This is a genomic window from Corynebacterium provencense (assembly GCA_900049755.1).
In the GTDB taxonomy this organism is placed as follows: Bacteria; Actinomycetota; Actinomycetes; order Mycobacteriales; family Mycobacteriaceae; genus Corynebacterium; species Corynebacterium neomassiliense.
The window spans coordinates 817,259-874,529 of the sequence record LT160593.1 but is presented as its reverse complement, the minus strand read 5'-3'; the positions used below and the strand labels follow the sequence as shown (position 1 = coordinate 874,529).

Annotated in this window: 52 protein-coding genes, 3 tRNA genes and 4 pseudogenes (1 of these 59 only partly in view); 37 read left to right on the top strand and 22 right to left on the bottom strand. The window is 65.2% G+C overall.

Annotated features, from left to right (window positions below):
- Positions 1–821 carry the start of an alkaline phosphatase D family protein gene (locus BN3906_RS10395; RefSeq protein WP_066588032.1) on the bottom strand. 868 nt of this gene lie to the left of the window's left edge, so the window shows 821 of its 1,689 coding nt (coding positions 1–821); its start codon is at positions 819–821; its stop codon lies off the left edge, out of view.
- 5 nt (positions 822–826) lie between these two features.
- The gene (locus BN3906_RS10390; RefSeq protein WP_066588030.1) at positions 827–2,146 is read right to left on the bottom strand and encodes an acid phosphatase; all 1,320 of its coding nucleotides are present in this window, start codon (positions 2,144–2,146) and stop codon (positions 827–829) included.
- A gap of 237 nt (positions 2,147–2,383) precedes the next feature.
- On the opposite strand from BN3906_RS10390, the gene BN3906_RS10385 reads away from it, so the two are divergent.
- Positions 2,384–3,661, top strand: coding sequence for an Nramp family divalent metal transporter (locus BN3906_RS10385; RefSeq protein WP_078057496.1), 1,278 nt, complete (start codon positions 2,384–2,386; stop codon positions 3,659–3,661).
- Positions 3,662–3,689: 28 nt separating this feature from the next.
- On the opposite strand, the gene BN3906_RS10380 is transcribed toward BN3906_RS10385, so the two are convergent.
- Positions 3,690–5,366 carry an adenylate/guanylate cyclase domain-containing protein gene (locus BN3906_RS10380; RefSeq protein WP_066588028.1) on the bottom strand — a complete coding sequence of 559 codons (1,677 nt, stop codon included), beginning with the start codon at positions 5,364–5,366 and terminating at the stop codon, positions 3,690–3,692.
- Positions 5,367–5,445: 79 nt separating this feature from the next.
- Here BN3906_RS10380 and BN3906_RS10375 point away from each other — a divergent pair, with 79 nt between their 5' ends.
- Positions 5,446–6,774, top strand: a complete 1,329-nt coding sequence (locus tag BN3906_RS10375; RefSeq protein WP_066588026.1) for a DNA polymerase III subunit delta' — start codon at positions 5,446–5,448, stop codon at positions 6,772–6,774.
- 151 nt (positions 6,775–6,925) lie between these two features.
- Positions 6,926–7,001 (top strand) — tRNA-Thr (locus BN3906_RS10370).
- Here BN3906_RS10370 and BN3906_RS15515 read toward each other — a convergent pair.
- Positions 6,954–7,784: a tyrosine-type recombinase/integrase gene (locus BN3906_RS15515; RefSeq protein WP_078057495.1), complete on the bottom strand. Its 831-nt coding sequence runs from the start codon at positions 7,782–7,784 to the stop codon at positions 6,954–6,956. The genes BN3906_RS10370 and BN3906_RS15515 overlap by 48 nt on opposite strands.
- On the opposite strand from BN3906_RS15515, the gene BN3906_RS15510 reads away from it, so the two are divergent.
- A complete protein-coding gene (locus tag BN3906_RS15510) occupies positions 7,728–8,132 on the top strand; it encodes a hypothetical protein (RefSeq protein ID WP_261796963.1) in 405 nt (134 codons plus the stop codon). The genes BN3906_RS15515 and BN3906_RS15510 overlap by 57 nt on opposite strands.
- Before the next feature lie 94 nt (positions 8,133–8,226).
- Here the strand turns inward: BN3906_RS15510 and BN3906_RS14205 are convergent, their stop codons facing one another.
- Positions 8,227–8,769 (bottom strand): helix-turn-helix transcriptional regulator, encoded by a 543-nt coding sequence (locus tag BN3906_RS14205; protein WP_078057361.1) that lies wholly within the window; start codon positions 8,767–8,769, stop codon positions 8,227–8,229.
- A 459-nt stretch (positions 8,770–9,228) separates the two neighbouring features.
- Here BN3906_RS14205 and BN3906_RS10360 point away from each other — a divergent pair, with 459 nt between their 5' ends.
- From BN3906_RS10360 to BN3906_RS15360, 13 genes are all read left to right on the top strand, one after another.
- The gene (locus BN3906_RS10360; RefSeq protein WP_066588021.1) at positions 9,229–9,438 is read left to right on the top strand and encodes a helix-turn-helix transcriptional regulator; all 210 of its coding nucleotides are present in this window, start codon (positions 9,229–9,231) and stop codon (positions 9,436–9,438) included.
- Between the two features lie 19 nt (positions 9,439–9,457).
- Positions 9,458–9,742, top strand: a complete 285-nt coding sequence (locus tag BN3906_RS10355; protein WP_066588019.1) for a hypothetical protein — start codon at positions 9,458–9,460, stop codon at positions 9,740–9,742.
- A 93-nt stretch (positions 9,743–9,835) separates the two neighbouring features.
- The gene (locus BN3906_RS14735; RefSeq protein ID WP_154669502.1) at positions 9,836–9,976 is read left to right on the top strand and encodes a hypothetical protein; all 141 of its coding nucleotides are present in this window, start codon (positions 9,836–9,838) and stop codon (positions 9,974–9,976) included.
- The gene (locus BN3906_RS10350; protein WP_066588017.1) at positions 9,973–10,254 is read left to right on the top strand and encodes a type 2 periplasmic-binding domain-containing protein; all 282 of its coding nucleotides are present in this window, start codon (positions 9,973–9,975) and stop codon (positions 10,252–10,254) included. Before BN3906_RS14735 ends, BN3906_RS10350 begins: the two co-directional genes overlap by 4 nt.
- Before the next feature lie 12 nt (positions 10,255–10,266).
- A complete protein-coding gene (locus tag BN3906_RS14730; RefSeq protein WP_154669501.1) occupies positions 10,267–10,416 on the top strand; it encodes a hypothetical protein in 150 nt (49 codons plus the stop codon).
- A 103-nt stretch (positions 10,417–10,519) separates the two neighbouring features.
- Positions 10,520–11,983, top strand: coding sequence for a DUF3631 domain-containing protein (locus BN3906_RS10345; protein ID WP_066588014.1), 1,464 nt, complete (start codon positions 10,520–10,522; stop codon positions 11,981–11,983).
- A 55-nt stretch (positions 11,984–12,038) separates the two neighbouring features.
- Positions 12,039–12,263, top strand: coding sequence for a hypothetical protein (locus BN3906_RS10340; RefSeq protein WP_066588011.1), 225 nt, complete (start codon positions 12,039–12,041; stop codon positions 12,261–12,263).
- 169 nt (positions 12,264–12,432) lie between these two features.
- Positions 12,433–12,582 (top strand): hypothetical protein, encoded by a 150-nt coding sequence (locus tag BN3906_RS14725; protein WP_154669500.1) that lies wholly within the window; start codon positions 12,433–12,435, stop codon positions 12,580–12,582.
- Complete coding sequence (locus BN3906_RS14720; protein ID WP_154669499.1) at positions 12,575–12,736, top strand: hypothetical protein; 162 nt, start codon at positions 12,575–12,577, stop codon at positions 12,734–12,736. The genes BN3906_RS14725 and BN3906_RS14720 overlap by 8 nt, the downstream gene beginning before the upstream one ends.
- Positions 12,733–12,966 (top strand): hypothetical protein, encoded by a 234-nt coding sequence (locus BN3906_RS10335; RefSeq protein ID WP_066588010.1) that lies wholly within the window; start codon positions 12,733–12,735, stop codon positions 12,964–12,966. Before BN3906_RS14720 ends, BN3906_RS10335 begins: the two co-directional genes overlap by 4 nt.
- Before the next feature lie 10 nt (positions 12,967–12,976).
- The gene (locus tag BN3906_RS10330; RefSeq protein ID WP_066588007.1) at positions 12,977–13,795 is read left to right on the top strand and encodes a hypothetical protein; all 819 of its coding nucleotides are present in this window, start codon (positions 12,977–12,979) and stop codon (positions 13,793–13,795) included.
- Between the two features lie 360 nt (positions 13,796–14,155).
- Entirely contained in the window at positions 14,156–14,446 is a 291-nt protein-coding gene (locus BN3906_RS15365; protein ID WP_066588004.1) for an HNH endonuclease, read from the top strand.
- A gap of 309 nt (positions 14,447–14,755) precedes the next feature.
- On the top strand, positions 14,756–15,316 hold the full coding sequence (locus tag BN3906_RS15360) for a bifunctional DNA primase/polymerase (RefSeq protein ID WP_066588002.1): 561 nt from the start codon (positions 14,756–14,758) through the stop codon (positions 15,314–15,316).
- Between the two features lie 201 nt (positions 15,317–15,517).
- On the opposite strand, the gene BN3906_RS14550 is transcribed toward BN3906_RS15360, so the two are convergent.
- The gene (locus tag BN3906_RS14550) at positions 15,518–15,982 is read right to left on the bottom strand and encodes a hypothetical protein (protein ID WP_147592913.1); all 465 of its coding nucleotides are present in this window, start codon (positions 15,980–15,982) and stop codon (positions 15,518–15,520) included.
- A 472-nt stretch (positions 15,983–16,454) separates the two neighbouring features.
- Between BN3906_RS14550 and BN3906_RS10315 the strand changes: the two genes are divergently transcribed.
- Complete coding sequence (locus tag BN3906_RS10315) at positions 16,455–16,703, top strand: hypothetical protein (protein ID WP_066588000.1); 249 nt, start codon at positions 16,455–16,457, stop codon at positions 16,701–16,703.
- Positions 16,704–16,832: 129 nt separating this feature from the next.
- Positions 16,833–17,156: pseudogene (locus BN3906_RS15165) on the top strand (maleylpyruvate isomerase N-terminal domain-containing protein); the annotation flags it as partial.
- Positions 17,157–17,483: 327 nt separating this feature from the next.
- On the opposite strand, the gene BN3906_RS10310 reads toward BN3906_RS15165, so the two are convergent.
- Both BN3906_RS10310 and BN3906_RS10305 read right to left on the bottom strand, forming a co-directional pair.
- Positions 17,484–17,915 carry a YccF domain-containing protein gene (locus tag BN3906_RS10310; protein ID WP_066587997.1) on the bottom strand — a complete coding sequence of 144 codons (432 nt, stop codon included), beginning with the start codon at positions 17,913–17,915 and terminating at the stop codon, positions 17,484–17,486.
- A complete protein-coding gene (locus BN3906_RS10305) occupies positions 17,912–20,128 on the bottom strand; it encodes an acyl-CoA dehydrogenase family protein (protein WP_066587995.1) in 2,217 nt (738 codons plus the stop codon). The genes BN3906_RS10310 and BN3906_RS10305 overlap by 4 nt, the downstream gene beginning before the upstream one ends.
- A gap of 98 nt (positions 20,129–20,226) precedes the next feature.
- Here BN3906_RS10305 and BN3906_RS10300 point away from each other — a divergent pair, with 98 nt between their 5' ends.
- On the top strand, positions 20,227–21,522 hold the full coding sequence (locus BN3906_RS10300; protein WP_078057493.1) for an MFS transporter: 1,296 nt from the start codon (positions 20,227–20,229) through the stop codon (positions 21,520–21,522).
- On the opposite strand, the gene BN3906_RS14195 is transcribed toward BN3906_RS10300, so the two are convergent.
- Positions 21,509–21,907, bottom strand: coding sequence for a hypothetical protein (locus BN3906_RS14195; protein ID WP_078057360.1), 399 nt, complete (start codon positions 21,905–21,907; stop codon positions 21,509–21,511). The genes BN3906_RS10300 and BN3906_RS14195 overlap by 14 nt on opposite strands.
- A gap of 35 nt (positions 21,908–21,942) precedes the next feature.
- On the opposite strand from BN3906_RS14195, the gene BN3906_RS14190 reads away from it, so the two are divergent.
- The gene (locus BN3906_RS14190; protein ID WP_078057359.1) at positions 21,943–22,329 is read left to right on the top strand and encodes a hypothetical protein; all 387 of its coding nucleotides are present in this window, start codon (positions 21,943–21,945) and stop codon (positions 22,327–22,329) included.
- A gap of 283 nt (positions 22,330–22,612) precedes the next feature.
- On the top strand, positions 22,613–22,759 hold the full coding sequence (locus tag BN3906_RS14715; protein ID WP_154669498.1) for a hypothetical protein: 147 nt from the start codon (positions 22,613–22,615) through the stop codon (positions 22,757–22,759).
- Positions 22,760–22,830: 71 nt separating this feature from the next.
- Here BN3906_RS14715 and BN3906_RS10290 read toward each other — a convergent pair whose 3' ends face one another.
- Entirely contained in the window at positions 22,831–24,174 is a 1,344-nt protein-coding gene (locus BN3906_RS10290; RefSeq protein ID WP_066589794.1) for an alpha/beta hydrolase, read from the bottom strand.
- 490 nt (positions 24,175–24,664) lie between these two features.
- Here BN3906_RS10290 and lpdA point away from each other — a divergent pair, with 490 nt between their 5' ends.
- Positions 24,665–26,089, top strand: a complete 1,425-nt coding sequence (gene lpdA / locus BN3906_RS10285; RefSeq protein ID WP_066587993.1) for a dihydrolipoyl dehydrogenase — start codon at positions 24,665–24,667, stop codon at positions 26,087–26,089.
- Positions 26,090–26,143: 54 nt separating this feature from the next.
- Entirely contained in the window at positions 26,144–27,295 is a 1,152-nt protein-coding gene (locus BN3906_RS10280; RefSeq protein ID WP_066587983.1) for a hypothetical protein, read from the top strand.
- 193 nt (positions 27,296–27,488) lie between these two features.
- Here BN3906_RS10280 and aceA read toward each other — a convergent pair whose 3' ends face one another.
- Positions 27,489–28,781 (bottom strand): isocitrate lyase, encoded by a 1,293-nt coding sequence (aceA, locus tag BN3906_RS10275; RefSeq protein ID WP_066587980.1) that lies wholly within the window; start codon positions 28,779–28,781, stop codon positions 27,489–27,491.
- 436 nt (positions 28,782–29,217) lie between these two features.
- Here aceA and BN3906_RS10270 point away from each other — a divergent pair, with 436 nt between their 5' ends.
- The 5 genes and pseudogenes from BN3906_RS10270 to BN3906_RS14185 all read left to right on the top strand — a co-directional run bounded on the left by BN3906_RS10270 (position 29,218) and on the right by BN3906_RS14185 (position 35,950).
- Positions 29,218–31,422: a malate synthase G gene (locus BN3906_RS10270; protein ID WP_066587978.1), complete on the top strand. Its 2,205-nt coding sequence runs from the start codon at positions 29,218–29,220 to the stop codon at positions 31,420–31,422.
- Between the two features lie 181 nt (positions 31,423–31,603).
- Complete coding sequence (locus BN3906_RS10265; RefSeq protein ID WP_066587976.1) at positions 31,604–32,431, top strand: HAD family hydrolase; 828 nt, start codon at positions 31,604–31,606, stop codon at positions 32,429–32,431.
- A 321-nt stretch (positions 32,432–32,752) separates the two neighbouring features.
- Positions 32,753–33,271 (top strand): annotated as a pseudogene (locus BN3906_RS15580) (glycoside hydrolase family 65 protein); the annotation flags it as partial.
- Positions 33,272–33,446: 175 nt separating this feature from the next.
- Entirely contained in the window at positions 33,447–35,339 is a 1,893-nt protein-coding gene (locus BN3906_RS10260) for a glycoside hydrolase family 65 protein (protein WP_495697496.1), read from the top strand.
- Positions 35,340–35,566: 227 nt separating this feature from the next.
- Positions 35,567–35,950: a succinate dehydrogenase/fumarate reductase transmembrane subunit gene (locus BN3906_RS14185; protein WP_261796957.1), complete on the top strand. Its 384-nt coding sequence runs from the start codon at positions 35,567–35,569 to the stop codon at positions 35,948–35,950.
- On the opposite strand, the gene BN3906_RS10255 is transcribed toward BN3906_RS14185, so the two are convergent.
- The 5 genes from BN3906_RS10255 to BN3906_RS10235 form a co-directional block, all read right to left on the bottom strand.
- Positions 35,866–36,606 (bottom strand): DUF8185 domain-containing protein, encoded by a 741-nt coding sequence (locus BN3906_RS10255; RefSeq protein WP_066587973.1) that lies wholly within the window; start codon positions 36,604–36,606, stop codon positions 35,866–35,868. The genes BN3906_RS14185 and BN3906_RS10255 overlap by 85 nt on opposite strands.
- 40 nt (positions 36,607–36,646) lie before the next feature.
- Positions 36,647–37,153, bottom strand: a complete 507-nt coding sequence (locus BN3906_RS10250; protein WP_066587970.1) for an acyl-CoA thioesterase — start codon at positions 37,151–37,153, stop codon at positions 36,647–36,649.
- Between the two features lie 35 nt (positions 37,154–37,188).
- Positions 37,189–38,859, bottom strand: a complete 1,671-nt coding sequence (gene ettA, locus BN3906_RS10245; protein WP_066587960.1) for an energy-dependent translational throttle protein EttA — start codon at positions 38,857–38,859, stop codon at positions 37,189–37,191.
- Between the two features lie 201 nt (positions 38,860–39,060).
- Positions 39,061–39,579 (bottom strand): single-stranded DNA-binding protein, encoded by a 519-nt coding sequence (locus BN3906_RS10240; protein WP_187119930.1) that lies wholly within the window; start codon positions 39,577–39,579, stop codon positions 39,061–39,063.
- A 217-nt stretch (positions 39,580–39,796) separates the two neighbouring features.
- Entirely contained in the window at positions 39,797–41,947 is a 2,151-nt protein-coding gene (locus BN3906_RS10235; RefSeq protein ID WP_261796955.1) for a bifunctional copper resistance protein CopD/cytochrome c oxidase assembly protein, read from the bottom strand.
- A gap of 164 nt (positions 41,948–42,111) precedes the next feature.
- On the opposite strand from BN3906_RS10235, the gene BN3906_RS10230 reads away from it, so the two are divergent.
- The 6 genes from BN3906_RS10230 to BN3906_RS10205 all read left to right on the top strand — a co-directional run bounded on the left by BN3906_RS10230 (position 42,112) and on the right by BN3906_RS10205 (position 46,895).
- Positions 42,112–42,185 (top strand) — tRNA-Arg (locus BN3906_RS10230).
- Positions 42,186–42,438: 253 nt separating this feature from the next.
- Positions 42,439–43,272: a mycolate reductase gene (cmrA, locus tag BN3906_RS10225; RefSeq protein ID WP_066587950.1), complete on the top strand. Its 834-nt coding sequence runs from the start codon at positions 42,439–42,441 to the stop codon at positions 43,270–43,272.
- 55 nt (positions 43,273–43,327) lie between these two features.
- Positions 43,328–43,960 carry an oligoribonuclease gene (gene orn / locus BN3906_RS10220; RefSeq protein ID WP_066589789.1) on the top strand — a complete coding sequence of 211 codons (633 nt, stop codon included), beginning with the start codon at positions 43,328–43,330 and terminating at the stop codon, positions 43,958–43,960.
- 104 nt (positions 43,961–44,064) lie between these two features.
- Positions 44,065–44,140: transfer RNA gene (locus tag BN3906_RS10215), tRNA-His, on the top strand.
- 295 nt (positions 44,141–44,435) lie between these two features.
- Complete coding sequence (locus BN3906_RS10210) at positions 44,436–45,635, top strand: IS1249 family transposase (RefSeq protein WP_147592909.1); 1,200 nt, start codon at positions 44,436–44,438, stop codon at positions 45,633–45,635.
- Positions 45,636–46,319: 684 nt separating this feature from the next.
- Positions 46,320–46,895: a GNAT family N-acetyltransferase gene (locus BN3906_RS10205; protein ID WP_066587945.1), complete on the top strand. Its 576-nt coding sequence runs from the start codon at positions 46,320–46,322 to the stop codon at positions 46,893–46,895.
- Between the two features lie 19 nt (positions 46,896–46,914).
- On the opposite strand, the pseudogene BN3906_RS10200 reads toward BN3906_RS10205, so the two are convergent.
- The 5 genes and pseudogenes from BN3906_RS10200 to BN3906_RS10180 form a co-directional block, all read right to left on the bottom strand.
- Positions 46,915–47,670: pseudogene (locus BN3906_RS10200) on the bottom strand (serine hydrolase domain-containing protein); the annotation flags it as partial.
- Positions 47,671–47,778: 108 nt separating this feature from the next.
- A pseudogene (locus BN3906_RS10195) lies at positions 47,779–49,026 on the bottom strand (IS256 family transposase).
- A 485-nt stretch (positions 49,027–49,511) separates the two neighbouring features.
- On the bottom strand, positions 49,512–49,889 hold the full coding sequence (locus BN3906_RS10190) for a CHY zinc finger protein (protein WP_066587939.1): 378 nt from the start codon (positions 49,887–49,889) through the stop codon (positions 49,512–49,514).
- Positions 49,879–50,946, bottom strand: a complete 1,068-nt coding sequence (locus BN3906_RS10185; RefSeq protein ID WP_066589787.1) for a zinc-binding alcohol dehydrogenase family protein — start codon at positions 50,944–50,946, stop codon at positions 49,879–49,881. The genes BN3906_RS10190 and BN3906_RS10185 overlap by 11 nt, the downstream gene beginning before the upstream one ends.
- 114 nt (positions 50,947–51,060) lie before the next feature.
- On the bottom strand, positions 51,061–52,275 hold the full coding sequence (locus BN3906_RS10180; RefSeq protein WP_078057355.1) for an NAD(P)/FAD-dependent oxidoreductase: 1,215 nt from the start codon (positions 52,273–52,275) through the stop codon (positions 51,061–51,063).
- Between the two features lie 468 nt (positions 52,276–52,743).
- Here BN3906_RS10180 and BN3906_RS10175 point away from each other — a divergent pair, with 468 nt between their 5' ends.
- Complete coding sequence (locus tag BN3906_RS10175) at positions 52,744–54,942, top strand: RecQ family ATP-dependent DNA helicase (protein ID WP_066587937.1); 2,199 nt, start codon at positions 52,744–52,746, stop codon at positions 54,940–54,942.
- Positions 54,943–55,028: 86 nt separating this feature from the next.
- Positions 55,029–56,096 carry a lipoate-protein ligase small subunit gene (gene lplB, locus BN3906_RS10170; RefSeq protein WP_066587935.1) on the top strand — a complete coding sequence of 356 codons (1,068 nt, stop codon included), beginning with the start codon at positions 55,029–55,031 and terminating at the stop codon, positions 56,094–56,096.
- 65 nt (positions 56,097–56,161) lie between these two features.
- Here lplB and BN3906_RS10165 read toward each other — a convergent pair.
- A partial coding sequence (locus tag BN3906_RS10165; protein ID WP_315969046.1) for a cytochrome b/b6 domain-containing protein occupies positions 56,162–57,271 on the bottom strand: 1,110 nt, incomplete at its 5' end.

Sequence of the window (57,271 nt, the reverse complement as noted above, 5' to 3'; positions counted from 1 at the left end):
GCGGCGAAGTCGTCCCCGGGTTCGATGGAGTTGCCGGTGGCACCGTCCCTCCACGTGTTGTCGGCGAACTCGTGGTCGTCCCAGATCGCGATGAGCGGGCGGGCTGCGAGCAGGTCCGCCAGGTCGGCGTCCCTGTGGTAGTGACCCTGCCGGATCCGGTAGTCGGAGAGGGAGGTGGTCCGGTTGGCGGGCTGGACGCGGCGCACGGTCGTCTCGTGCATCGCCCCGTACTCCCCGGTGGCGTACTCGTAGGTGAAATCCCCGAGGTGCAGGGTGAACTCGAGGTCGTCCCGGTCGGCCATCTCCCGGTAGGCGCGGAAGTACCCGGCCTCGTAGTTCGCGCACGAGCAGACACCGAACCTGAGGCTCCCCGGGTCAGCTCCGACGGCCGGGGCGGTCCTGGCACGACCGGTGCGGGAGACGGTACCGGTGGCGGGCCCGTCGACGACGGTGAAGCGGTAGAAGTAGTCGGTGGAGGGCTGCAGGCCCGTGGCGTCCACCTTCACCGTGTGGTCCGCGGAGGCGTCGGTGGTCACCTCACCGGAGTTCACGGTGTCGGTGAACCCGGGGGAGGTCGACACCTCCCACCTGACGGTGACCGGGGATCCGAGCCCGGAGCCGGGTACGGCGTCAGGGGAGGGGGTGACGCGGGTCCACAGGACCACGGCGTCCGGGAGAGGGTCGCCGGAGGCGACGGAATGGAGGAAACCGGTGGCGCCCTGCACGTTCGCGGACACGAGGTTGACCGTGCCGGCCGCGTAGGTGAGGACGCCGAGAGCGGTGGCGCCGGTGAGGAAGCTGCGACGGGAGTAGGGGGACACCGGTCTCAGGCCTTCCTGCCGTTGACTGTGAGCGAACCGTCGGCGTTGACGTCGACCTGTGCGGAGTACGCGGCGGCGAGGTTGATGCGCTGCCACGACCCGTCAGGACCCTGGTCGTCGAGGGGATACCCTGACGGAAGGGCGGTGGCTGCGATGACCGCGGCACGCTGTTCCCAGGTGAGCGTGGGGAAGCGGTTGATCAGCAGGTCCGGGGCAGCCTGCGGGACGGTCACGGGTACGTCCGTGGCGTACACGGTGGGGAAGCCGTACGTTCCCTGTTCCGCGTAGGTCCGGGCCGCTTCGTCGTCGCTCCGGTAGCTGCCGCCGGCGGCGTCCTGTGCTGCCACAGCCTCGGACAGCGGCCGGCCGAGCCTCCACTCGAGTTCGGCACGGATCTCCTGACCTGCCTGGGTCAGTGCGTCCCGCATTTTCAGGTCGTTCCAGCGGTCGGCTGCCGCGGCAGTGCCGGTCATGCGCCCGCCGATGACGTCCAACGGGTAGTGCACGCCCATGACCACCCGGCTCTCGCCGGCGTCAGATCCACGGGCGACGAGCTGAGGGGCCAGTTCCGGAAGGACCGCGGCGAGCAGGGTGGTCACCAGGACCGCCTGGTTGGTGTGTCCGGAGGGGAAGGATGCCGAACCACCGAGTTCGTAGTAGTCTTCGCCGGAATCGTCATTGTGGTGCACGATCCGGTCCGGGGCGACCTCGAAGGGGCGGGGATTGTCGAAGATCTCCTTCTCCACCAGGGTGGACGCCGCGATTCCCTGGGCGCGGGAGAAATAGCCGGAGTCGAGGAGCGCCCTGGTCTTCGGCAGCCGGTTCTCTTCGATGGCGGTGCGGACCAGGGGGGCGAGGGTGGTTCCGAAAGCGTCGGAGAATCCGGCGAGGAGATTGCCGTCGTCGACCCTGGCATCCGCCTGTGCCCGGGCCACGCGGTCCGGGGAGGCGGTGTTGTTGATCCTGACCACGGTGTCGAGGTTCTCGGTGATGATTTCCGGGTGGTTGTCGCGCAGATCGTTGAAACCGTCGACCACCTGGTAGTAGGTTCCTCCCGGGTAGGAGCTTATGTCCGAGATGTATCCGACGTAGGCGTCCGGTCCGAACGGCTGGGGGACGGGAGCGCCGGGGTGCTGGACCGCCGGCAGTGTGGACGGAAGGAACTGGGACTGAAGGTCACGGACCTGGCCGGTGAGCTGGTCGACAGGTGACCTGTCCGCTGCCGGGGCGGCGGCGGCCTGGGGAAGGATGATGGTGGCGGATGTCAGGGAGGCGATGAGCACCGCTGCGACGGGTCGCGCGGGAAGTAGTCTGCGGGTCTTCACGTGCGGTCAGGCTAAGCGGCGCAGACACCGGGACAGTGGCCCCAGAGTGAACTTGTGGTGAATTTATATCAATACGACGCGGTGCTCGACTGTTGCGACAGCTGTGACCCATCGTTTGACCCTGTTTTCGAGCGGTCCTACGATGATGTTCACATAATTGAACTCTCTGATGACAGGTGGAGAACAGTGTCAGTGCAGGATGCGGGACAGGCTGCGGACAAGACCGTGGGAACCACGGTGACGCAGACCGCTACGCGGCCGGACGGGCCCGCAGGCGGAGAGAAGAAGAAACCCCGGATCATAGGCATCCTCGGGCCGGCGTTCGTCGCCGCCATCGCCTACGTCGATCCCGGTAACGTCGCCGCCAACCTCTCGGCAGGTGCCGAGTACGGGTACATGCTGCTGTGGGTGCTGGTGGCCGCGAACATCATGGCCATGGTCGTCCAGTACCTGTCCGCGAAGCTCGGCCTTGTCACCGGCAGGAGTCTGACCGCGAATATCTCGGACTGGTTCGACGCCCGTCGCAGCAGGTCCCGTGCGGGACGCCTCGCCTACTGGGGGCAGGCGGAGATCATCGCCGCGGCGACGGACATCGCCGAGGTGATCGGCGGCGCTGTCGCCCTCCACCTGCTGTTCGGAATCCCCCAGCTGCTCGGTGGTTTCATCGTCGGCGCAGTGTCTCTGGGACTGCTGGCCTTCCAGGGCAGGAAGAGGCAGCGCACCTTCGAGGCGATCATCGTCGGCTTCCTCGTCATCATCACTGTCGGCTTCCTGTCGGGCCTGTTCGTCACCGGCCTGTCGGTCGGTGAGATGGTCGAGGGGATCGTCCCCCGGTTCCAGGGGACGCACTCGGTGATTCTCGCGGCGTCCATGCTCGGCGCCACCGTCATGCCGCACGCCGTCTACCTGCACTCGGGTCTGGTCCGTGACCGGAGCTTCAACCCGGGCACGGAGGCGTCGATGCGCAGGCACCTCAAGGCCACGAGGATCGACGTGTTCGGGGCACTCTGCCTGGCGGGTACGGTCAACATCGCGATGCTGTGTCTCGCGGCCCAGGCGCTGCGTGGTGTGGAGGGCACGGACTCGATCGAGGGCGCCCATGCCGCCGTGACCGATGCTCTCGGTCCGGTCATCGGGGCACTGTTCGCCATCGGTCTGCTGGCATCGGGTCTGGCGTCGACCTCGGTGGGCTGCTATGCCGGCGACATGGTCATGAGGGACCTGCTGAAGATCCGCATCCCGATCCTGCTGCGCCGCCTGGTCACGATGATTCCGGGACTGGCGGTCCTGGCACTGGGCATTGACCCCACCTGGGCCCTGGTGATCAGTCAGGTCGTCCTGTCGGTGGGTATCCCCTTCGCGCTGGTGCCTCTGGTGGCGCTGACCGCGAAGCGTTCACTCATGGGGCGTTACGTCAACGCCCGGGGGCTGACACTGGTCGGCTGGTTCTTCGCGACCGTCATTATCGCGCTCAATGTGGTGCTCATCTGGTTGACCGTGACCGGGCAGGGCTAGCAGCGGCCGGGGTGACTCCCCGGCGGGGTCACCGGTCGGTTCCGGTCGCTGCTGCAGTTGACCCGGCGGCGGGGCTCTGCGGAGTCTGTTCCGCCTCACGCTCCGCTTCTTTTTCCGCCTCGCGTTCTGCCGCGCGTTCCGCTTCTTTTTCCGCCTCGCGTTCTGCCGCGCGCTCCGCTTCCCTTTCCGCCATCGTCGGCCGGATGGGACGTGCCAGCTGGGTCATTTCGCGGCGTCCCCGTAGTTCCACCGATTTCAGCATCGTCCACCGCGCCTGCTCGGCCTCGTTGGCCTGACGCACTGTGCCCGCGGTGGTCAGAACGCGCCCCGGTGTTTCCTTGGCCACGTCGGTGAGGCGGGCCGCGGCGTTCACGGCGTCTCCGATGACCGTGTACTCGAACCTGTTCTTCGCCCCGATGTGTCCTGCGACGACGGGCCCGACGGCGGCGCCGATGCCGGCGGGAAGTTCCTGTTCGGCCAGTTCTGTCTTCAGCTCACGGGCTGCGGCGAGGGTGTGGCCGGCGATGTCGTCCAACGGCAGCGGGGCACCGAACACCGCGAGCGCGGCGTCTCCTTCGAACTTGTTGATGATTCCCCGGTTACGGTGCACGACCTCCACCACGATGTCGAAGAAGCGGTTCAGTGCGCGGACGACCTCCTGCGGCTCCCGGGACACCGCGAACCCGGTGGAACCCACGACATCGACGAAGAGGACCCCGACCTGGCGGTTCTCGCCGCCCAGCGTCGGCTTCTCCTCCAGGGCCCGCCGGGCGACCTCGTCCCCGACATAACGGCCGAAGAGCTCCCGGACCCGCTCCCGTTCCCGCAAACCCGTCATCATCTCGTTGAAGCCGGCCTGCAGAACCCCGATCTCGGAACTGTCGTAGATCCGCACTTTGGCGTCATTGTCCCCCCTGCGGGCGCGGTTCATGGCCACCTGCAGCTCACGGATCGGATCGACGACGGTCATGGTCATGAGCCGGGTTCCGGAGAATCCGGTGAAAAGCTCCGTCAGGCTCAACGCCAGTACACCGGGGAGGATCTCGGTGGCATCTCCTCCGAAGAACCCGCTGGCCTGGGCCACCACCATGAGCACCACCCCGATCACCGGGACGGCGGACGTGAGGATCCACACGAAGGTGATCTGCCGGGACAACGGTGCGATCCTGCCCTCTGAACCCAGTTCAGGTTTCAGGGCGCGGGCGGCGACCGGACGGACCATGCGCTCGGCGACCATGTAGGTCAGCAGCACCACCATCGCCCCGCCCAGGATCGCGGTCACGGCCACGGTGAGCGCCCAGCTCCGGGACACCTCAGCCATGGCGACAACGGTGAATATCACCACGCCCACGAGCCAGAGCACCGCTCCCAGCAGCGCCTGGAAGCCGGGTATCCGTAGGACGAGACGCCTGATCATGGTCGGGTCGTAGCTGTCGGGGGCCCGTTCCCAGCCGAGAACGGGTGTGAAGAAGTACAGGGTCATCCCGACACCCACAATGATCGCGAACCCGAAGTAGCCCACGTAGAGGGACGCCGTGAGTGTACTCACCGACAGGAATTCCCTGGCGCCGGGCAGCGGGACGAGGAAACGCAGGAACGTGGCGACGGCGAGAGCGCCGAAAACGTTGACGACCAGTACAGACAGGGCATAAAGGGGCCAGCTCGTGCCCCATGCCCACCGTAGGTACCGTGCTAGTCGCCGCATGGTTGTCCAGCCTATCGGAGCGGGAGGACGGGTGTCCCCGCAGCACCTGCCTGACCGTGACCCGTCTAGACTGACGGTCATGTCAGCTCCGGTCACTCCCGCCGCCGACGTGTTCGCCCGTTCCGCGCTGAGTCCGCACGTCAGCGGCCCCCTGCGGGAAGCGGTCCGCTCCGCCCGTGCCAGGGTCCGGGACCGGGACCGGTTCGGGGTGTCCGACGAGGCGGTCAATGACGCCGCGATGACCCATTCCTGGCTGTTCACCGGGCCACCCGGTTCCGGGCGTTCCGTGGCGGCCAGAGCGTTCGCCACCGCACTGGTGTGCGAGAATCCGGAGATCGCCGGGTGCGGGGAGTGTGACCAGTGCAGGTCGGCCGCGGCGGGAACGCACCCAGACATCTCGTGGATCAGGACCGACGGCGTCACGATTCCGGTGGACGATGTCCGGGACATCATCCGCACCTCGGCAGTACTGCCGTCGGTGGCTCGGTGGCGTGTGGTCATCGTGGAGGACGCTGACCGTCTCGGGGACTCCGGAGCCAACGCCCTGCTCAAGAGCGTGGAAGAGCCGCCAGCCCACACGGTGTTCCTGCTGTGTGCGCCCTCGACCGACCCGGAGGACATCTCCATCACCCTGCGGTCCAGGTGCCGGCACATCTACGTTCCGACGCCGTCGGAACACGAGGTGGAGGCGGTGCTCCGGGCAGATCCCCGGCTCGGCCTGACGGAAGAGCAGGCGCACTGGGCCGCGGAAGTTTCCGGAGGGCACATCGGGCGTGCACGTCACCTGGCCTCCGATGAGGCGGCCCGGACCAAACGCGCCACGGCGTTGAAACTGCCCGGCCTTATCTACCGTTCAGGGGAGGGGTACAGGTTCACCGCGGAACTGGTGAAGACCGCGACCCTGGAAGCAGCAGCGTCTTCAGAGGAACGGGACGCCCGGGAACTGGAGGAGCTCGAGAGTTCCCTGGGCATGGGGGCGAAAGGCAGGGGTGTCGCCAGAGCCCAGGTCGGATCTGCCGGGCAGGTGAAGGAACTTGAGAAGCAGCAGAAGAACCGGCGTACGAGGATGCTGCGGGACTCCCTGGATCTGGCACTCATCGACATCGCCGGCCTCTACCGGGACGCCATGATGATCGCCGCCGGGGCAGTCACTCCGGGAGTTGTCGGGGAGTCCGGGGCCGGCACCCCTGCCCCGCAGGACGCACCACCGGTTCCGGTCGGCGGTTTTCTCCATCCGGACCAGCAGAAGGTGTCGCGGGAACTGGCCCGCCGCAACACGCCCGAGGCCCTGGTGCAGTGCATCGATGCGGTGACCCGGTGCCGGGAGACGCTGCGCCGCAACGTCAAACCCGAAGTGGCTCTGAATGCCATGGTCGGCCGGCTCCGGGAGTGCTGCGGGCAGGTGTGAGGGTCGCCGCCGGACCTGAGGGAACCGAAGACAGGGGACGGCGGGTGGATGTCCGGTTCCTGCAGGTTCCGGCAGGTACCGGCGCAGGAGCGGGGACTGTGTGCCCCTGGTTTGCCGGTGCTGTGTGGTGTCCGTTAGGATTACCGATCGTGCCGCTTTAGCTCAGTCGGTAGAGCGTCTCACTCGTAATGAGAAGGTCGCGAGTTCGATTCTCGCAAGCGGCTCCAGTAAGTTAGCAGGTCAGACCACATTTCCTCGGCAACGGGGGATGTGGTCTTTTCCTGTTGGTCCGCTCTCAGTCCGCTACGCCCCGAACGTGACGGCTTCACCAGTGCGTTGATACCCCTTGCAACAGCGTCCAAGTCGTCCGGGAACAAGTCCGCATACCTGTTCAACGTCTCCGTCGCGGTCGCATGTCCGAGCATTCTCTGAACCGCCTTCACGTTCGCACCAGACGAGATGGCAAGCGACGCCGCCGTGTGCCGGAGATCGTGCAGCGTCAACGCCGGGAAGTCCTCGTACACCTCACGGAGCGTGTCCACCGCCGGCCGGAAGTACCGACTCCTGTAGTTGCTGTGCCGTAGTGGTCTGCGCTCCACACTGGTGAACACTGGTGCTGTCTTCAGCTTCCCTGCTGTGAGTGCCCGTAGGTCGCCGTCCAGGACGCCTGGGAACGGCACTGAGCGTGTCTCGTATGTCTTCGTGTCTCCTAACACCATCGTCCCCCCAACGTCGCTGTACGCCTTGTTCACGTTGATTCTGCGGCGCTTCAGGTCAATGTCCGCCACCGTGAGCGCTGACGCTTCACCGAACCGGAGTCCCGTGTACGCGAGAAAGCGGACAATCTCGGGGAGGTAGTCCACCGTCCGGGCCAGACGTTCCACCTCCGTGGCAGTGAGGATGGGCCGGGGCCGTTGACCGGTGCGGGGGAGTTTCACCCCGGCGGCAGGATTGTGGACGATGATCCCCGCTTCGACAGCGTGACCGAGGACGGCACGGAGAATGAACATGGACTGCTGGAGGACGGCGGGGCCGGTGCCGTTCTTGTGCTGTTCCGCTACCCATGCTTTCACCTCGGGTTTGCGTATCGACCCGGCTTCCCTGTCTCCCCACACGGGTGCCACATGGTTTTTCCACGTGCTTTTGCGGTTGGTGCGGGTGGTGGGTTTGACGGTGGGGGAGGTGATTGTGGACCATTCTTCGTGGATGGTGGCGAGTGTTGTTCGGGCGTTGTGGGGGTCGATGTAGTCGCCGTTGTGGAACTGGGCGGTGATCGTTTTCTCGTGCCGGGTGGCGTCGATTTTGCGTGTGTAGGACGCTGTTTTTTCTTCGCCGTTGTGGTCGATCCAGCGGAGTAGCCAGCGTTTGCCGGTGCCGTGGCGTTTGCTGGGGGTGCCGTCGCGCCTGGTCCACCTGTCTTCTATGCGCGTAGTGCCCGGAGTACGGCGCTGGTTAGTCATCGGTCGAATCTTGATCGACGCTGCCTAGCCATTTATGGAAGTCGTCATTCAGAATTTGAATAGATTCTTTAATTGAATTGCGCAAGTCGTCGTATATGAAGGCGTCAGCGGAAAGATTAGATATTCTCTTCTGTAGTCCATCTGGCAATGCTGTTCTTTGATCTTCGGGAAGATCGATTAGATTATCGGCAGTATTTGATAGTGATTTAAGTGCCGATTCGGCCATTACTAGTGAATTGACAGCCTCGGTAATCCTTATTATGTAATTCTGCCTTAGCGTTTCTGGAGTTGTTGGAGAGGCGCGGTATGACAGATCGTGAATAGGCACATTGAGTGCATCTGCAATTACTGTGGCCTCGGTGAGACTGAGGGATCGCTCTCCATTCTCTATTCTCCCAATTGTCGTTTGGTAAATTGAATTACCGAGTCTCTTGGTCATCAATTTCGCCAACTCAGATTGGGTCATTCCAGCGCGTTCACGCCGCTCGCGGATGAATCTTCCTAGCTCTTCGCGGTTGGGGTCGGGGGTTGCCATATGGCAATGGTGCCATGCCAGATGGCCCAATCACAACGTCATGGTATCGGTCTGCGCATATCACATGTGACGAAGAACACACTGACGGAAACCTGCCGCGTTTTCGCAGGTAGAACACATGACAGCATGGATAAAACAGTATGATGTATGCGATTGCAGCTTGGTGACGTTGACATCGCATACAACGCCACGGTTTACTTACATCGTCACCGACTAGAGTGCCGGAGACGAACCCGGTGAAGCTCCCCGGGGGATGGACAGCGAAGCACCTTCAGATCTTTGACAACAGAACAGTGGACACGGAAAGCGCACACCAAACCGTCAACCGAGACGCCACAGCGTAAGTGGGGAGCATGAACCCCCGGCCACGGGCGCAATAGGCACGGCGCGCAGCAACACCCCCTCCCGCCACACCGGCACGGAGGGGCAACCAACCAAACCACAACGAAAGGAACCACCTTGGCAGACAACACAGCGGCACTACTCGACACCGCAGACCTGGCCGAATACCTCGGAATCCCAGAAGTCACCCTCCGCACCTGGAGGCACCGGGGCCTCGGACCCCGCCACTTCAAACTCGGACGAAAGAGCTTCTATAAGGCCACCGACGTTGAGGAATGGCTGACCAACGCCTACGAAACCACCGGCACCGCTCAGCAGAGCGCCTAACCACCAAGGAGACACACACATGAACACCCCCAACGCCATCGGCGTCCTCCGTGAGAACGACGAATGCGACTTCGCCTACACGCACTTCACCTACGACCTCGGCGGTGAGCCGACCACCTACCCAATACACGCGGTGAAAGTGTCCTACGGACAGACCACCACGATCACCACCCCGGGCGGAACCGTCCTCACCTTCGAAGGGCAGGACACCGACCCCGACGACCTGGACCCCGGGCTGTCGTCCGAGCTGGCCGTCACCCGGCTGACCATCGCCCACGAACGGGGAGCGCACACCAATGCTTGACGCCCTACTGCTCTGGGTTGGCGGGTGGCTTTTCCCACTAGCGCCCGTCGCGTTCATCGCACTTCTCGTTCACCTTGAGGAAAGGACCAACCAATGAGCCGCCTAGCAGACCTGAACGCCGCCTACCTCCAGGCGAAGCGTGACTACGCCGCCGGGGTGATCTGCGAAGCAGACCTCGACTACGCCCGGGAACGCCTGGATCAAGCACTCGACAACGCACGGGAGACACGATGAACCCCACCTGGACCCTGCAAGACACGATCACCCGCGCAATCGGGGAGATGTTCATCCACTCACACCTCACCGAGAAAGAGATGGCGGATGAGGCCTACATCTGGAACACGGGCCTGACCTCCGACTACATCCACCGCGCACTCGACGCCCTAGGCGTGAAACCGTCGGCACTCACCGACGCCATAGCCGGGGACCTGGACGCGATCATCGGCGTCAACCGGGAAGCGGAACGAGAAGAGTTCTACGCCCGTATCGAACGCGCACGAAACAACAACTAGGAGAACCGCACCATGAAGCTCAGCCTTGAAGAAGCCCGCCGCCGGTTCGGTGGACCGCTGGACATCTCAGCCGTGTACAAGCCGGGCTACGACGGCCCCCGCGTGCCTATCGGACCGGGCCGGGAGTACCTGCAATGGCTGGAAGACAGCTGGAAGAAGTGAACACAAGAAGAAACCCCGTGGGGAACGCCACGGGGCAAGAAGAGAATGGAGGATCTCCTTGGATAATAACCCTACCGGACAAACCGCCGGTACCGCAAAACGTATGACGCTCACCGCCGTACTGGACCGCATGACGGCGTGGATCGACCGGTACAGCGTGCACCTGTCGGAGCATGAGGCACGGGTCATGGCCTTGTGGGCGGCACACACCTGGGTTGTCATGGGCTTCTACACCACCCCACGACTCATCTTCTCCAGTGCTACGAAAGGCTCCGGCAAGACCCGGCAACTGGAGCTGCTGGAGAACCTGACATGCGCCCCAAAGCTGACAGCGGACACCACCCCGGCTGTCCTGTTCCGAACCATTGAGAAGGGCCATGAGCAGGGCAGACCTCCCACCATCCTGTTTGACGAAGCGGACGCCACGTTCAACGAGTTCGGCGGTGGGAAGCAGGACCAACTACGGGGCCTGGCGAACAGCGGCTACAAGCAGGGAGGCACGGCTGAACGGTGCGTAGGCAATGACAATGAGGTGAAGACGTTCCACACGTTCGCACCGGTCGCGTTCGCCGGTATCGCGGGGAACATGCCCGACACCATCGTGTCCCGCGCCATAACCCTGGAGATGAGGAAGCGGAAACGTGGCGAACCCGTGGCCCCGTACAACACCCGTAGGGCACGCCGCGAGACCGAGGACATCCGCGCATGGCTGGAACTGTGGTCCGGGGACGCCGCCGTAACCGAGTACCTGGAGGAGGTGGAGACACAACTACCACCCGGCGTGGAGGACAGGGCCGGGGAGGTGTGGGAACCGCTGATAACGATAGCGGACCTGGCGGAGGAGCCGTGGGGACAGTGGGCCAGGGAGGCGTGCGTGTACTTTCTCGGCCGGCCATCACTGGAGGAGAAGCCCCGGCCTATCCGACTGCTGGAGGACATCCGGACGGTGATGGAGGGTCGGGAGTCCATCCCCACGGTGGACTTGTGCACCTTGTTGAACGGCCTGGAGAGCGCGGAGTGGGGTTCGTTGCCGGGTGGTATTCAGCCCTATGAGGTCGCCCGAATGCTTCGACCGTTCGGCGTCGCACCAGTTGGGATACGCCTGGGATCGGGTAAGACCCCACGCGGGTACACGGTCCATCCGACAATGCAGCGCGGCAAGGAACAGGTAGGTCTCCAGGACGCCTGGGATAGGCACCTTCCCCCTGTCGATGTTGCAGATACCCGCAACAGCCGCAACAGCCGCAACAGTGCAGGTCAGCGCGTTGCGGGGGCGGAGGTCGTTGCACTAGCAGGTGTGCAACACCGCAATGAGGGCGCAACATCCCACGGCCCCCTGACCAGCGCTGTTGCACCTGTTGCACCTGTTGCACCTTCCTCGGACAAGGAAGCGCTGGAGACCCTGAACGCCATGATCCCCGGCGACGCCACCCCGGTGACCGTCATCGCAGAACAACGCGGAGAAGCACCAGAAGTGATCCTCCAACACCTCCACGCCCTGGAGCAGGACGGGAAGGTCACCACACCCAACGGGAAGCTCTACACGCGGACGACAACCCCCGCGTAGCGCCCCGTCGCCAGCCGGTCGGCAATCGGCTGGCACACCAACACCTAGGAGGCTCATGGCCAATCCAATCATCTATGTCCCCGTGCTGGAGCACCGACGGCGGAGCGGTGAACTCATCGGAGCAACACAGTTCCGCGTCCGGGCCTGGTGGCAGCCGGCCAAAGTCCACATAAGGCAGGGACGGAATGACTACATGCTCACCATCGAACAGGCCCTAGCCCTGGCTAACGCGGTCGTAGACACCGTAGAAGCGCTGGAGGCAGGGCAGAAAGGGGATTAAACACAGCATTGAAACGTGAGAACTTCCGAATAATGCAGAAAGCGGGAATGTTCATCATCGAATCACCGGTGAAAGAATACCGCGCATTCCCCACAATGACATTAGCCGGTCAATGGATTGACAGTGAAGTAGCCCGGGCGAACGGATACCGCAGAAAAAGGGGAAACGAATGACCACAGACGAATACAGGGGATGGACACTGAAGCCACGGGCGGGGAGGGGAATAATAGCCACCTCACCCGACAAGTCCGACATTAAAGCGTTCAACTCAGCTGACAAGGCAATCGCCTACATTGACGGAAAGGAAACAAATGAGTGACAAATACACCACCCCGGCGGCACGATACAGCGCAATGCTCCGGGCCACCCGCCAACAGCAGGACCCGGAACCGGACCCGTGGATACCGGTCGACAGGCCCGGCGGACATGACCCGCGTCCTGCGGACATGACCCACGGGAGGTGCCAGCCATGAGCCGTGATAACGCCGAACAGTTTGCCGCCCTGGTCCAACAGGCGCTCACCTCCCCCGTCCTGCCCGACACCCCGGCCCCGGACACCCCGGACACGGACACCGGGCCACGCCGGCCCGCTCCCGTGCCCGAAGCAGGCCGGGGCGGTACAGCACCCGGCGCACGTGAGGCAGAAGCCCTTCACGATTTCGAGCAGACCGTGACCAGATCACTGAACATCAACCGACTCTAAGGAGACCAGCATGACTACTACCACCAACACCACTACTACTTTCGACCGGGGAACCACTGTTCTCACCGGCGAAGCCGCGTACCGAAAGCTCGCCGACGCCTGGGGCGTGGACGTGAACGACCTGTTCACTGACGCGCACCGTGAAGCCGTAGCCGACCTGAAGCAGTGGAACGACCTCACCGTCACTGTGACGGAACCTGATGTGCAAGAGATCGTGACCAGCACTGACCGCACGAAGTGGCTGAGCACCATCAAGAAGCAGAGCAGTGACGCTGTTGCAGCACGACTCATCAACGACGCGCACAACCGCGTGTCCGCGACGCTCGACAATCGCGTGACCACGACACTGCACGATGACGCCGCATGGGAGCACGTGGCCAGTGTCCTGGACGTAGACAAGGCCGTCGAGGACTACCAGAACGCGATCAACGACCTCGGTGAAACCGTGTACGACGCTGTAGCCGCTGCACAGGCCAACCCGAACGCCTTCGCCACCTACATGGCTACGTCCCCGAAACTGCTGTGGCTGGACGCTCTCGGTGCCCGGTGGAGGGACAGCGCAGCCCTCCACGCCGACATCCCCGACCTCCCGGACCTCACCTACAGTAAGGACGGGTTCGGCAAAATCACCAAGCACTACGATGAGGCCACGCTGGACCTCCACAGGACCGCGCGTAAACTCCGAGACGAAGCGAGACAGGACCGGTTCCTCGTAGACCTGGCGCTCGGCAAGTACCCCGGGTTCAGCTTGGCCACCACCCTCCAGCCTGACGTGTACCGTGCCCGGCTGGATCGACTGAACGGTGCCGGCACCTCCACTCAGGTCTAAACACCTGGGGGGAGACCCCTCCCCACGAACTTCAGCAGCGGTAGGCATAGGGCCTTTCCGACCGTGTACGGGTTCCCATGCCGTGCCCCTGCTGTTATCCGCCCGTTTCGGGGCCTGGGGGCTTGTGTGGCGGGCTTTTGTGGGGTTTATGGGTGTGGGGTTGGGTGGCGTTATTCTTCGCCTTAAAACGGCGTTTTTAGGGATCGTATTCCCTTTCGTGACATCTTATAAGTGGGGGGCATATTGATTGACGGTATTCAGGCGGGCTGTGAGATACCCGGCCTGGTGGAAACGTTTCCGTTCAGGGAACTGCGGGGGCTGTATCTGATTCTGGATGATGATTACTGGGAGGACGAGTAAATGCCTTACGGGGATACGTGGTATCAGGGCTACGAGTGGAAGAAGCTACGCCGTGAAGCGCAACGGGAGTTGGATTTGCGGTGCCAGCACTGTGGGGCCACTGAGCGCCTGGAACTGGATCACATTGTGAACCGGGCTAGGGGCGGGTCGGACACCTTGGATAACGTCCAGTGGCTGTGTCACGAGTGTCACCGGGTGAAGTCGTCGCGGGAGGCTACGGCCCGTCGTGGCAGGTTCCGCCGGGCGACCCCGCCACCGTTGGGGTTGGGCAGGGACGGTGACCGTTCGTGAAACACGTGGACGCCCACATGCGGGCACTGTCCGAGGTGCCGGGGGTGTGTGCCGTATGCGGTGACGGGGGAGCACTGTGGCCGTGCACGGTGACTTCCCGGATGATCTCGCAGCGTCACAGGGCGCTGATTCGTTCGGTGACGTCTCGTGGGGACTGCTGGTTGTGCTCCAGGTGCCGTGCCGAAGCGTTCGCGGAAACGAGTAGTGAGTAGCTGCTGTTAGCAGGGGACATCACCGTCGTGTGGTGTCTCCGACTATGGGCAGATTTTTCACTGTTGCTGCTGGTGGGGGCATGTTTTGCATGGTATTATGGGGGGTATGGAATGCGAGCAGTGTGGGGTGGTGTTGGTCGGGGGTTCGTCGCGCCGTCGGTTCTGCACTCCCCGGTGTCGTCAACGCCACCACCGGGCGGTTGTGGGGCCGCCTGAGCGCCTGTCTGAGGGCCGTTGGGTTCGGTGTTCGGGGAAGCGGCCTGTCACCGTGGAGGGCCGTGCTGCGTCGTCTACTGACCCGTCCACGTGGTCGTCCTGGCGGGAGGTTCAGACCTCGACGGCGGGTGATGGTTTCGGGGTGATGTTGGGAGGGGGTTTGGGCTGCTACGACCTGGACCACGCACTAGACGGTGGGGAGCTGAAGCCGTGGGCACGGGAGGTCGTGGAGTCCATCACTGAGCGTGTCCTGTTCGCTGAGGTGTCCGTCAGTGGGGAGGGGTTGCACGTGTTCGTGGAGGCTCCGGAGGGGCCGGGCCGGCGGCGTGCTGTCGAGGATGGCGGCGTGGAACGGTACACGCGGGCACGGTTCATCCGGGTGACCGGGAACCGGTGGGAACACCCGTCAATCGCTCATAGGATGTCACGAACCAACACATAGGCACCCTAGGGCGGTCGTACGGGCCACACCCTCACTCGAACCTCACCGAGCACCAGACACCCCGCCAGACAGCCGTACAGACCCCACTGCGGGCCTACGGCGGTCAAACACCAGACTCGTACGCGTACAGAACGCTTATGCCTACCGTAGCTGGGAATCGTCCAGGGGAGGGGATTGTCCCCGCCCCGGGCTCATTCATCTTCATGATCTGTGGTCTCTATCCCCTTTTTTACGCTTCTTTTCCTTCCTGGAGCGGTATGCATCGACGACGAGAGGAAGCGTTGAAAGCAAGGCTATAGTTAAAGCTGAGAGGCTAAAGGCCAATGCGCCAACTATGAATCCGATATTGTTTGTCGGCGGCTCGTCGTACCCGAGACTTATAAAGCTGGTTGCCCCGAAACTCCCGACGAGGATAACAAACAGTGCGGGAAATAGATGGCGGGCTCTGTTCATCATGCTGGCGGAGAGTTCCAGCTCTACCTTGAGGTTACGACGTGTGAAGGCCGTAGCTTCTGCGCGGAGAGATGAGTCCTTGATTTCCTCAGCGGTTCGGTGGATGTTCAGTGCATGTTCGATTGATGTGCTCGGCTTCATGCGATCTGTGATCGTGAAGGTAAGTAGAAGTACAAGGTTGAGGATTGTCGATGTCGCTAGCATGGTCTCCATGCCGGTGATGATTGCATGTGGTGCGGACTTCGTTGTTCGATTCTGTTGTTTGCCGTTCTAATTCACGTTGCACTTGGGGTGTTGTAGTCCGCTCTCAGTCCGCTACGGGAATACTCACTCTCCGACCACTGAAACGCTGTTAGTGCTATGACCTGCAATAATGGAACTGTCGGCAACCGTCCTGATTCCAAGAAACGCCTGATAGCGGTCACTCGTAATGAGAAGGTCGCGAGTTCGATTCTCGCAAGCGGCTCCACGTAACCCCAGGTAGAATACGGCGTAAACCACGGTTCTGTCCGGGGTTCTCCTGTGTCCGGGGTTCTGGTGCTGCCGGTGGGTGAGGGTGTGGTGTGGGTGGGGAAGTGAGGTCCGCGACACCCGTCCTGCGGTTTCGGCCCGGTCGCCCGGGGGTACCGGGTACTCTCTCGGGTGATCTGTATTCACCGCCCACCAGAATCCCAGGAGCCACCACATGTCCGACATCGGCAACCAGTACAGCTACACCGACCCGGAGACCGGCGCGAAGGTTGTCGTGGCAGGTGAGGAACAGCACAGTGACCGCTTTGCTGTCCTGCGACGCGAGGGGCCTTCCGAGCCGTGGGAGTTTGACGCCTCCCATCAGCTGCGCCGTACCGCCGAGCTGGCTGTCGAGCACCGGTCCGGTCAGGGTACCGGGGACGAGTTCACCATTGTCGAGCTGACCCCGGAGAAGGCGTCCTGACTCCCTGTATTCCGACTGCACCCGGCCCGGTCCCTCCGGGCTGCCCGGGGAGGTTCCCGGAGCACTTCCCGGAGCAGGCCCAAGAGTAGTCTCGGTACCGAGCTGTATCCGTCACCGAGGAGGTCAACCATGGCTCTGTCCACTGCACCTGCCGACCGGTTCCGTGAGGTTGCCGAGGGTTTCACCGCGCAGGCCACCGGGGTCACCGGGGAGGGGTGGGACGCCCAGACTCCCTGTGCGAAGTGGAAGGCCCGTGACCTGGTGGGGCATCTGATCAGCTGGTTCACTCCGGCGTTGGAGGATGTCGGGGTGCCTGTGGACCTGCAGGAGGACAAGTACTCGGATCCTGCCGCAGCCTGGCGTCAGTTCGCGGCAATTGTCCAGGATGCTCTCGACGACCCGGAGGTCGCTCAGCGGACGGTGTCCCGGGGGCCGGTGCCGGGGCAGCCGTTGTCCCGTAACGCGACCGCGTTCTTCATCCCGGACATCTTCATGCACACCTGGGATCTCGCCAGGTCCCAGGGCCATGATGTGGAGCTGGACCCCGATTTCGCGGAGAGGAATCTCGCCGGTCTGCGCTCACTGGGTGATCAGCTTCAGGCGGGGGTGGTTTCGGTCCTCCTGTCGAGGCTCCGGAGGACGCCACCCCCACGATCCGTCTCATGGCGTATGTGGGCCGCGACCCGGCTTTCGGCCTTGACCGGCAGGGTTCTGCCGGCAGGTCCTGACCGGTCGGTTCCCCTGTCCGGTCCTTGCCGGGGCTGTTCACCTGCCCGCGCGTCACCGGGCCTGTGGAGTCGACATGCCCCCCGGGTAGTGCACGGGCGCGCGTGCGGGGTCTCCGGCACGCACGACGCGCTTGCCGAAGGGGAAGCAGGTCACCGGGATCAGCTTGAGGTTCGCCCAGGCCAGGGGCAGTCCGATGACTGTCACCGCGAGCGCGGCCGCGGTGACCACGTGCCCGACCGCCAGCCATACACCGGCGACGAGGAACCAGATGATGTTGCCGACTCCGGAGGCCACTCCTGCTCCCGGGGTGTCGACGACGTCCCGGCCGAAGGGCCAGAGCACGTACCCGGCGATGCGGAAGGACGCCACCCCGAACGGGATGGTCACGATGAAGACGCAGGCGATGATTCCGGCGAGCACGTAGGCGCAGAACAGCCAGAATCCGGACAGGACGAGCCAGATGATGTTGAGCAGCAGCCTCACGGTGTCGTCTCCGGTTCTCCGGCAGGGGGCATTCCGGCGGCCGGACAGGTGTCGGACCGGTATGTCAGCGTGGAGGGGTCGTCGACGTCTTGGAGCAGGGGGATGTCGAGGACGGTGGCGGGTACGGCGAAGGCGTCCACCAGTACCTGTGACCACGGTCCGAGGGAGTCGACGAGGTCGTTGAGCGCTGCCCGGGCGGCTTTGGTGCGGGTGCCGGTGAGGATGTTCTGTTCCTGGTACCAGCTGCCGGCGGAGTGGATGATGTCGAGCACGTAGACGTCGCGGACCTGTTCCATGATTCTCTTGGCCTGGCCTTCCTCCATGCCGGACTCTGCTTCGAGGAGACTTTCGAGGACGATGCGGTCCACGTGCGCGAGGGCGCAGGCGACCATGTGGTCCTGGGTGCTGTCGACGAGGGCTGCGGCGTCCGCGACGTCCATTTTCCGGGCCGGTCTGATCCTGCGGATGAGACTCATCAGCAGCCGGTCCTCCCTTTCGGTGAGGAGTTCGATCTGGTAGGCGGGGTCGAACAGGGAGGTTGTCTCGCGGTCGGAGACGGAGTCGACGAGGTTCTGGATGACGGTTCCTGCGGCGGTGCGTCTTTTCAGCAGTGTCCCGAAACTGTCGAGGCCGAAGCGGACCAGTTCGAGGGGGCCGAGTCCGCTCATCTCGCGGGAGAATCCGGTGAGGAGTTCCTTGGCTGCCAGCTGCAGCATGACCACGTTGTCGCCTTCGAAGGTGGTGAAGACGTCGGAGTCGGCCTTGAAGGAGGTGAGGAGGTTCTCCGCCATGTATCCGGCTCCGCCGCAGGCTTCGCGGCATTCCTGGATGGTGCGGGTGGCGTGGGAGGTGTTCACGGCTTTGAGCGCTGCGGCGTGGGCCTCGAGTTCGCGCTGGTCCACTGCCTGGTCATCGGTCATGGCTGTGCGGTCCGGCACGGTGGACTCCAGTTCGGCCAGTCTGGTGATGAGCTGGTTGGTCGCGGTCTGGAGTGCGTAGGAACGGGCGATGAGCGGGATGAGGCGCAGCCGGTGCTGCCGGTGTCCGATGAGTCTGGTCTCCGGCAGTGAGTCGTCGGGGGCGAACTGGCGTCGCCTGTTGGCGTAGCCGGTGGCGATCGTCAGGGCGGTGCGGGCTGCTGCCCCGGCGGACGCTCCGACGGTGATTCTGCCGCGGACCAGGGCTCCCAGCATGGTGAAGAACCGTGCCCCGTCGGATTCGACGGGTGAGGAGTAGGTGCCGTCGGGGGAGACGTCGGCGAAGCGGTTGAGCAGGTTCTCCGCAGGTACCCGCACGTGGTCGAATCTGATTGTCCCGTTGTCGACGCCGGGAAGTCCGCCCTTGTGACCGTGGTCGCCGATGTGTACCCCGGGGAGGACGCCACCGTCGTGGTCCCGGAGTCCGACGATGATGCAGTGCACGCCGTGGGAGGGGCCCCAGGACGCGGGGACGCCACCTGTGACGACGGTGGGATCGGTGGCGTCCTCCGGTTCGTAGTCTCCGGCGGGGGTGTAGAGCTGGCAGAAGACCGCTGCTTTGGTCGCGTGCCTGGCCGCGTTGCCGATGTACCACTTCTCCGCCATGGGCGTGGGGGTGTTGATCACGAATTCCCGGGTGACCCTGTCGTACACGGCGGTCGTCTGCAGTGCCTGGACGTCGGAGCCGTGTCCGCGTTCAGTCATCGCGAAGGAGCCGGGGACACGAAGCTCCATGATGTCCCTGATCAGCGGAATGTGGCGTTCGGTGCCGAGATTCTCCACCGCTCCGCCCCACAGGCCCCACTGGACTCCCGCCTTGACCATGAGGGAGAGGTCGGCTCCTCCGACGGTCTCGATCGCGGCGAGGGTTGTGCCGATGTCTCCGGTGCCGCCGTGGGCGGTCCGGAAGGCCCCGCGGGGAGCTCCGGTGCCGAGGATGTCGTGGAGTTGTGCGAAGGTCCTTTCGCGTGCCTCGTCGAGGGTGAGGGTGGCGTCGGGGCGGAAGTGCTTCTGTTCGGTCAGGGCTCTGGCGGAGTCACGTGCCGCGGCGAAGGGGCCGTCGAGGACGGCTCTGAGTTCGGCGGTGACTTCGGAGGTGGCCCGGGATGCGGTCCCGGCTGCGGTACCGGAACCGGAAGGTTGTTCGGTGTCGTCAGGGGGGCTGAGTCTGCGGGGGGAGTCTCCCGGGGTTCCTCTGGTGCGGCGGGTCAGTCCTGTGGTGTCGGTGGGTGGCATACCAGCCGATGGTATCGGAGCCGGAGTTCCGACAACGCCCCCCACTAAGGTCTGACCACATTGCGATGCAGGTGGGGGCGGAGTCTAGGATGAACGACATGACTCAGGAAGAACCGGATCAACCGGTGTCGACGACGAAGAAGACAGGCAGGGGCAGAAACACGGGCAGGGACTCGAAAGCCTGGCTCTTCGTCGCCTTCGCCGTCTTCAGTGTGGCGTGGGGAGGCAACGAGGCCACCCCGATGCTGGTCTTCTACCGTCACGAGGCGGTGTTCAGTGACGTCTTCGTCGATTCACTGCTCGTCTCCTACGCGGTGGGTATCGTCGCCGGCCTGCTGGTCTGCGGTCCACTGTCCGACCGGTACGGGCGCAAACCGGTCATGCTCCCGGCCCCGCTGATAGCTCTTCTCGGCAGCGTGTTCATCGCCGCCGGTGAAACCACGGAGTGGTCCATTTTCACGGGCCGTGTCCTCGCCGGTCTGGCTGTCGGCATCGTCATGTCGGCGGGTGGATCGTGGGTGAAGGAGCTGTCCGTCGCCCCCTTCGACCCGGGTGCGGGCCCGTCCTCGGGAGCTCAGCGTGCGACCATGTCGATGACCGCAGGGTTCGGCCTGGGGGCCGGCCTGGCTGGTGTTCTCGCGGAATGGGGGCCCATTCCCGGTCAGTTGCCCTACATCGTCCATGTCGTCCTGTCGGTCTTCGCCACGGCGGGGATACTCTCGGTCCCGGAGACCCGTCAGTCCGCCCACCTGAGGGTCCGCGGTTCTTTCTGGTCCGACCTGCTCACACCCACTGCCCGGCATCCCCGCTTCCTCACCGTCGTCGCGCCGATGGCACCCTGGGTCTTCGGCGCCGCCGGTGTCTCGTACGCGATCATGCCCCGACTCGTCCAGTCCCAGGTCTCCGCGCCGATCGCCTTCTCCGCCCTGCTCACCGTCATCGCGCTGGGCTGCGGGTTCGCCATCCAGAGGTTCGGTCCGAGGATCAACACCACCTCCAGTGCGCGAGGGCCGATCAGCGGACTGTGCATTGTCGTTGTCGGAATGGTCGTGGCGACCGCCTCCTCCGGCAGTATCGCGATCTGGAACACTGTCGTTGTCGCGGTGATCCTCGGATGCGGGTACGGGCTGTGCCTGGTGTCCGGGCTGACCGAGGTCCAGCGCATCGCCGGCCCGGACGACCTCGGTGGCCTGACCGCCGTCTACTACACGTTGACGTACATCGGGTTCTTCTTCCCGATGATCCTCACGGAACTGTCCGACAGTTTCACCTACCCGGAGATGCTGGGGTTCGGGATCGTCATGTCGGTACTGTGCCTGGTCGTCGTCACCGTCTTCTCGCGGCGGAATCTGCCCGTGGACAACGGGCCTGCCGTGGAGGTCACGAAGGCCTGATGCGGGAGGGGATGAGCGCGGGCGCCGCCAGGTGGACCACGGCTCCTGCCAGCGGCGCCACGCCGAGTGCCAGCGCTGTCCCTGTGACAGGGTCCGCCACGGTCAGGAGGAGTGCCACGGCCGTGACGGTGGCCACCGCCCAGCCTGCGAGGTAGGCACCGTGCTGCTCCCGGGTCAGTACGGAGGTGCCGGTGACGGTCAGGACGGCGAGTGCCCCCGAGGCGCAGGTCAGGACAGCGTAGACCCCGGCACCGGTGACGAGTTCCGGTGGCAGGAACAGGGAGGCCAGTGGGACCCCCGTCCACAGGGCGAGCAGCCCGCCACCGGCTGCGGCACCCGCGCAGGCCGCCAGCGGACGCCACAGGGCGCGGACGCCACAGGGCACGGACCGGCCGGTCCTTCCGGCGGGCGAAGTGCACTATGAGCGCCGGGGTGAACCGTTGCAGGGGCACGAGCAGAGGGGCCCTGGTCAGGGTGACCGCGGTGATCAGGGCGGCGAGTGAACCGGGGGCGGCGTCCCCGGAGGTGGCGGTGAGCAGCACCGGGAACCCGGTGATGAGCAGTGCACCTGCCCCTGAGGCGAGCATCGCCGTCCCGGTGCGCCGGAGGAACCGGCCGGTCGTGACATCGGCGACGGCCTGTGTCAGGGTCCGCACTCCGGAGCGACCGGTGAACAGTATTCCTGTCCAGCTCACGGCTCCGATGACGGTCACCAGCAGAAATGCGGTGAGTTGCAGTCCGGCCGCCCAGGCCGCGACTGCGAGCACCACCCGGACTGCGCTGTCGACCCCGATGAGCCGGGCGTAGGCTCTCCACCGGCCGGTGGCCGAGAGTATGCCGCAGACGGCGGCCTGGACGGTGTATGACGCCAGGCCGAGTGCGAACAGGACAGTGCCGGTACCCCCGGGGTCCCGGGTGATCGTCGGCACCGGCAGCAGGGAAGCGACGAGCCCGAGAGCGGCTGTGGCGAGCGCTGCCTGGGCCGCGACATGCAGGGGGCGGGCGGGCTTGCCGGGGCGGGCTTGCCGGGGCCGGCCGGGATGACGGTTGCCCCGGAGACCCGTCGCGCTGCCACGGCACGGGTGGTCTCATGGAGAAGCCCGTCGAGTATTCCCGTGCAGGTGAAGAAGAGACCCCAGTAGACAGTGAAACGTTCGTAGTCGGCGGTGTCCAGTGCCCGTCCGGCGACGACGATCACGACATAGCCGGAGAGGGCGACGACCACGGTCGCCGCTGACAGGGCCCGGCCGGCAAACCGTGCCGGCTCCGCTGCCCGGGTCGTCGACGGCGGCCGCCCGGTGACTCCGGTCAGGCTCCGGCCCCTTCGCCGTTCCCGTCTGCCCCGTCACCGTAGGTCTTCTCCCAGGCGTTGTTCCAGGTGTCGATGAGCAGGGGGACAGACCCCGCTGCCCCGACACCGGGGTTGGCCGCGAGGTAGTCTTCAGCCGCCTGCCTGGCCTTCTTCTCGGCTTCCCCGGTGTCGAGGCCGAGGCCGGCGGCGAGGGTGGGCCAGGAGAGGAACATGTCGTCCTGCCAGTAACCCCACTGGTGGGTTCCGGTGTCACGGAAGTTCCAGTTGATGTTGTTCCTGTCCGAGTCGATTCCCGCCTTGTCGGCGGCGGCCTTGAAGGCGTGGGTGCAGACGTTGGACACGGCCTCGATCGCGCCGCCTTCCACGGCGGGGGTCACGGAGCCGACGGGGTTGCCGCGCAGACGGTCACCGGAGGGCACGTCGTGTTCACCCATGAGGCCGGAGCTGGACGAAATGTAGATGTTCTTCTGACCGCTCAGTTTGTCGACGTTGAGTAGCGCGTCGTTCCTTCTGGCGGTCTCCCCGTTGCGGTCGCCCCACATCTCCTCGTAGGTCGCGTTCCCGCGGTCCAGGACGACATCCACGGTGGAGGCTGCGGCACCTGAGGTGGCGGGGCAGCCAGAGTAGGACGCGACCGCGTCATAGAGGTTCTGGTGCTGCTCGGCGTACACGAGTACCGAGGACGCCGACATCGACATTCCGACGATGGCGCGGTGCTGGTTGGTCGTACCCAGCTTCTTCTCCATCGGGCCGGGCAGCTCGCCGGTGAGGAAGGTCTCCCACTTCTGGACCCCGCCTCCGGCCAGGGCCGAGGGCTGCTCCCAGTCGGTGTAGTAGGAGAAGGCACCGGACATGGGGATGACGACGTTCACCGAGCCGACACGGTTGCCGTAGAAGTCGGCGGCGGTGGTCTGTTCCAGCCAGTTCGCCAGGCCGGTACCGCCGTCGGCACCGTTGAGGAGGTAGAGGGTGGGAGGATTGACGACATCATTGTCGGCCCTGATGACGACGACCGGAATGTCCCTGTTCATGGAGGGGGAATGGACCTTGTACTCCTCCATCTTGTCGAGCCTCCCGGTGTCGGAGTACACGTGGTTGCGCCACGCGGCCTCCTCGGCAGGGACGTAGTTCGTCTTCTCGGCTGCCTCGCGGCTGTCGAAGGGACCGTCGACGACCGCTGGTTCAGCGCTGGCGGAGGCCTCCTGCCCGGGTTGGGCGGCGGCAGTGGGGACAACTCCCCCCGGTCCGGCGGTCACCGCCCACACCGGGAGGGTCGCGGCCAGTGCTGTTGCGGCGATCCTGAGAGAACGTCGCTTGAGCGGTGTGGTGTTGTCGGGCATCAGGACCTCGTGATTCGTCATTCGTTGTGAGGTGGTTGGAACGTGGAACACACTAACATGCACGCCGCCGTGGCGGGAGGGCCCGTGGACGCTGTTCCCCGTCGTCACCCCCGGTTCCGGCGGGTCGTGTACCGTCCATTCCGGTCGAGTTCCACGGCCAGGTGCACAGTAGTGTGCGCTGGTCGACCGGAACCGGCCCGTACCGATCCGATCCGCCGGGCTGCGTGAACCACTTCGCGCCCCGGACCGTGACCCGGCCCGTGCCGGGTCCGCAGACTGTCAGACACAGGAGCACACCACCATGAATCTCTCACCCGTCGACCAGTTCGTCGTTGCCGTCAACTCAGCTTTAGGGGGGATCATCAACGACGTGCTGAGCTTCCTGGCCCCGGTGCTCGTCATCGGAAGCTGACGGACCCCGTGGCCGACGCTGACCGTCAGGCCGGTGCCCGGGACGATATTTCCGGCACAAGGACGTATCATCGGTTCCGTGGCTGAACATTATGACGTAGTAGTTGTCGGCGCGGGCCCCGGTGGGTACGTGGCCGCGATCCGTGCGGCCCAGCTGGGCCTGAAGACCGCCGTGGTCGAGAAACAGTACTGGGGCGGGGTGTGCCTGAACGTCGGGTGTATCCCGTCCAAGGCGCTGATCCGCAACGCGGACATCGCACATATCCTGACCCATGACGCCCGAGCTTTCGGCATCACGGGTGAGAACATCAGCATGGACTACACCGTCGCGCACAAACGCTCGCGGAAAGTGTCTGCGGGCATCGTCAAGGGCGTCCACTTCCTGATGAAGAAGAACGGCATTACCGAGATCAACGGTCTCGGAACGTTCACCGACGACCACACCGTCGAGATCTCCGACGGCGCGGACGCCGGTAAGACACTCACCTTCGACAACGCGATCATCGCCACCGGCTCGGTCGTCAAGTCCCTGCCCGGTGTGACCATCGGCGGCAACATCGTCTCCTTCGAGGAACAGATCCTCGATGAGAACGCCCCGAAGTCGATGGTCATCATCGGTGCCGGTGCGATCGGCATGGAGTTCGCCTACGTACTGGCCAACTTCGGCGTCGACATCACCATCGTGGAGTTCATGGACCGCGTCCTGCCCAACGAGGACAGGGACGTCTCCAAGGAGATCGCCAAGCAGTACAGGAAGCTCGGTGTCACCCTGAAGACCGGTCACAAGACCACCGCTGTCCGTGACCTCGGCGGGGACAGGGGTGTCGAGGTCGACATCGAGGCCGCCGACGGTTCCGCCTCGGAGACCATCCACTCAGACCGTGTGATGGTCTCCATCGGTTTCGCCCCTCGGACGCAGGGCTTCGGTCTGGAGAATACGGGGGTCGAGCTCACCGGGCGGGGGGCGATCGCCATCGACGAGCACATGCGGACCAGTGTCCCGCACATCTACTCGATCGGTGATGTCACGGCGAAGCTGCAGCTCGCCCACGTCGCGGAGGCTCAGGGGGTCGTCGCCGCGGAGACCATCGCGGGAGCCGAGACCCAGGAGCTGGGCGACTACATGAACATGCCCCGTGCCACGTTCTGCAGCCCGCAGGTCGCCTCCTTCGGCTACACGGAGGACGCCGCGCGTGCCCGCGCCGAGGAATCCGGCCGTGAGATCAAGGTCGCGACCTTCCCCTACAGTGCCAACGGTAAGGCGCAGGGCCTCAACGAGGGAGTAGGTTTCGTCAAGATCATCGCGGACGCCGAGTACGGCGAGCTCATCGGCGCCCACATGGTCGGCCCCGATGTCTCGGAGCTTCTTCCCGAGCTCACCCTCGCCCAGAGGTTCGACCTCACCGCGGAGGAGATCGGTCGCAACGTGCACACCCACCCGACCCTGTCGGAGGCCGTGAAGGAGGCCGCCGAGGGTGTCATGGGTCATATGATCAACCTGTAGTCTGCGGGCGGGCCGCACTCCCGTACGGGAGTGCGGACGGGTACGATCTCAGCCATGTCAGATGGCGCGCTCGCCGACGGTGACGGGGAGACCGGATCCGGAGTTATCGGGGTGATGGTCGACCGCGGGCTGCCGGAGAAGCGGGTGCTGAACGCTCTCGCACGGCTCGGCGTCCCGCCCGATGATCTGTACGGTCCGGGGGGCCGGTCCGGGGACGGGGGAGGTCCCCTGGTCCAGGTCCGCACGGCCACACTGCCGATGCGGTTGGACGGCAGTGTCCGCCTGGCGGACACCGCCCCGGGGATTCTCGACAGCTACGGCTGGGACCGGCTGATCTACGTCACTGATCTCCCGTTGACGACGCGGCGTCCGGTCATCAGTCAGACCGTGTACCACGGAAGGGCGACAATGCTCTGCCTGCCGGCGTTCGGCCTTCTGCGCTGTCAGGAAGGGCTGCGCCAGGAACTGGGGAGACTGCTGAAGGGCAGGCCCGCGGGTGCCGGGGTACGCGAGAGAGTCTCGGAGGGCGGGGACATCGAGGGTGGTGACGTCGACGCCGACGTCACCAGGGTCATCGACGGACACGGCCGTGGCATCCGCCTGCTCCTCGGCATGATCGCCGGCAACCGGCCGGGCCAGCTGTACAAGGTGCTCACCGGCTGCCTGGCGGTCGCCGTCGCCACCGGCGCCTACGGCATCTTCTACGGTTCGATGTGGCAGATGTCCCATGCCGTCACGATCCTGCGGATGGCAGTGATCAGCATGGCCTCGGTGGGCGCGCTGACGTTCTGGCTGATCTACCACAACGGACTGTGGAACCGGTGGCCGGACAGGGAACCTGATTCCGTCGCCAGGTGGCGTGCCCGGATGGACAACTGGGCGACGGTGGGGACAGTGCTCGTCGCGGCCTCGATGATCTACGCCACGGTGTTTCTGGTGCTGCTGGTGATGTCACTGGTCATCGTGGACGTCAACTACTTCCGCATGCAGGTCCACGATGAGCCCTTCCCCTGGGGCTATGCGAAACTTGCGTGGATGACGGCGTCTCTGGGCACGATGGCCGGGGCGATCGGGTCGAGTTTCGACAGTGACGACGCGATCAGGGAGGCCACCTACAACCGTCGTGAGCACCTGCGCCGTCAGATCACCGGTCTCTACGAGGACAAGCCGCCCTCCCGCCTCCACGTCCGGCGGCGTCCCCGGTGATCCCGGCGTCCCCGGTGACAGCACCTGCGGCGGCTACGGTGGCTACGGCGACCGTCCGCTGACAACCGGGGACGGACGGGGACGGTCGGGGACGGTCGGGGACGGACCGGAGAAGGGCCGGCTGACCCTGAAGGTCAGCCGGCCCTTTTCGCGGAATGTCAGGGACGTCGTGCATGTCCCTCCGGTGTGGAAGCTAGAACTGCTTCTCCTCGGTGGAGCCCTTGAGGGCGGTGGTGGAGGAGTTGGGGTCGACGGTGGTGGCGATGCGGTCGAAGTAGCCGGCGCCGACCTCGCGCTGGTGCTTGACGGCGGTGAAGCCACGCTCCTCGGCGGCGGTGAACTCGCGGTTCTGCAGGTCGACGAAGGCGCTCATCTGGTTGCGGGCGTAGCCGTAGGCCAGGTCGAACATGGAGTAGTTCAGGGCGTGGAAGCCGGCCAGGGTGATGAACTGGAACTTGAAGCCCATGGCACCGAGCTCGTTCTGGAACTTGGCGATCTCCTCGGAGTCCAGGTGGGCGGACCACTTGAAGGAGGGGGAGCAGTTGTAGGACAGCAGCTGGTCCGGGAACTCGGAGCGGACGCCCTCGGCGAACTTCTTGGCGAGCTCGAGATCCGGGGTGCCGGTCTCCATCCAGATCAGGTCGGCGTAGGGGGCGAAGGACTTGGCACGGGAGATGCAGGGCTCGATGCCGTTCTTCACGTAGTAGTAGCCCTCTGCGGACCGCTCGCCGGTGAGGAACTCGTGGTCACGCTCGTCGACGTCGGTGGTCAGCAGGGTGGCTGCCTCGGCGTCGGTACGGGCGATGACGACGGTCGGGGTGTTGGAGACGTCAGCGGCGAGGCGGGCGGAGTTGAGGGTGCGGATGTGCTGCTGGGTGGGGATCAGCACCTTGCCGCCCAGGTGACCGCACTTCTTCTCGGAGGCCAGCTGGTCCTCCCAGTGGGTGCCCGAGGCACCGGCGGTGATCATGGCCTTCTGCAGTTCGTAGACGTTGAGGGCGCCACCGAAGCCGGCTTCGCCGTCGGCGACGATCGGGACGACCCAGTTGTCGACGGAGGTGTCACCTTCGATGCGGGCGATCTCGTCGGCGCGGGAGAGGGCGTTGTTGATGCGGCGGACCACGGCGGGGACGGAGTTCGCCGGGTACAGGGACTGGTCGGGGTAGGTCTGTGCTGCGAGGTTGGCGTCGCCGGCGACCTGCCAGCCGGAGAGGTAGACGGCCTTCAGGCCGGCGCGGACCTGCTGGACGGCCTGGTTACCGGTGAGGGCACCGAGGGCGTTGATGTAGCCGTCGCCGGGCTCGTTGACGGCGTCCCACAGGATCTCGGCCCCACGACGGGCGAGGGTGTGCTCCTCGACAACGGTGCCCTGGAGCTCGGCAACCTGCTCGGCGGTGTAGTCGCGCTGGACGTTGGCCCAACGGGGGTTCTCGTCCCAGTCCTTCTGGATCTCGGCGGCGGTACGCGGCTGTCCGACGTTCGACATGTGCTAAACACACTCCCTTTAAGTGGTGGAGGATGGCGGTAACAACGCTGATTCCGGCTACCCCGGGGGCGGCTGCTCCCCGGCCGGATCTGCTGGGGACGAGGATACAGAGGGAAAAGACCTAGTCAAAGCAAAGACGTGATCCAGCACACGGCGGGGGTAGTACGATCGTTCTGTTTTATTACGTCTCTCAGAATGGGAAGCATTGTCCCATCAGGTGGTCAAAAAGGCGTCTTGCAGCGACAACGTGCGACCTGCGTCACGTAAGGTGCTACTGTCAGACTGAAGTGAATCGGCGTTCGGGTGTCCGGTACGGGGGACGGACGGGGGTGAAACGGCGTCGTCCGGGACACCGTTCGCTCCCTTCCGTGATGTGGCTCACCTAGGGTGGTGACTGTATTGCGGACAAGTCGACATGTGAACGAAGGAGTTCTCAATGACACAGCAGACAGAGCGCGTCACCGCCGGGGGTCTCAGGGTCGCCAAGACCCTGTACGACTTCGTCAACGGTGAGGTTCTGCCGCACACCGGGGTCGACCGGGACAGCTTCTGGGACGGTTTCGGCGCGATCGTGGCCAGGTACACCCCGCGCAACCGCGAACTTCTCGCCGAGCGTGACGACCTCCAGGCACGTCTGGACCAGTGGTACCGCGAGAACCCGGGCAAGCAGGACCCGGAGAAGTACACCGCATTCCTGAAGGAGATCGGCTACCTCGTCGACGACCCGGGTGACTTCCAGATCCGCACCCGTAACGTGGACGCCGAGTTCGCCACCACCGCAGGCCCGCAGCTGGTCGTCCCGATCCTCAACGCACGCTTCGCGATCAACGCCGCGAACGCCCGCTGGGGTTCCCTCTACGACGCCCTCTACGGGACCGACGCGATCCCGGAGGACGGGGGAGCAGAACCGGGAAGGGGCTACAACAAGGTCCGCGGAGACAAGGTCATCGCCTGGGGACGCAGGTTCCTCGACGAGGCGGTGCCGCTGGAGACCGGATCTCACGCCGACGTCGACCGCTACGACATCTCCTCCGGACAGTTGACCGCCGTCATCGACGGAAACGAGGTGCACCTCCGGCAGCCCGAGGTCTATGTGGGGCACTCCGGGGACACGGCGTCCCCCTCCTCGATCCTGCTCCGGCACAACGGGCTCCACATCGACATCCAGATCGATCCTGAGTCACCGGTCGGAGCCACCGACAGGGCAGGTGTCAAGGACATCGTCCTGGAGGCCGCGGTCACCGCCATCATGGACTTCGAGGACTCCATCGCCGCGGTGGACGCCACCGACAAGGTCCTCGGCTACCGCAACTGGCTGGGGCTGAACCTGGGCACCCTGTCCGAAGAGGTCACCAAGAACGGGAAGACGTTCACCAGGAAGCAGAACGACGACCGCTACTTCACCGCGCGCGACGGTTCCGAACTCCGGCTTCACGGTCGGTCGACCATGCTCTGCCGCAACGTCGGCCACCTGATGACCAACCCGGCCGTCCTCGACGACGACGGCGAAGAGGTCTTCGAGGGGATCATGGACGCCGTCATCACGGCCGCCTGCGCGATCCCCGGTCTCAACCCGGAGAACCCCCGCAGGAACTCCAGGGAAGGGTCCATCTACATCGTCAAGCCGAAGCAGCACGGTCCGGAGGAGTCCGCCTTCACCAATGACCTGTTCGCCGATGTCGAAGATCTCCTCGGCCTGCCCCGGTTCACCCTCAAGGTGGGGCTGATGGACGAGGAGCGGCGGACGTCGGTGAACCTGGACGCCTGTATCGAGGCCATCGCGGACCGGGTGGCGTTCATCAACACCGGGTTCATGGACCGTACCGGGGACGAGATCCACACCTCGCTGCTCGCCGGGCCGATGTTCCGCAAGCCGAAGCTGAAGGCGTCCCTGTTCATGGACTCCTACGAGCACAACAACGTCGACGCCGGGCTGGCCCACGGCCTGTCCGGGAAGGCGCAGATCGGCAAGGGCATGTGGGCCAAGACCGATCTGATGGCGGAGATGCTCGAGCAGAAGATCTCCCAGCCGGAGCAGGGGGCGTCCACGGCATGGGTGCCCTCTCCGACCGGGGCCACCCTGCACGCCACCCATTACCACCTCGTCGACGTCTTCGCGGTCCAGGAGAAGCTGATGACAGAGGGACGTCGTGACTCCCTGCCCGGGATCCTCACGGTCCCGGTCGCAGCCGCGAAGGTCGGAGAGGGTGAGGCCGTGTGGACCCCGGAGGAGATCCAGGAAGAGCTCGACGACAACTGCCAGTCGATCCTGGGGTACGTCGTGCGCTGGGTCGAGCAGGGCGTCGGATGCTCCAAGGTGCCGGACATCCACGACATCGACCTCATGGAGGACCGCGCCACCTGCCGGATCAACTCTCAGCTGCTGGCCAACTGGCTGAAGCACGGGGTGGTCACCGAGGACCAGGTTATCGAGGCCTTCAAGCGGATGGCGCAGGTGGTCGACAGGCAGAACGCCGGTGACCCCGCCTACCGTGACATGGCACCGGACTACGAGAACTCCGTGGCCTGGAAGGCGGCCCGCGACCTCGTGCTGCTGGGGGCGTCACAGCCCTCCGGGTACACCGAGCCGATCCTCCACGCCCGGCGCCGTGAGTTCAAGGAGCTCCACGGAATCGCCTGACAGGGGGGTTCGCCGTAGGCAGGATGCCTGACCCGGGGAGGGCATGACCGGGGGTGTCGGGGGGTGCCGGGGTGGCAGCCGTGGAGGTGCCACGGGCGGCACACACCGCCACCGTGCAGGCCCGTCCGTCGCCCGTCGTGTCCGGCGCGCATCGGGTCGGGTGTGGCCCTACGATGGGGGAATGACGGACCGCACCCGGACAGACCGGAGTCCCCTGCCAGACCTCGCCGCCTATGCAGCGGTGCTCTTCGACCTTGACGGTGTGATCACACCTACCGCTGACCTGCACCGTCAGGCCTGGTCCGAGGTGTTCACCAGATACTTCGCGGACAGGGGCGTCCCCCCGTACACCGAGCAGGACTACTTCGACTTCCTCGACGGACGTCCGAGGACGGAAGGTGTCGCCGCACTACTGGCGTCCCGGGGGATCAGCCTGCCGGTGGACCGCGGGGACCCGAGGTGGGCCGCCGCGGGAGGTGGACCGGGGGAGGACACGCCGCAGGACGCCACGGTCACCGGACTGGGGCTGCTGAAGAACGACCGTTTCCTCGGACTGCTCGGGGAGGGGATCAGCGCGTATCCGGGATCTGTTGCACTGCTTGACGCCCTCGCCGGGACGGGCACCAGGCTGGCGGTGGTGAGCTCCTCCCGCAACGCGGTTCCCGTGCTGAGGTCGGCAGGTCTCCTCGACCGCTTCGAAGTTGTCGTCGACGGTGTCCGGGCTGGCAGGGAGGGACTGCCCGGCAAACCCGCCCCGGACACCTACAGCTACGGGGCGTCCCTGCTGGACACGGACAACTCCCGTGCGGTGGTCGTCGAGGACGCCACCTCCGGGGTGGCGGCGGGTGCGGCAGGAGGGTTCGGACTGGTGCTCGGGGTGGACCGGGGCGCCGGCACCCGCGCTCTGCTGGAGGCGGGTGCGGATGTTGTCGTCACGGACCTCGACGAGCTCGTCGGGCGGGTCGGTACGCTGAACGTCGATCCGAGCGAAGGGAACATCGATGACTGACCACGGCTCCACCGGAGCGGACGACAGACTTGAGGCATTTCTGGCCCAGCGGCGGCGCGTCGCCTCGGTTGCCACCCGGCCCGCCGGGGCCGGCAGCTCAGGCTCGGGCCCCTTTACACCTCTCGTGTCGGCCGGGGACCTGGCCTGGCGGGGGGCGCGGCCCTCCAGCCGGGCCCGTCGGGTGGGGTACCGGACGCTGAGGGCGAATCGGGCGGAGTGGCTCCTGTCTCTTACACGCATCTAGATGTGTAGAGGAGGCGGGCCGCGGGCCCCGCCGATCCCTCAGACTATTTCCCTCCGGGGTACCGCACCGACGTGCACATGGACGGGGTCGATCCGTTGACGCAGATCGACCGTGGCGTCCACCCTGTCGATGAGTGGGCCTGGCACGAGACCCGGCCGGCCCGGACGGACGATGAACTCGGGCAGTCAGAGACTCTCTTCGCGCTGTCGAACGGCTACCTCGGGATGCGTGGCAATCCGCCTGAGGGCCGGGACTCGCACGAGCACGGGACCTTCATCAACGGCGTCCACGAGACGTGGAACATCGAGCACGCCGAGGACGCCTACGGTTTCGCCCGCGAAGGTCAGACGATCGTCCAGGTGCCGGACGCCAAGGCCATGCGTCTCTACATCGACGATGAACCACTCCGCCTCGGTGTCGCCGAGGTGGAGGACTACGGACGCACGGTCGACTTCCGCGAGGGGGTGGAACGACGCAGTTTCATCTGGCGGACCCAGGCCGGCAAACGGGTCCGTGTGGTCACCGACCGGATGGTGTCCTTCCAGGAACGGCATCTCGCGCTCATGAGCATCGAGGTCGAACTGCTGGACTCGGATGCTGCGGTGGTGATCTCCTCGCAGATCCTCAACCGTCAGGACGGCGAGGACGAGTTTTCCAGCATCCTCGACACCTACGCGGCGTCCTCGGGGGCGGACGACCGGGCCCGGGCGCGGGCCGCCGCCGGCCGCCGCCGACGTCAACCGGGGAGCCGACCCGCGCAAGGCGGAGAAGATCGGGGGGAGGGTCTTCCAGCCCACCTACCGGGCGAGTTCGGAGGACCAGCGGGTCACCCTGGGGTACCGGGTGACGAACTCGGGCATGACCGTGGCGGTGAGCATGGACCATGTCCTCGACGTGACTCAGGCGCAGGGCACAGGCGGTTCCGGGGGTCCGGCGTCCTCGGACGCGGTCGGCGGGGGGGGGATCCACACCGAGATGCGTGACGATGTCGCACGGGGGGTGGACCACGGTGACGGCACACGGGGTCTGCGGATGCGGCTGGGGGAGGTCGTCTCCTACCATTCCTCGCGGCATGTGTCGGCCGAGGAACTGGCCTTCCGGTGTGCGCGGACCATCAACCGGGCACGTCAGGTGGGGTACCGGACGCTGATGGCGAATCAGGCGGAGTGGCTCGGCCGGTTCTGGCGGCGTTCGGACGTGCGGGTGTCCGGCCACCCGGAACTGCAGCAGGCTGTCCGGTGGAACCTCTTCCAGCTGATCCAGGCGTCCGCCCGGGCCGAGACACAGGGGATTCCCGCCAAGGGACTCACCGGTTCCGGCTACGGGGGCCACTACTTCTGGGACACGGAGGTCTATGCGCTTCCGTTCCTGACCTACACGAGCCCGCAGTTCTCGCGCAATGCACTGCGGTTCCGCTACCTCATGCTGCCCCAGGCCACCGAGCGGGCCCGGGAGCTCTCACACGACGGCGTCCTGTTCCCCTGGCGCACGATCAACGGGCACGAGTCGAGTGCCTACTACGCCGCAGGTACCGCGCAGTACCACATCGACGCGGACATCGCCTACGCCCTGATGAAGTACGTCTACGCGACCGGTGACTCTGAGTTCCTCCTGTCGGAGGGCGTGGACATCCTCGTCGGTACCGCCCGGTTCTTCATGTCCCTGGGCTTCTTCGACCCGACGGGGGAGAAGTTCCAGATCCACTCGGTGACCGGCCCCGACGAGTACACCACCGTGGTGAACAACAACTTCTACACGAACGTCATGGCGCGGTACAACCTGCGTGCCGCGGCGGACGTGGCCCTCCAGATGCGCCGGGAGAGGCCGGAGGCGTTCCAGGAACTCTCCGACCGTTCCGGCCTGTCCATCGACGAACTGGACCTGTGGGACAGGGCGGCGAAGGCGATGTACATCCCCTTCGACGAGGGGATGCAGATCCACCCGCAGGACGACCAGTTCCTCAACCGCCAGCTGTGGAACCTCGACGATCCGGCGGTGGGGCCCAAGCGTCCGCTCCTGCTGCACTACCATCCGCTGACGATCTACCGGTACCAGGTGCTCAAGCAGGCCGATGTGGTGCTCGGTCTGTTCCTCCAGGGTGACGACGTCCCCGCGGAGATCAAGAAGAGGGACTACACGTATTACGACCGGCTTACCACGGGTGACTCCTCACTGTCGGCAGTCGTGCAGTCGATCGTGGCCGCGGAGCTGGGGTTCCGGGAGACAGCGATGGACTTCTTCCTCCGGGGACTGTTCCTCGACCTCGAGAACCTGCACGGCAACAGTGCCGACGGAGTGCACATCGCTTCCTGCGGGGGTGTGTGGAGTGCCCTGGTTTTCGGGTTCGGCGGTTTCCGTGACGACTACGGTCACTTCAGCATCGACCCCCGTCTTCCCGAGGGCTGGGAGTCGCTGGAGTTCAATGTGACCTTGCAGGGCTACCAGGTCCGGGTGACTGTGGAGGAGGACGCCGTGGAGCTGCAGATCGTCGACGGTGGGGAAGGTCTGGTCGGTCCCGTCACGGTCATGGGAAAGGAGGTGGTCGTCGGCACCCGCCCTGTCCGGGTGGAGGGTGAGACCACCCTCGTCGCCGATGAGCAGGGACTCGTGGAGGCCGGTATCGCCACAGATGTCGTCCAGGACATCGTCACCGTCGATAAGTGATTTAGATATAACTATATTGCTGCGGCGTACGGCGTTCTGCGGGAGGATGCCACGGTCAGGGCAGGCGAACCTCACCTCGCAACGGTGCCGAATGCGCCCCTGACCTGCGCACTCATGGTCCGATGCGGCAGGGACCCCGGATGGATGTGATCTTCTTCACCCGGATGGGGTCCGGTTAGTGTTTGCCACTCTGGCAGTCGTACAGTGTCACTGACACTGGAGGTGCCATGACTGTTAAATACGATGATCCCGTCGCACTGGAGCACGGGAAGCTGAACATTAGACCGCTGCGGGAGAAGCCGGATTTCCCGTCCTGGGCGATGAAGTTGACGATGGCCGTGACTGGCATCGTCTTCGTCCTTTTCGTCCTGTTCCACATGGTGGGAAACCTCAAGGTTTACACCGGTGAGGAACACTTCGACGAGTACGCTGCTTTCCTGCGCCGGATGGGGGAGCCGGTCTTCCCCCACGAGACCATCCTGTGGATCCTGCGGGTGGTCCTCATCGTCTGCCTGGTACTGCACGTCTACTGCGCAGTGGTGCTGAAGATGCGGTCCAAGCAGTCCAGGGGTGAGGGAATTCTCGCCAGTCCTCCGCGACGTGGGAGGTAGACGGTGCCGAAAAGGGCGTCGATACGGATCCAGGATCCGGTGATGCTGACCCTGATCCGGTCGTGTTCGGTGAGTTCTTCACGGGGCCGGACGATCAGTCCGAACGATCCCAGGGCGGCGACGACACTGCCGGGCACCTCGATGATGCCTGTCTGGGTTCTGCTGGTCAGTCGGAGCAGCGGCTGGTCCAGGAGGGAGGGTGGAAGACCTGCCGGTCCGGAGTGTTCCCGGGCTTCGTCGTGAAGCCTGTCGTAGACGTCACGGACGTCGGGGCCGGGGATGGTGTCCACGACTGTCCACCCTGTCCGGGGTGGAGGCGCCCCGGTCCACAGGAGGTCCATCCGGGAGCCGAGGGTGAGTTCGGCCGGTACCTTGTCCCCGGAGGCCGCTCCGGTCAGCAGTGACGGCAGGGGGTCGGCGCCGACGACGGCACCGTCGTGCGACGGGGTGGCGTACACCCGTTGTGCGACGACACATCCCAGGGGTGTAGACAGGAGAATGTCAGTGGTATCCCCGTCGACGGCGATGAGGCGTGCCATCGCCGACTGGTCGGTGCGCAGGATCCTGGTTGTCACGGCCGCGACCCGTCGCAGTGTGGAGGCCTGGGACCTGCCGGGACGGGTCAGGGTGAGGGTCGTGGGTTCTGTGGCGGACACAGCGCCCCACGTTACCCGCTCTTTTCCCCCTGCCCGCCGTTCAGATCCCGGTCTCGAACTCGGTGTCTTTGCGGGCCTGTACGGCGAGGGAGTCTTCTTCCCTGTCATCTTCGACCGGGATCATGAACATGTTGATGACTTCACGGTCACTGTCCGTCCACGGTCGGGACTTGCCCGAGAGGATGTCCACCGCCACGTTCACGGTGTCCACCACCGCGACGATACGGTGCTGGCCGTTGCGGATGTACTGCCGCATCTTGAAGGATTTTTCACCGATCTCGTACATGAAGGATTCGATGAGTACCTGGGTGTCACTGGAGGACAGTGGTTTGCGGTAGTCGACTGACGCCCATCTGACGATGAAGGCCGGTACCGAGATGTCCATCTCGGTGAGAACGTCCCGGACGAAATCGATCCGGGCGTCCTGGGAGAACTCGAGGTACGCCGCATTGTTGACGTGCTGGAACTGATCGAAGTCCGACCAGCGCAGGTTGATCCGCGTGCTGTGGTACCGACTCCCGGAAGCCTCATGGTCGATGAAGGGCATCAATTCTCCTCAGGCTGTTTTGTTCTGCCAACAGTCTATCGTGAGAGGCGACGGTGCGTTACTCGGCCGGGCCGGGCGGCGTCCGCTCCCAGCCGCTCAACCTTGTTCTTCTCGTAGTCCTCGAAGTTGCCTTCGAACCAGAACCACTGCCCTTCGGCGATGTTTCCCTCCCACGCGAGAATGTGGGTGCAGGTGCGGTCGAGGAACCAGCGGTCGTGGGAGATGACCACGGCACAGCCCGGGAACTTCTGCAGGGCGTTCTCCAGAGAGCCGAGTGTTTCGACGTCGAGGTCGTTGGTCGGCTCGTCGAGCAGGATCAGGTTCCCGCCCTGTTTGAGTGTCAGTGCGAGGTTGAGCCGGTTACGCTCACCACCGGAGAGCACCTTCGCGGGCTTCTGCTGGTCGGCACCTTTGAACCCGAATGCGGAGAGGTAGGCGCGGGAGGGCATCTCGTTCTGGCCCACGATGATGTAGTCCAGGCCGTCGGAGACGACCTCCCAGACGGTTTTCTCGGGATCGATGTTCTCACGGTTCTGGTCGACGTAGCTCAGTTTCACCGTCTTGCCGACGTTGACTTCGCCGGAGTCCGGTTCCTCGAGCCCGACGATAGTCTTGAACAGGGTGGTCTTGCCGACACCGTTCGGGCCGATGACGCCGACGATCCCGTTGCGCGGCAGGGTGAAGCTCAGGTCCTTGATGAGGACCCGGCCGTCGAACCCCTTGGTGAGGTGGTTGACGTCGACGACCTGGTTGCCCAGCCGGGGAGGTGTGGGGATCTGGATCTCCTCGAAGTCGAGCTTCTTGTACTGCTCGGCCTCCGCCGCCATCTCCTCGTAGCGCTGCAGGCGGGCCTTGTTCTTCGCCTGGCGGGCCTTGGCACCCGAACGGACCCAGGCGAGTTCCTCCTTGAGCCGCTTCTGCAGCTTCTGGTCCTTCTTGCCTGCGACGGCGAGGCGTTCGGCCTTGGTCTCCAGGTAGGTGGAGTAGTTGCCCTCGTAGGGGAAGAGCTTGCCCCGGTCGACCTCGCAGATCCATTCGGCGACGTGGTCGAGGAAGTAGCGGTCGTGGGTCACGGCGAGAACGGCACCCTTGTAGGACTTCAGGTGGTTCTCCAGCCAGAGCACACTCTCGGCGTCCAGGTGGTTGGTGGGCTCGTCGAGCAGCAGCAGGTCAGGCTCGCTGAGCAGGAGTTTCGCCATGGCGACACGGCGGCGCTCACCTCCGGAGAGGTGGGTGACGGGCTCGTCGGAGGGAGGGCAGCGCAGGGCGTCCATCGCCTGTTCGATCTTCGAGTCGAGTTCCCAGGCGTCGGCTGCGTCGATCTTCTCCTGGAGTACAGTCATCTCCTCCATGAGTTCGTCGGTGTAGTTGGTCGCCATTTCTTCGGCGATCTCCTCGTACCGGTTCTTCACGTCCATGATCTCGCCGAGGCCTTCCTCGACGTTGCCGCGGACGGTCTTCTCCTCGTTGAGAGGCGGCTCCTGGAGAAGGATGCCCACGGTGGCGCCGGGGTCGAGGAATGCTTCACCGTTGGACGGGTGGTCGATCCCGGCCATGATCTTCAGCAGTGAGGACTTGCCGGCGCCGTTCGGCCCGACCACACCGATCTTCGCTCCCGGATAGAAGCTCATGGTGACGTTGTCGAGGACAACCTTGTCACCGTGTGCCTTACGCACGTTCTTCATCGTGTAGATGAACTCAGCCATCAAATCCCCTTCGGTGAGTTTCGCGGGTGTGTCACGGCGGGGGGTGGATTCACCCTCGCCACATGAAGGGGACGCCGCCGCACATCTGCGCAGCGGCGTCCCTGGTCAGGTCCACCCTACATGACCGTCCTACCGGTCACCTCCCCACCGCTGTAGGTCTGCTCCCGGTGTCCGCCGACCGGGTCTGTGAGCGCAGCGGGGTCAGAACGGTGCCTCCTCGCCGCCGGTCACGGTGGCCAGCAGCTCCCGTTCCTCCGTGGGAGCTGCCCCTGCCCGGACCGTGGATTCCGCAGCCGTGGCAGGCCCGGAGCCGTCCGCACCTCCTCCGGCGGCGGGGGTCACCTTCGTTTCCCTGTCACTGCTGCGACGCGCCCATTCCTTCACTTTCGCCCAGTTGAGGTCCAGGCCGACTGACTTCGACTTCAGCCGGTAGATCTGCTGCCGGTAGACCTGACCGTCCCGGTCTGTCGGCCCGGACTCCGGCTGGTACTCGAAGCAGGTGAGCTCACCGGTCACGACGACCGGCATCCCCGTCATCACGCTGCCGAGGACGTTCTCCCCGAGTCGCTTCCAGCACTGGACGTCGATGTAGACGGTCGGCTTCTCCCTCCAGGCCCCGTCCGACCAGTAGGTTCCTGTCGATGCGATCCGGAACGAGACCAGGTCCGGATTCTTCTCGTTCCTGCGCGGCATTCCCACGACGTTGCCGCTCAAAGTCAACGTATTCAGTGCAGACGGCATTGTTCTTCTCCCCTCCCCCGCAACCGGGGTCACACAGGGCAGGTGGTTCCCGCCCCCGGTGACCGCCGATACTCCCCCGCTATGACGGTCATGTCGACCCCGGGACACCGTCCTGTGGACAACACCCGGCATTGTGTCCCGAAGTCTCTCCACAACGTGACCCGCGACATACCGTGCCCGGCCACCGCCGAGGTGGTCACTCCCGGTGCTGTCTGCGGTACTCGCGTTTCGCTTCCTCGGTGTGCAGGTACCCGCGGACCTCGTCACCCTGGTACTCCGAACCGTAGTACTCCTGCTGGGAGGTGTCCTTGCCCGATCCGAGGTCGGCCAGCATCGCGTTGTAGGCCTCCAGCTCGGCGTCCCCGTCGCGTTCGGCCTTGCGGTCGTAGCGCTTCTGCTCCCTGCGGTCCTGACTCGCCCACTGCGCCCCGTGCATGATGCTGACCAGGACCAGAGGGATCTCCGACAGTCCCCAGGCGATGGCCCCGCCGGTGTGCTGCTGCTCCATGAGATCCACCGGGAACGGCAGCTGCAGGGAGAGGTAGTAGCTTTCCGCGAGAGGCTGGGACATCTGCATCATCGCGATGCCGAACCAGGCGTGGAAGGCCATCGCGGACAGTGTCATCAGCAGTTTCATGAACGGACTGAGCTGACGGGGAGCGGCGTCCACCCCGATGGCCACCCAGTAGAACAGGTACCCGGAGATCAGGAAGTGGATGTTCATGAACAGGTGGCCGGCATGCTCACTGGCAAGGTCGTTGAACAGGTCCGACAGGTACAGACCGTAGAAACCGACGACGAACTGCACCGCTGCCACCACCGGGTTGGTGAGGAAACGGGACACCGGGTTGTTGATGAACACGACCAGCCACTCACGCGGCCCCTGGATGCCGTCCTTGCCCGCCGGAGGCAGGGCCCGGAGAAGCAGGGTCATGGGACCACCGAGGACCCAGAACACCGGGATCATCATGGTCAGGGTCATGTGCTGCAGCATGTGCGGTGCGAACATCGCCATGGAGTACAGGCCCAGACCCGAACAGGTGGTGAAGATCAGGGTCGCGTTGCCCAGGGTCCACCAGATCACCCGGCTCACCGGCCACGCTATGCCACGCCTGCGCAGTTTCAGCCAGGCCCACATGTACACCGCCTGGAGTATCAGCGCACCAGTGCCGAAGACCAGGTCGAACCGCCAGTTCGTGAACACCGCCGCAGCGGAGAACGGTTCGGTGAGGTTGAACCCCATGATCAGTTCGGCAGGGGTGATGTTCGCGGTGAACGTCACCGGCGGCGGGATGCGCGACAGTGACACCGCCACGCCCACCGTGGCTGCCATGACGAGAACCTCCACCACGGCCAGGCGGACGAAGGGGCGCCTCCACCACGAGGTCGCGGCGGCTGCGGCGTCAGACCCGTTCTCCAGCTGCGGGATGGTCCACCGTCGGTGCAACCAGCCCATCCCCGCGAGGACCACCGTGAGTACCGCTTTAGCGACGATCACACGTCCGTAGTCGGTGGTGAACCACTCGGAGAACTTCAGCCGGATCGCCGCGTTGATCAGGCCGGACGCCGCGATACCGGCGATGCAGACCAGTGCCAGCCATGAGTAGCGGCGCACCAGCTCGGGCATGTGCGGGCCCCTGCGGGCGGCGTGGGCGACCAGTGCAGCCAGCCCGCCGATCCACAGGGCGGACAGAATGATGTGCCACAGGAGTGAGTTCACGCCGTAGTCGTGGTCACCGCCGGACGCCGAGTGCCCCTCCAGCGCGACCGGCACCAGGGAAATCACCGACAGAGCGAGGAAGACCGGCTGCCAGATCCACCTGCGGGTCATCAGGGAGAGGACACCGGTGAGCCCGGCGATGACCGCAATCCAGCGCATCGCCCCGGCGGTGGAGACCTGGTCGATGGCCGTGCCCCACATGTCCGGGGCGAGAGTCTCCGACAACGGGGACCCGGACACATCGGACAGGTACAGCGGAATCAGCAGGAACGCGCACACTGCCCAACCCAGCATCGCCCAGGTTCCCGTGCGGGCGGCGCGGAAGCCGTCGATGTCGAGGAAGCCGTCGGCACGCGGAGGGGTACCCAGCGCGCTCATGAGGAAACCGCCGACACCGATGCAGGCCAGCACGGTTCCCGCGCCACGTACCAGGGGGACGCCCCACGAGGTGACCGGGCCGGGATCAGGGATTCCGAGGACCGCGAGTGACTGGCCGAGGAAGGCTGCACCGATCACCGCCGCGACCACACCGGCCAGCACGGTGGCTCCGACGTAGACACCGACCGGCGAACCGAGCCGCCGGGGCGTGGAGGTGACCGGGGTGACAGCGTGGGACGTGTCGGACATGATCCCTGACATTACTAGCGGGAACGGCTGAATCCGATTCGACGGGGACGCCGGGGTGGACCCCGGGCCCGGGTGCGCGGAACCTTCCCTCCGACACGGTGCCCCGGGTTCAGGATCGGGCGCCGGGTGGGCTATCATGTTTTCTCGCGCCGTAAGGGCGCGACGCCTCTGTAGCTCAGTGGATGAGAGCATCCGGTTTCTACCCGGCTGGTCGCGGGTTCGAATCCTGCCAGGGGCACACATCAGGGCTCACCGTGGGGAGCATTCGGCCGGTCTCACGGGGGCTCACAGCGGGGTGCGGGGAGCTGCGGTGGGGCAGGGCTGCGGGCACCGGGCGGAAGAAGCGGCTGCCGGTGTCCTGCACTTCCCTTCCTGTGGCCGGTGTAGCCTGAACGGGCAGTCATCTGACGGGGATCTGCCGGCGATCTGCGGCGCTGACCTCCGTCAGCTGCCCATCCCCAGTTCCCCACCACCACAGGAGACGAGACCAGGTGTTCTTCCGTTCGTCCGAGAACCGTTCACTTCCCGCCCCCGGACCCGACCGTGTCGCCGTGGTGACCGGGGCGTCCTCAGGTATCGGACGGGCCGTAGCCCTTGAGCTGGGTCGACGCGGCCACAACCTGCTGCTGGTGGCCCGGACCGCCGGTCCTATGGAGCAGATCCGGGATTCCCTCGCTGCGGAGGGGTCCCCGGTGCACGTCGAGATCCGCACCTGCGATCTCGCGGAGCCGACGGCCCGTGGGGAACTCGTCGCCGAGCTCGCCGGCAGGGACGTCAGCATCCTGGTGAACTCAGCCGGGGTGGCCACGTTCGGGCAGTTCCGCCGGCTTGACCCCGCCCGGGAACGCGCCCAGTTCGAGTTGAACGCCACCGCTGTCTTCGAGCTCACCGCGGCGGTGCTGCCGGGGATGGTCGCCGGCGGGGACGCCGGGATCGTCAACGTCGGTTCGGTGGCTGGTAACGCCGCGATCCCGAACAATGCCACGTACGTGGGAACGAAGGCGATGGTCAACACCTTCACCGAGGCCCTGCACTACGAGCTGAAGGGCACGGGTGTCCGGTGCACCCTCCTGGCCCCGGGACCGGTCCGTGAAGAGGTCAAGCAGGACGCCGAGCGTACCATCGTGGACCGGGCCACCCCGGACTTCGTGTGGACGACATACCCGGACTGTGCGACCGAGACTCTCGACGCCCTGGCCGCGAACAGGCTCCGGGTTGTCCCCGGTGGACTGTCGAAGATCGCGAACGTGATCTCCACCTACCTCCCGCGGCGCGTCACCGCCCCGCTGCTGGGCAGGGTGTACGCCAGGATGGCGGAAGACTGACGGTGGACACAGTGGCAGTGGACAAGTGGCAGTGGACAAGCAGAAGGAACAGGCAATGACACCCAACCAGATCGCCCGGACCGACCGGCTCGTGTGGGCCGACTGCGAGATGACGGGGCTCGACCCGTCCCGGCACGTACTCGTCGAGATCGCGGTGATCGTCACCGACGCTGACCTTGTTCCGTTGGATGAGGGTATCGACATCGTCATCCACGCCACTGACGGGGAACTGGCGGAGATGGACGACTTCGTGACGAAGATGCACGGCTCATCGGGTCTCACCGACGAGATCCGCGCCTCCACCGTCAGTGTGAAGGACGCCGAGGACCGGGTCCTGGAGTACGTCCGCAGCCATGTGGCCTCCCCCGGCGTGGCGCCTCTGTGCGGGAACTCGATCGCCAGCGACCGGAAGTTCATCGCGAAGTACATGCCCGGGCTGGACAGTTTCCTGCACTACCGGATGATCGACGTCTCCTCGGTGAAGGAACTGACCCGCCGCTGGTACCCGCGCGTGTACAGCGGTCAACCGGCGAAGGGGATGCAGCACCGGGCACTGGCGGACATTCTCGAGTCCATCCGGGAACTGGACTACTACCGGCGGGCGGCATTCGTCCCCTCCCCCGGCCCGGACGCCGAAGCCGTGGAGGCGGCGGCCGCGGCGGCCACAGCGGCGACGCCGATAGTCTGACACGGCCCTGCGCCCCGGACGCTGTTGATGCTGTTCACGGTGCGCTTTTGCCCCGAATGACAACCGTGGTCTAGTATGAGTCCCGCTGCCGTACAGCAGCGATGGTGGCTGTAGTTCAGTTGGTAGAGCACCAGGTTGTGATCCTGGGTGTCGCGAGTTCGAGTCTCGTCAGCCACCCCAGATGAGTCAGGTCTGAGATTCTGGGCCGAGGGTTTTCTCTCGTTCCACCCTCAGACCTGACTTTTTTCTCGCCACTTTGTCGCCGCACTTGCGTTGGTGCGGACATGGTCAGCCCAGATGGGGCCGGCAGGGGTTAAACGACAAAAAGTGTGTCCGGGATCCTAACTCCCCAGCAGGTCACCACACCAAAACGACGGAATAATAGCTCCCGGACAGCTATTCGCCCAGGGTACGTGACAACACCCCGCCCATATGCTCCGCCTCCGATCCATCCCTGACGGTTGGATCAGCAAGGGTGAAAACCAACAGACCCCGATGCCCCGTCTGCCACGGTTCGATGAAGAAAAACGGCACCACCTCCAAAGGCACCACCCGCTGGCGCTGCACCACCTGCAACGCCTCCTCAACCCGCACCACCCAGACCACCGCCGTCAAGGCAGCGACGTTCAGAACCTTCATCACCTGGGCCACCAGCACAAGACCCCTCGACGACGTTGCGGCCGCACAGCATGTCACGGCCCGCACCCTGCAACGACGCTTCACCTGGTGCTGGTACATCACCATCCCCCACACCCCAGACCCCCACCGGATCCACGATCAGATCTTCATCGACGGCACCTACCTCGCCGGCGGCTGCCTGCTGATCGCCGCCACCGCCACCCACGTCATCGACTGGCACTGGTGCAAACGTGAAACCACCACCTCCTACACCGAACTCCTCACCGGCATCGCCGCCCCACTGCTGGTCACCACCGACGGCGGTCAAGGCGCCCAGTCCGCCATCAGAACCTGCTGGCCCACCACGACCGTGCAGCGCTGTCTCGTCCACGTCCAACGCGTCGTCCGCCGCCACACCACCAGCAGACCCCGCACCCCGGCCGGGAAAACCCTCTACCGCCTCGCCCTGAAACTCACCGGCATCCGTGACCTCGACCAGGCGGCCGCCTGGATCACCCGCCTGCACGACTACGGTACCGTCTACGACGACTACCTCAACGAGAAGACCGCCGCCGATCCGCGCACCACACCAGGTCGACGCAACTGGACCTGGACACACGCCAGAGTCCGCAAGGCCCACAACAGCCTGCTCACCGTCTACCGGCGAGGACACCAGTTCAACTACCTCGAGGTCCCCACCCGGATGTCCAGCAGTGAGACCCCGCCACCGGTCCTGAAACCGACGACGAGCACGTTGGAAGGCGGCTTCAACGCGATGATCAAAACCCTCGCCCGCGCCCACCGCGGCGTGAGCGCCGAGCATCAGCGCACCGTCATCGACTGGTGGCTGCACCTGCACACGCAAATCTCCGACAACCCTGTCGGGATCGCCGGGGACCAGAGATGGGGCAAGGTCGCACTCGCCAAAGCACAAGACCTGCTCGCAAATGAAGACCAGTCACCGTCTGACGACGGTCGGCCAACTATCTACGACACCGCGATTGACTCCACCTACCAACACTCTATGGGAGTGCAGAAAGGCTGGCTCGGCCGATGACACGCCGGTGAAAGACACACATTTTGTCGTATAACCCGCCGGCAGCAGTCCGTAGCACCGTGAGAGCTAGACTGTCGAACAGGCAGTGGTGCCCGGACGATGTCACAGCTCTGCTGCGCATTCTGGGGGCAGATGGAAGGTGTCATGGGGCGGAAAAGTAGACACCAGGTGTGCTGAACCAGCACTACTCCAGCCCGAGAGCAACACGCGACGGGAATGTCGGTCACCGCCTTGAATAGCCGCGCCCGCACCGACTTGATCCTTGATGGCGTCGTCCGAGGGCCTCGCGAGACAGGTCTCCGCGACGGAACCCGAGCTACCACTGGGGATGTCGTCATTACCCGACGCAACGATCGGCGCCTGCGTGCCGGGAGGGGATGGGGTGCGCAACGGCGACCGTTGGAACCTGATGGACCTCCGTGACCATGGCTCCATCGCTCGCCAACGTGCTGGAGCGAAGTGGGGTGGGACCGTTATTGTTCCGGCCGACTACGTCGCCGAACACGTAGAACTCGGGTAGCCGAGGTACCCCAAACACACTCACCCGTGGTCGTGTGCGTCTGCACATGATCAGTTTACGACGGCCGGTCGACGTTACCGAGCGGGGTTTGTCGCGGACATGCGAGGATGTCACAGTATCCGAGTTTCCTGACGTCCGTGACGCACTCAAAGTAGGCTGGACTCATGGGAGTTGAGATCCGCCCGGCCACAGTGTTTGAGGATATGGCGCTCCTCGTTGGCCCGAAGAAGCCGACATCGAACGGCTGCTACTGCCTGGCTGATCGCATTAGCAGCAAGGAGAACAACAGCCTGCGAGGACTCGCTCGTGCGGGTAGGGCGCGCGAGCTATGCGAGGACGCTCTGCCGCCTGGGGTGATTGCCTATCTCGATGGCGAACCAGTCGGATGGACTGCCGTGCACCCGCGTTCGGACACGAGCTTTGCTAGAAGTAGAACGATCCCGCATGTTGACAATCTTGATGCGTGGGCACTGTGGTGTTTTCGGGTGAGGCCCGGCTATCGCAAACAAGGGATCATGCACAACCTCATCGAGGGTGCAGTCGATTTCGCGCGTGACCACGGTGCACCCGCGGTCGAGGGCTACCCGGTGGATAGTCATGGAGAGAAGATCAACCTCACGATGGCCTACGTCGGTACGCGAAGACTGTTCGAGAGCGCCGGTTTCATTCTGGCGTCAGAAACATCATCGATGATCGAGGGTTTTCCCCGTGTCGTCATGCGAAAACCGCTCCTGTCGTAAGCGCAAGGGCGCTGGCATGTCACGCTTGGGGATAATGCCGTTCGAGCGTTGCCGCGATCTGGTCAGCACGGCCAGCGTTGTATCCGAGGGTATGCGCGGTCACGCTTCTTACTCCGTCGTGTGAGACGCCGATGAACGCTCCGTGGTCGCGGTTGTGTCCGTTGTGCCACCAGAGCGTGGGGTCGTCCATCCACCCGAACGGCCTCACGCCGCGTGATTGCGCCGCGATAGCGGTACCGTATTGTTCGAGCGCTTCGAAAGTGCCGCAGATTCCGCCCGCACCGATGAATGGGCCGGTATCTGTCCACTGTTGGCGGACGCCGCCTGTCCAGGTGCGCAGTACGGGCACGCGTTCCGGGGCCGGGTGGATCGATACGCCGGTGATGCCGAGCGGCGTGAACACTTCGTCGGAGGCGAGCGACCACCAATCGCGTCCCGTGACAACTTCGAGCAAACGGGTCAGCACGGCATAGCCGAGGTTCGAGTACTCGAACGATCCCACGGTGCCACGGTGCTGCTCAGCAAGGGCCGGTGACACCTCGGCATCAAAGTACGCGGTCGTGAACTTCACGTACGGATCGCGCGCCTCCGCCACCGTCGTAATCATGCCCTTGGGGATTCGCGGCAAGCCCGAGGTGTGCAAGACGAGCGAGCGAACATCATCGGTGCTCGGCAGCGGCGTCTGCGGCAATAACTCGCTGACCGGCGCGGACAGTTCGAGGGTGCCCGCGAGGTCGAGTTGTTCGGTGATCCGGGCGGTGACGGTCTTGGTGACCGAGCCCCATTCGGGTCAAGTCCGGGGAAGTGGTGTGCCTGCCTTTCGATAAAACAGGGCTGGTGACACCGGGTCAGGGGCCATCACGGGCTCGGTGTTGACGACGGATCACGCCGCCTCCCGGGCTGACTCGTCGCCGTCGACATCGATGACGTTGGCGGTCATCATCGTCCGGGTCTGCTCCAGGCTCGTCAGCGACATGTACCGCTTCTGCCTCGATCCAATCATCATGCTGCTCGGCCAGCACGGCCCCGACCAGACGCACCACGGCATCCCGGTTGGGAAAGATCCCGACGACATCGGTACGCCGGCGAATCTCCCGGTTCAGCCGCTCAGTCGGATTGTTGGACCACACCTTGGTCCACACCGCTTTCGGCACGCTGGTGAACGCCAGCAGCTCGTCGATTGCTTCCTCCAGGTAGTCGGCGACATGCGGGAACTTGCCCTGGCAGAAACCGACGACCTCCCGGACCTGGGACCACACTGCCTCGGCATCGGACTGTTGGAAGATGGTGTGGAACATCGCCGACAATGTCGGCCACTGCGACTTAGCCACCAAGCCGGACAGGTTCTTGGCGAAGTGTGTCCGGCACCGCTGCCACGACGCATTCGGCAGCACCTTACCGATCGCGTGCTGGATGCCCAGATGCGCGTCACTGGTGACCAGGTACACCTGATCCAGCCCGCGGGCTTTCAGGTCACGGAAGAACCCGGTCCAGGAGGCCACGGACTCACTGGTGGCGACCTGCATGCCGAGCAGTTCGCGGTAGCCTTCGGCATTGACCCCGGTCGCCAGCAGGACCGAAGTCTTGACGACCCGTCCGCCTTCGCGGACTTTCATCGTCAGCGCGTCGGCCGACACGTACAGGTACGGCCCGCCGTCCAGTGGGCGGTGACGGAAGTCCTCGACCATGGAGTCCAGATCTTTTGCCATGTCGGACACCTGCGATCTCGACAGGTTGGTGATCTCCAGGCTGGTGACCGGGTCGTTCATCCTGCGGGTGGACATGCCTTTTCAGGTAGAAGGTCGCGATAACGGTGCTTAAGGCTCGTTCGGCGCGGCTTCGGCGTTCCAGCAGCCAGTCGGGGAAGAACGAGCCGGAGCGGAGATTGGGAACGGCGACGTCGACGGTGCCCACACGGGTGTCCAGATCGCGGTGACGATAGCCGTTGCGGGTGTTGGTACGTGACTCTGAGGTGGTGGCGTAGTCGGCACCGCAGACCTGGTCGGCTTGGGTGGACAGGATCTGGTTGATGAAGCTACGGGCGCATCTGGCGCATCAGGTCAGGGGAGGCTTCGGTCAGCAGGTCGTCGAGGTAGGTCGACGGGTCGATATCATGGGGGCTGGTGACCATCGTGGGTTGTGCCTTTCGAGGAGATGTGAGAGTTGATTCGAAAGGTACCTGCGGTGGTCGCCGTCGTCGTGGACGACGCGGTCACCGGCAGTTACAGAAGCACCACGCTAGAGGACACAACCCAATGTGGGCGGGCACGAGGCGGTGGCTGCTGTGCCGTTGCCGCCGGAACTATCCGAACTGATGACCAAAATCAGGTCGGCTACCGAGCGATGTGGGCACTAAATTGAACCAAGTCAGGTCATAACAGGGCCCTGATGGTCCATCGGAGCGGTGTTCCGGGGCCGGTTGCAGACCCGGTAGACTCCACGGTTCAGGCGCATGACCAGCGTATTCTCCTTCGGGGAAACATCGCCGAACGCGCTACACCCCCCGACAGGAAGACCCCCGGCTCCTTCTCCGCGAAGGTCCGGGGGTCTTTCGACGCACGCGCCACAGCACCGGGGCAGCCTGGTCATCCGGTCACCGGAGCTGCGCACTCCGGTTCAGACGTCGAAGTAGATTCCCGTGTGCAGTGCACAGCCCGGGTTGAACGCGGCGCCACACCCCGGGCAGGCCGGTGGTCTCCCGTCGTGACCTGCCCCGGCCCCGTGGTCCACCCCGTAGACGGCGAGGTACTCCCCCACCGTCAGCCAGGTTCCGCAGGAGCGGCAGAGCACCGCGGACTCCCGGCGCTGCACGTCGGTGGCGGTGGGCCACGGCGTCACCGGATGGTCTTCTGCCTCCGCGTGGCAGAGCAGGCAGGGGTAGGTGTGCCCGCAGCAGCGGAACCGCACCGCGACGACGTCCCGCGCTGAATGCCAGTGGGCGCAGCCGACGCCCCCGACCAGCGTTGCGGCGTCCCCTGACGGTTCAGAAGTCATTGACGAGCACCGCCGCCCCGTCGAAACGCCCGGCCTTCAGGTCACGGAGGGCGTCAAGGGCCCTGCTCATCGGGTACTCGTGGGTCGTGGCGCGCACATGGTACCGGTCGACGAGGTCGAGGAACTCTCGTCCCTGGGCCCGGGTGTTCGAGGTGACCGACCGGATCTCCTTCTCGTAGAACAGTTCGTTCTCGTAGTTCAGCGGTGGGGTGTCTGACAGGTGGATCCCCGCGATGGACAGCACCCCTCCCCTGTCGAGTGCCCGCATGGCGACCGGGACGATGTCTCCGACAGGTGCGAACAGGATCGCGGCGTCCAACGGTTCCGGGGGCATGTCGTACGCCCCGGACGCCGAGGCGCACCCCAGGGACAGTGCCAGGTTCTGCGCGTCAGCGTCCCGGGTCAGGACGTGGACCCGCGCACCCTGGGCCAGGGCCACCTGGGCGCACAGGTGCGCCGAGCCTCCGAAACCGTAGAGGCCCAGGCGGGCCGGGTGCTCCGGTGTGGACGCGGGCAACCCGGCGCGCTGCAGGGCGTGGTATCCGATGATTCCCGCGCACAGCATCGGGGACATGGCGACGTCGCCGGCCCTGCCCGGGCCACCGGCCTCGCTGCCCTCGCCGCCGTCGTCGGTGGCGGGGAGCAGGTAGGCGAATCTGGCGTCCACGGTCATGTATCCGGCGTAGCCGCCGTCGGCGTCCCACCCCGTGTAGGTCGAGTACGGGCAGAGGTTCTCCCGGCCGGAGGTGCACCACCGGCAGGTACCGCAGGTCGACCTCAGCCAGGCGGCGCCGACCCGCGCACCCGCCCACGAACTGTCCACCCCGGCTCCCAGTGCGACGACATCGCCGACGATCTCGTGGCCCGGGGTGACGTGCGGGCGGTGGACGTCCAGGTCGCCTTCGGTGACGTGGAGGTCGGTCCGGCACACCCCGCAGGTGTGCACCCGGACGAGCAGTTCACCGGGGCCGGGATCCGGTACAGGCCTGTCGACGAGTTCCAGGGGTGCGTCGGGGCCGTCGACGGGGCCCGGGGTTGTGACCTGCCAGGCCCGCATCGTGCGTGGTACCGGGGACGCCCCGGGCGCCGGGGTGGTGACTGGTGTGGTGTCCATGTGTCCCATTGTGGTGTCCCGTAGTGCGTCCGTCACGCCCCGGGGGCACCCGGCGGTCTACTGCCGCCCAATGAAGGGGGTGGCCGGTGCCGGGTCCGCACCTCCCGGACGGCCGGGACGGAAGGGTCCGAGCAGGTCCCCGGCAGTCTCACGGTCCCCTTGTGCACCCCGGCCCCCGGGCTCTCCGGCGACCTCTTCGGCGACCAGGCGCCCCAGCAGTGCGGACAGTGTCATCCCCGAGTGGCTGACAAGCGCGTAAATGCGACGGTGGGGGTCGGTGAACCCGACCAGGGGAAGCCCGTCCTCTGGCAGACTGCGCGCCGACAGTTCCACACGGGCGACCGGCACGGCTGTACCGAAGACCGTGGCGAGTTCGATCTCCATGAGGTGACGGATCTCGTCGAGCAGTGCCGGCAGTGCGGCAGGGTCCGACGCCTCGGCGACACGGTGTTCCACCGGGGGAAGCTGGACCCACAACCGGCCGTCATGCCGGGGGCGGACATTGACACGGTCGCTGATGACCACCCGTCCCAGAGGAACGTCGGTGGGCACCGTCAGGCCGAGGAAGCTGTGGGTCCTCTCTCCCGGGACGGAGAGGTCGGCGACAGGCAGGCCGAACCCCCGGGAAGCTGCACCTGCCGCCACCACGACCGCGTCCGGGGTCAGTGCGGTGCCGTCGTCGAGGATGACCCTGGCGTTGTCCCGGGTGGAATCAATGTGGGTGACCCGTCCCTGCTGGACGGTCACCCCGTGCGAGGCAAGGTCATTGAGCAGCCCTGCGGCGAAGAGGTCGGCGTCCAGGTAGCCTTCGCCGGGGAAGTAGAGGGCGGTGGTGCCTTCGGGTAGAAAATCGCGCCAGCGCACGACCGGCTCCAGGTCCTCAAGGTCGGCGAGGGTCACCGGTTCCACCGGGTACTGTTCCCGGCGCAACCGGTCCAGACGGTTTCCGAGCAGGTCGGCGCGCTGGCCGGGGCTGCCTTCCGTGGCTGCGAGGACCGCCCCGGAACGGTGGAACCAGGTTCCGTGGAGCTCCTTCTGCAGGCGGTCGTGCTCGGCCATGCCCTCCACGTTGAGGCGGTGGTAGGCGTGCGGGGGCTTGTTGTTGGCGTTGATCCAGGCGAAGGACCGGTGACTGGCCCCGGCGAACGGGGCCTCGGCGTCCAGGAGGGTCACCTGGTGTCCGCGTACCGCCAGTTCCCGTGCCGCGCAGAGTCCGAGAACACCTGCGCCGACGACACAGATGTCCCGGAGTTCCGTTCCCGAGTCCTGCACTGTCCTCCACCTCACTCACGGTCTGTCCCTGCCTGACCACGGCCCTGTCCCCTGCACTGTAGCCCCTGCACTGCCGGCCCCGCCCCCGTAGACGCCGGCGGGCGGGGCCTGAACTGTCTCTTATACACCTCCTGAAGTGTATAAGAGACAGCCCCCTAGACGGCGAGGGACTCCCAGTGCCATAGAGAAGAAGATGAGGTAGTGCTTCCACCGAGCAAAGTACGAGGACCCTTCGTCGGCGATGACGGCCTGCTCATACTCTCCCGGGTCCTGCTGCATCCCAGTCTCTTATACACCTCTAGAAGTGTATAAGAGACAAGCCTGAGGGGGCGGCGAGGCGGTGGGGCCGGCGGACAGGTCAGAGCCGGCAGGTGGTACCGGTACCCTGGTGGTCGACGGCTCGGACCAGGCACTGTCCGCCGGACCAGACCCGTCTCCCTGACCCGATCCTCCCAGACAAGGTTGCCGATGACCCCTCCCGCAGCATCTCCGGAACCGGAACGCCGGGACGGTGACCTTCACCCCGACCTTCTGCCCCACGCGACGAGGATCCTCGGGGAACTCACCGGACGCCCCGACGCACAGTTCAGGCAGGGGCAGTTCGAGGCCGTGGACGCCCTCGTCACCGGGCACCGTCGCGTCCTCGTCGTCCAACGCACCGGGTGGGGAAAGTCCGCGGTGTACTTCGTCGCTGCCCGGCTGCTGCGTGAGCGGGGCGCAGGTCCCACCCTCATCATCTCCCCGCTGCTCGCCCTGATGCGGGACCAGGTTGCCGCGGCCCGGCGCGCCGGGGTCAAGGCAGCCACGGTCAACTCCTCCAATGTCACCGAGTGGGACGAGGTTGTCGGGGATCTTCGTTCCGGTCGGCTGGATGTGCTGCTGATCTCCCCGGAACGTCTGACGAACCCCCGGTTCCGCGACCGCGTCCTCGACCCGCTCCTGGACGGTTCTCAGCACGACGGTTCTCAGCACGACGGTTCTCTGCAGGACGGTCCGGCGTCGCCGGGGGTGGGGATGATCGTGGTCGACGAGGCGCACTGCATCTCCGACTGGGGCCACGACTTCCGCCCGGACTACCGGCGTATCGGTTCGCTGCTGGAGTCCCTGCCGGAGGACCTACCGGTGCTCGCGACCACCGCCACGGCGAACAGCCGGGTCGTGGAGGATGTCTCCGCCCAGCTGGGCAGCGAAACCATGGTGATCAGGGGTCCGCTGTCGCGAGACTCACTGCGCCTGGGGGTCGCACCCGTGGCGTCCTCCGGTCACCGTGTCGGCTGGCTGATCAGTCATCTCAACGACTTCACCGGGTCGGGGATCATCTACTGTCTCACCGTCTCCGCGGCGGAGGACACAGCCCGCGCACTGCGCGACGCCGGCCATGACGTCGCCCCGTACACGGGCCGGACGGACGCCGAGGACCGTGCCAGCCTGGAGGAGGCCCTCCGGGACAACCGGATCAGGGCCCTTGTGGCGACAAGCGCCCTGGGGATGGGGTTCGACAAACCCGACCTGGGGTTTGTCGTGCACCTCGGGGCACCTTCCTCCGCGGTGGCCTACTACCAGCAGGTCGGACGTGCAGGGCGTGCCACCGACTCCGCCGATGTTCTGCTGCTGCCCGGGGATGACGACCCGGAGATCTGGGAGTACTTCGCCACCGCGTCGATGCCCGGGGAAGAGGACGCCCTCGCCGTGCTGGCCGCCCTGTCCGAATCTGCGTCGCCGTTGTCGGTTCCCGCACTGGAACCGTTGGTCGGGATCAGGAGGACACGACTGAACCTGCTGCTCAAGACACTGCAGGTCGACGGGGCGGTGGAGCGGGCGGGTTCCGGTTTCGTCACCACCGGACGACCCTGGACCTATGACGCGCCACGCTATGAGGCGGTCGCCGAGGCACGTCGCAGGGAGGCTGAGGCGATGCTCCGGTACGAAGCCGGGACAATGTGCCGGATGCGGTTCCTCGCCGAAGCACTCGACGATCCGACCGCCCACGACTGCGGACGCTGCGACGTCTGCGCCGGGGTGTGGTGGGACGCCACGGTCAGCGAGGACGCCGAGTCCGGGGCACGCAAGGTGCTGTCCACTCTCGGCGTCCCGGTCGAGCCACGTACCCGGTGGCCCGGCGGAATGGAGAAGGTGGGCGTCCCGCTCAAAGGGGTTGTCCCTGCCGATGAGCAGGTCGCGGCGGGGATGACCGTGGCCCGCCTCACCGACCTGGGGGCCGGGCAGGTGCTGCGGGAGTTCCTGGCCGAGGGCCACGCCGACGGTCCGGTCCCGGGGAACATCGCAGACTGGTGTGTCAGGGTTCTGAGCGGGTGGAGGTGGCAGGAACGCCCTGAGGCTGTCGTGGCGATGCCCTCCACGACCCGTCCGGTCACCGTGGCGGACACCGCCTCCGGTCTGGCGCGGCTGGGCAGGATGGTCGACGCAGGCCAACTGAGGTTCACCCGGGATCCGGGGACACCGGATGTCAACAGTGCCTACCGGGTGCGCAACCTCTACGGTGCATTCGAGGTTCCTGCGGAGACCGCCGCCGCGGTCCGGGGACGGGTGGTGCTGCTCGTCGACTCGGAGATCGGGTCCCGGTGGGCGGTGACAATGGCGGGGCGGGAGCTGCGACGGGCGGGGGCGAGAGCGGTCCTGCCTTTCGCCCTCGCTGTGCGGGGCTAGGGTGTCCGCCCGGTGCGTACACTTGTTCCGGTGAGGGTACCCAAAGTGAACCGGGGCCCCGAGAAACCTGAGAAAGGCAGCCTGACGTGCACGGAGAATACAAGGTCCCCGGGGGGAAACTCATTGTCGTCGATCTGGAGGTGACCAGGGCCTCCGAGAGTTCACCGGGGGTTCTGACGGGCGTCCGTATCGCGGGCGACTTCTTCCTGGAACCGGATGAAGTGCTTGTCCGCATCACCTCGGCACTCGAGGAGGCTCCCGCTGACCTCACCGCGGAGGGGTACGCCGAGCGTGTGTCCGATTCCCTGCTGCGCAGTGACGTGCTCTTCGGCATCACCGCCGAGGGTGTGGGCATAGCGGTACGTCGTGCTCTCGGCCATGCCGTGGGCTGGGACGACATCGATTTCGACGTGATCTACGGCCCCGCTGTCGACCCCATGCTCAACGTGGCGATGGACGAGACCCTCACCGAGGAGGTGGCCGCCGGACGGCGTAAGCCGTTCATGCGGTTGTGGGAGTGGAACGCCCCCCAGGTCGTCATCGGGTCCTTCCAGTCCTATGCGAACGAGATCAACCAGGAGGGTGTGGACAGGTACGGCATCACGGTGTCCCGGAGGGTCACCGGTGGTGGGGCGATGTTCATGGAGCCGGGTAACTGTGTCACATATTCCCTGGTCGTGCCGCAGGCTCTCGTGGACGGGCTGAGTTTCGCACAGTCCTACCCGTTCCTCGACGAGTGGACGATGGAGGCGTTGAAGAAGGTGGGAATCAACGCCCACTACGTACCCCTCAATGACATTTCCTCCGACGAGGGAAAGATCGGTGGCGCCGCCCAGAAGCGGTTCTCGAACGGGTGGATGGTCCACCACGTGACCATGTCCTACGACATCGACGCCGAGAAGATGCTGGAGGTCATCCGGATCGGCAAGGAGAAGATGAAGGACAAGGGCACCCGGTCGGCGGTGAAGAGGGTCGACCCGATGCGTTCACAGACTCAGCTGCCCCGTGAAGAGATCCTCCGGGTGTTCCACGACACCTTCAAGGAGAAGTACGGCGCCAGCGAAGGTGAGATCACCGAACGCGACCTGCAGGTCGCGCGTGAGCGGTGTGACGTGAAATTCTCGACCCCGGAGTGGACGTACCGGCTGCCGTGACACGGCCTCCGGGTGACGGCCCCGGGTGACACCGGAGGCGGGGGTTCGGCCGGCGCCGGGGGTTTCTAGCGGGCGCTGACCTGGCCGAACTTGCCGGCGATCGGCTGGATCACCAACGGTCGGGCTGCGACCAGTGCCGCGATGACGACGGCGAGTCCGAGGACGAACCAGAGGAAGCCTCCGAGGTTTCCGGACTGGTTGCCGGCGAACATGTGGTTGAGGTTGTGGGTCATCCCGGTGGTGAAGACCAGGAACACGTGGATGATCACGAACAGGACGAAGAAGAGCATGGTCGGGAAGTGGATCTTCCGGGCCACCGGGGCCGGGTAGATCTTGTTCAGCGTCTTGGCGTCCTTCGGCCACCATTCACTCATCCGCAGTCCTGAGATGATCGCCAGCGGCGCGGCGACGAAGATCACCAGGAAGTACATGATCTGCTGGATGGAGTTGAAGTTGACCCACCCGTTCTCCGGAGGCCACTGGAACGAGGCGTACTGGAGACCTGCGGAGATCGCGTTGGGGAACACTTCCCAGCTCGTCGGGACGATGCGGGCCCAGTGACCGGTTGCGAACAGCAGGATGACGAAAATCAGACCGTTGAGCATCCAGAAGATGTCCAGAGACGTGTGCAGCCACAGGTTGATGCTGATCTTCTTGCCGCCCTTGCGCGGCTGCCACACGGCCGGCGGTTTCTGCTGGTGGCGGACCCGGAGTCCGGACTGGAGGATGAGTGCCATGAAGAAGAAGTTGAGGTAGTGCTGCCACCGTGCCCAGATCGGGAACCCTTCGTCGGGGGTGACGGCCGGCTCATACTCTCCCGGGTACTGCTGCATCCAGCTCTTCACTGCGTCGATGTTGGTGATGAGCCTGCAGATGACGACGATGACGACAGCGGCCACGACGGCTGCTGCGAAAATTATCGCACCTTTCTTCCCGAGCTTTCTCAGGGAGGCGAAAGCTCCCGTGACTGCGGCACCGGCACCCGCGAGGAGGTCCCCGACCTCCACACCGGCGATCGTCAGCGGTTCCTTTTTCTTCGGCTTGGCCTTGGGCTGAGGTTTCGCGGCAGCCGGCGCGGTCCCTCTGCCTGCGGCAGGGGCACCGGGGGTTGCCGGAGCACCGGGGACGCCGGGAGCACCCGCGCAGTCGGCACTAGGTGTGGACAAGAGACCAGG

Coding starts and splice junctions, on each gene's coding strand:
- BN3906_RS14720 (WP_154669499.1), top strand. CDS start 12,575: ATGAGTGACAAATACACCACCCCGGCGGCACGATACAGCGCAATGCTC.
- BN3906_RS10350 (WP_066588017.1), top strand. CDS start 9,973: ATGAACCCCACCTGGACCCTGCAAGACACGATCACCCGCGCAATCGGG.
- BN3906_RS10265 (WP_066587976.1), top strand. CDS start 31,604: ATGACGGACCGCACCCGGACAGACCGGAGTCCCCTGCCAGACCTCGCC.
- BN3906_RS10375 (WP_066588026.1), top strand. CDS start 5,446: ATGTCAGCTCCGGTCACTCCCGCCGCCGACGTGTTCGCCCGTTCCGCG.
- aceA (WP_066587980.1), bottom strand. CDS start 28,781: ATGTCGAACGTCGGACAGCCGCGTACCGCCGCCGAGATCCAGAAGGAC.
- BN3906_RS14550 (WP_147592913.1), bottom strand. CDS start 15,982: ATGGAGACCATGCTAGCGACATCGACAATCCTCAACCTTGTACTTCTA.
- BN3906_RS10315 (WP_066588000.1), top strand. CDS start 16,455: ATGTCCGACATCGGCAACCAGTACAGCTACACCGACCCGGAGACCGGC.
- orn (WP_066589789.1), top strand. CDS start 43,328: ATGACACCCAACCAGATCGCCCGGACCGACCGGCTCGTGTGGGCCGAC.
- BN3906_RS14190 (WP_078057359.1), top strand. CDS start 21,943: ATGAGCGCCGGGGTGAACCGTTGCAGGGGCACGAGCAGAGGGGCCCTG.
- BN3906_RS14185 (WP_261796957.1), top strand. CDS start 35,567: ATGACTGTTAAATACGATGATCCCGTCGCACTGGAGCACGGGAAGCTG.
- BN3906_RS10235 (WP_261796955.1), bottom strand. CDS start 41,947: ATGTCCGACACGTCCCACGCTGTCACCCCGGTCACCTCCACGCCCCGG.
- BN3906_RS10280 (WP_066587983.1), top strand. CDS start 26,144: ATGTCAGATGGCGCGCTCGCCGACGGTGACGGGGAGACCGGATCCGGA.
- BN3906_RS10190 (WP_066587939.1), bottom strand. CDS start 49,889: ATGACTTCTGAACCGTCAGGGGACGCCGCAACGCTGGTCGGGGGCGTC.
- BN3906_RS10250 (WP_066587970.1), bottom strand. CDS start 37,153: ATGCCCTTCATCGACCATGAGGCTTCCGGGAGTCGGTACCACAGCACG.
- BN3906_RS10270 (WP_066587978.1), top strand. CDS start 29,218: ATGACACAGCAGACAGAGCGCGTCACCGCCGGGGGTCTCAGGGTCGCC.
- BN3906_RS15515 (WP_078057495.1), bottom strand. CDS start 7,784: ATGTTCATTCTCCGTGCCGTCCTCGGTCACGCTGTCGAAGCGGGGATC.
- BN3906_RS14725 (WP_154669500.1), top strand. CDS start 12,433: ATGACCACAGACGAATACAGGGGATGGACACTGAAGCCACGGGCGGGG.
- BN3906_RS15365 (WP_066588004.1), top strand. CDS start 14,156: ATGCCTTACGGGGATACGTGGTATCAGGGCTACGAGTGGAAGAAGCTA.
- BN3906_RS10305 (WP_066587995.1), bottom strand. CDS start 20,128: ATGCCACCCACCGACACCACAGGACTGACCCGCCGCACCAGAGGAACC.
- BN3906_RS10355 (WP_066588019.1), top strand. CDS start 9,458: ATGAACACCCCCAACGCCATCGGCGTCCTCCGTGAGAACGACGAATGC.
- BN3906_RS14715 (WP_154669498.1), top strand. CDS start 22,613: ATGGAGAAGCCCGTCGAGTATTCCCGTGCAGGTGAAGAAGAGACCCCA.
- BN3906_RS10380 (WP_066588028.1), bottom strand. CDS start 5,366: ATGCGGCGACTAGCACGGTACCTACGGTGGGCATGGGGCACGAGCTGG.
- BN3906_RS14205 (WP_078057361.1), bottom strand. CDS start 8,769: ATGGCAACCCCCGACCCCAACCGCGAAGAGCTAGGAAGATTCATCCGC.
- BN3906_RS10205 (WP_066587945.1), top strand. CDS start 46,320: ATGGGAGTTGAGATCCGCCCGGCCACAGTGTTTGAGGATATGGCGCTC.
- BN3906_RS10345 (WP_066588014.1), top strand. CDS start 10,520: ATGACGCTCACCGCCGTACTGGACCGCATGACGGCGTGGATCGACCGG.
- ettA (WP_066587960.1), bottom strand. CDS start 38,859: ATGGCTGAGTTCATCTACACGATGAAGAACGTGCGTAAGGCACACGGT.
- BN3906_RS10300 (WP_078057493.1), top strand. CDS start 20,227: ATGACTCAGGAAGAACCGGATCAACCGGTGTCGACGACGAAGAAGACA.
- BN3906_RS10335 (WP_066588010.1), top strand. CDS start 12,733: ATGAGCCGTGATAACGCCGAACAGTTTGCCGCCCTGGTCCAACAGGCG.
- BN3906_RS10175 (WP_066587937.1), top strand. CDS start 52,744: ATGACCCCTCCCGCAGCATCTCCGGAACCGGAACGCCGGGACGGTGAC.
- BN3906_RS14730 (WP_154669501.1), top strand. CDS start 10,267: ATGAAGCTCAGCCTTGAAGAAGCCCGCCGCCGGTTCGGTGGACCGCTG.
- BN3906_RS10290 (WP_066589794.1), bottom strand. CDS start 24,174: ATGCCCGACAACACCACACCGCTCAAGCGACGTTCTCTCAGGATCGCC.
- BN3906_RS10340 (WP_066588011.1), top strand. CDS start 12,039: ATGGCCAATCCAATCATCTATGTCCCCGTGCTGGAGCACCGACGGCGG.
- BN3906_RS14735 (WP_154669502.1), top strand. CDS start 9,836: ATGAGCCGCCTAGCAGACCTGAACGCCGCCTACCTCCAGGCGAAGCGT.
- BN3906_RS10185 (WP_066589787.1), bottom strand. CDS start 50,946: ATGCGGGCCTGGCAGGTCACAACCCCGGGCCCCGTCGACGGCCCCGAC.
- BN3906_RS10330 (WP_066588007.1), top strand. CDS start 12,977: ATGACTACTACCACCAACACCACTACTACTTTCGACCGGGGAACCACT.
- BN3906_RS15360 (WP_066588002.1), top strand. CDS start 14,756: ATGGGGGGTATGGAATGCGAGCAGTGTGGGGTGGTGTTGGTCGGGGGT.